The organism is Paraburkholderia sp. JHI869, assembly GCF_038900775.1.
GTDB lineage: Bacteria > Pseudomonadota > Gammaproteobacteria > Burkholderiales > Burkholderiaceae > Paraburkholderia.
Genome location: NZ_JAYMSC010000005.1, coordinates 230,687 through 287,744, shown reverse-complemented (window position 1 = coordinate 287,744; position 57,058 = coordinate 230,687). Strand labels below are relative to the sequence as shown.

The window sequence follows — 57,058 nt, the reverse complement described above, 5'->3', positions numbered from 1 at the left end:
TGCTGATTGCGGAAGGCGACAGTTCGAGTTCCCGTCCCGCCGCGGACAGACTCCCCAATTCCGCGATTCGGACAAAGACGGTAATCTGTGTGAGGGACGCGAAGCTTTTCATAGAGCAGCCTGCCATTTAAGACAGATACAACAAGCGAGGTGCCGACTCCGCCGAACTCCGCCACGCTCCGAAGCAAGTCGCGCCTGTTGGCTCGTTTTGCCTCCCGACATGACAGATGGAAAAGTCATCTGAACGAGCGTGCGGAAGATGAGACACTCATTACATCACCCTGCAACTGCTCGGTTCGTACTATCCCACGTGCTACGCATCACGCCACGCGAGATTTTCTTTGGCGCCGGATAGAAAATCTTTGCCGCCAACTTTATTTGCGCGGCGAAATCGTACCGAATAACGGCATCAACTGTCGCTACGAACCCACGCCATCGGGGCCTGGCGCTACCGTTGATCTCGAATTCTGCGTCGAGCGAAGAATTGCGGCGCCGCACCGCGACGAATAAATGAATCTGGAGGAAAGGGAAACTACCAGGTGTCATGACAGATGAAAGCGAGGCTTCGAGGCCGTCTACCTTCATCCCGACAGGCAATGACAACCGTAACCGTGTACCGCCGCATGGTACGGCGAAGCGCCCTGAACGGTCACCGGAAAGGAGCTGAGTCTACGAAGCCGATGTTGCGCAACATCATACGATCTGTGGGTTGCGCGGATGAACGGCCCCTGCAGAGCACAAACGTTCCTCGTGCCCTGCAAGGCCGTGTAACCCGTTTCTTTTACAGGTTTTCCAGCTGTGCGCGCGCCTCGAGAACGCGCGATGAGTAGACCATTGCAGCGCCAGCGTTCAGCGCAATGGCAACGCTCAGTGCTTCCGTGATTTCCTGCTTGGTCGCGCCGAACTCGACGGCCTTCTTGACGTGAACCGAGATGCAGCCATCGCAACGGGTAGTGACCGCAACAGCAAGTGCGATCAGTTCATGAATCTTTGGCTCAAGCGTGCCGCTTTTTTCCGCGGCTCCCTGCAGTGCTGCCATACCGCGAGGAACTTCCGGGTTTTCCTTGCCGAACTCGGCAGCACGAACAACGAGTGCATCGCGGTACTTATTCCAGTCTTGCATCATGATTTGCTCTCCAGTTCGGACGGCGCTTAGCAGTAGTGCCGTCCATGATCAAAAAAAGTTCAACCGACCTGATAAATCCGGACTTCTGGAGCGTCGCCCAGCAGCGGCTTGAGGCTCTCGACGACATCCATGTTAAAAAGCGAGCTTTCGAGATAGCCGTCCACCGCTTCGCGGCCATCAAAGCCGTGGAGAACCTGCACGTCCTCTTCACGAATCAGGAGTTCCTTCGTCTTAGCTCCCTTTATCGTGCTCAAGAACGGCTCTTTGTACTTGGCATACACTTGCGCCGCAGCAGGTCTATTCTCTGCCGAAACTTTCAACGTAATTTGAAGGTAAAACAATTCGCTCTCCTTTCTATTCACTTGAAAACTGCTCCGCATTTCGGCCATTTCTCTCCGTGTCACAACAACATCTTCCTCTGGCATCGCCATTGTTGCCCTTCGCGAACGCGCCTGCAAAGCATATAAACTGTGAGACGCTGAAAGAAAAACTTCGCCTCAAGAATTCCTTGCTTAGCCTTGCGCCATTCAGATCAACGCCATACAACTCGTGGGCAACATTCCGCTGACGTCAATTCTTCGCATCGCACATAGGGTACCCAAGTTATTATTTCCTCGCCGGCGCGGACTTTTCACTTTTCTTCACAAATCGGAGAAATTTGGATTGCTCCGGTCGAGGCTTTTTGATTGCGATGGTGGGGGGCCAGTTCCGCAGCGCCCATCTGGGATGGACAAGCGAGACTGCTACGCACAGGAAGAGCAGTAGATGGCTTATTCGGTGCTCGTGTCGGCGAACCCGTGAGAGTCGTCGACGTCACGCCCACGCATATACGCCTGCGGACTGCGCCCCATCTCTCGCCGAAACGCATATACGAATGCGGAGGTCGAGCCGTAGCCGAGTTCCATTGCAGAACGTGTGACCCCCATTCCGCCAGCCAGTAGCTCGACGGCTCTGAACAGCCGCATCCGCCTCTTCCAAGAGCGCAGACTCATTCCTGTTTCCGCTGCGAATCGGCGCGCAAGTGTGCGCTCGGATATACCCAGAAGCCGGCCCCATTCCGCCGGACTCCGCGTATCCGCCGGCTCCACGTATAGAGTCTCGCAAAGCGATGCGAGACCCACGTCTCGCGGCCATGGAACCGCAGAGGGAAGCGGCTTCGAGCGGCGCAATTGGTCGAGGAGCAGTTGCGTTACTCGCCCAGAGTAACCGTCTGAACACTCTTCGCCCTGGATCGCCGTAGCTTCAACGATGAGTGCCTTTAGGAGCGGAGAAACGCTAAATACGGCTGGCTCTTTCGAAGGGAGACCGACGGCAGCATTGTTTGCGACCCATAAGCTTCGAAATTCAGCCCCCAGCAACGATCCAACCCTGTGTCGCAACCTCGTCGGAAGCCAAACAGCCTCCGCAGATGAAATGACAACGGAGCTACCTTCAGTGTTCACCATCAGGGCCCCGGAGACCGCGTAGACAAGTTGGTTCCAGTCGTGAGCGTGCTCTGGGAAATAGTGACGGGCAGGTACTGATTGCGCCCGTACCTTGATCGGCCGAGGTGCCGCGGCCTTATCGATTGACTCGACTGGTGTCCAACCCACAGGAATCTCCAAAAATTGGCAGTTATTCCACATCGCTCGGCGTCTAATCGAGATACAGCCATAGGCAAGTTTGCTCTAATTGACGCAATCAGCGGTCGCCGTCAGCGACGGCACCGCATTCCGTCAGTTTGACGTTGGCATCGGAGGAGCAACAAGACTTATGGCACATACTGACCGCTACGACTTTCCGCTATCGACCAGCTCCGGCGTCGCTGCGGAACGATACCAGACAGGCGTCGATCTGCTGCTGTCATTGTGGCCAGGGGCCGAGGAGGCTCTCGAGGCCGCGATTGCACTCGACCCTGCTTTCGCCCTCCCCGTGGCTGCTCGCGCTCGATTGCATGCCATTCGCTCTGAAACGACAATAGCGCGCGCGCTAGTCAGCAAGGCCCAAACGCTGGTTAGCGTCAACGGGACGGAGCGAGAGCGCAGTCATGTGGAGGTCCTCAGCCTCGCGATTACCGGTCAGTCCGCCAAAGCACTTGCAGCGGCTCTCACTCATGCAGATCGCTGGCCTCGGGATATTCTAATCCTGTCACTCCCGCTCGGCGCGTTCGGTCTCTTTGCATTCTCCGGAATGGCAGATCATGACCAAGCCCGCGTCGACCTATGCGAGCGGCACGCCCGACACTTTGACGACAGCGACTGGTGGTTTTTGACCTATCGCGGCTGGGCCCATGGAGAGAACGGCAACATTCAGCGTGGCCTTTGCTTTACGGAGCGTGCGCTTGAACTGCGGCGGCACAACGTCAACGCAGCACATGCGTTCGCGCACGTAATGTACGAAGCAGGAGCGAGTGACAGTGCCGAGCGGTTCCTGGACGGTTGGCTTCCTGAATATCCCCGCAGCGGTGTGCTGCACAACCACATTGCCTGGCATATCGCACTTATCTCGCTCGAGCGAGACGACATCGAAGGTGCATTGAATATATATAACGCCAACGTCGCCCCTGCTGTAACCACCGCAGTCCCGGTTAATGTGGTCAGCGACACGTCTTCGTTCCTCTGGCGCTTGCAGGCATACGGGCATTCCGTGCCGAAAGGGATGTGGGAAGATGTCGCGAAATATTCTGCCGCTTACTTTCAGCAGGCGGGCTTTCCTTTTGCAGATTTGCATATGGCGATGATCTCCGCCGCCACTGGCGACAAGGAAGGGCTTCAGCGTCGCAGCGATGCACTAGTCAAGCTAGTTGAGGCAGGCAAGCTGCCAGCTGGGCCTGTCGTGCCTGCACTTTGCGATGCAGCTCGCGCCTTCGTCGAGGAAGAGTATGCCCGCTGCGCCCAGATTCTCGAGCCGGTAGCCATGGAGGTCGCTCGTATCGGCGGTAGCGGTGCCCAACGCGAGGTCGTCGAGGACACACTTCTCGTCGCGCTAATGCGAAGTGGCGATGTACATCAGGCCCGCGCCTTGCTCGATAGGCGGCTGCATCGCAGACCGTCTCCGAGGGACACGCGTTGGCTTAGCCAACTCGTCACCACTTGACTAAACATCCGCATTCGAAAAGCTCCTTTGATACTTCAGGCGGGTCCGCGCCAGCACTTACAACGCGAAGTTAAGCCGATCGCCCGCCCGAGGGCTTGAACCTCGTCCCTCCTGCCGTCACCTGACTTGCGCTGTGTTTACTCTACGCGCCTGCCTGTGTCGGAAGCCTGGACACCAATGACAGTTGAATTGCATGGACTCAAACGTTGTAGAGAAAAAGGGAGGGCTACAACAGCTACTCCTTCGCATTGCGAGCCCTGCCGCGATTATCTCAATCGCGCAGCTATTCGGCACATCACTATGGTTCAGTGCTAACAGCACGGCCGCCGACCTGGCTCGGGTCTGGAGCGCTACGCCCGCGGACATCGGCTGGCTGACCAACGCCGTCCAGCTTGGCTTCATTCTTGGAACGCTCCTCATATCGATGAGCGGAGTCGCCGACAAAATCCAGGCGAGCAAGATTTTCGTGCTCAGTGCGATTGCCGGCGCGGTATTCAACGTGTGCTTTGCATGGCTCGCGACCGGTATCGTGAGCGGCGCTGCTTTTCGCTTCTGCGTCGGCGTGTGCCTTGCCGGCATCTACCCCATGGGCATGAAGCTAATTGTAAGCTGGGCACCAAACCGAACTGGGCAGGCACTAGCGCAGCTCGTCGCGATGCTTACTCTCGGCACAGCCCTACCGCATGCATTGAAATTGCTGGGCTCGGGGTTCCAATGGCAGCTCATCATTACTGCTTCTTCCGTGCTCGCGATCTTCGGTGCGTGCCTCATTGGTTGTCTCGGTGATGGTCCGCATACCCGCCGCATTTCCACCGCTGACTCTCAGGCACCCGATGAACCCACGACCGCGCTTGGCATCTTTCGTATTCGCCCGTTCCGCGCAGCAAGCATAGGTTATTTCGGCCACATGTGGGAACTGTACACATTCTGGACCGCAGTACCTTTGCTGATATCGCGGACCCACATCGCAGAGCACTTTCCTGCACTCGGTGTCGCCGGGTTGTCCTTTGTCGTCATAGGCGTGGGAGCAGTGGGCTCGCTTATCGGTGGCTACCTTTCGCGCGTGATCGGAAGCGCGAAGGTTGCCCTCGGCGCACTGACTATCTCGGGGTTAAGTGCGCTGGTGTTCTCAGTCGCATGGCGAGGTCTGCCGCCCTGCGCGGTCGGTGCTCTACTTCTTGTATGGGGCGCGGCAGTCGTCGCCGACTCGCCGCAGTTCTCAGCACTCGCAGCCAAAGCATGCCCGGCCAGCAACGTTGGAAGCGCGCTAGCGATAATGAACTCCATAGGTTTCGCGGTAACAGTCGTATCGATAGCGTTGACAACGGCACTACTTAGCTACGCCGGCCTCGATGCCACGTGGGCCTTAGTCCCAGGTCCGCTGATCGGCCTGTTGGGGTATGGCCACACCTTACGTGGTTCGTCCCAGAAGGAACAGTGTCGGACGTGCCGATAGCATCCGGAGCGGACACTGGCTATTGAAGTGCCAAACGACGCGCCCAACATCATAGGCTGCGTCTAGTCGCCGACCGCGTTGTGAATATCGATGCCCTCTTCGTGGGGCAGCGGACGCAAATGGCAAGTGTTTGGACGAGCAGCTCGAACGCGAACTCGACGAAGGTTCCGCCCCCTTCGTTCGCGCCAACAAATGGTTCGAGAATCCGCTTGGCGAGATCCGTGACCGGTATCTACACTGCGTTGTATCCGCCAATTGTCGACCCATAAGCGATGGAAGCACCACACAGCGTGCGGGACTTTCCGCTCGTTGGAGTCTCTCCATTGCAGCGGCAACGTTGAGTGGCGTAGACGCATCCCCTCCGTACCCCTGTCATGGTTACTGCTATTTTCCGAGTGACGCCATCGTCTTGATAACGGTAATTGGCTCCCCGCCGACACTAGTCGGCAGATGAGTGTCGGGACTGTAAGTTCCCTTATGATGAAAGCCGACGTTGGCTGCGCGATACGGGCTATCAGCAATCCGCTTCATCGCCAACCCAGACCAATCTACCCCAATGTCGTGAATGATCGGCGCAGACCTATAAATGAGGTCGATAGCGTACTGCCCAATTTTCAGCGTGCGCTCGCGCGGCAAGCACCATTAGGTAACAGAATATTGACTTCACGGAACCATCTGCATGTCGCCCGGAGCTTGCGGGGGCAGCTTGATAGCGAGGACTTTGAATTCGCCGCTGGAAGGCTCCGATCCTGCATGTACGGTCCCCTTCGGGATAATGATCAGGTCACCAGGGTGAATCTGATGCTGTTCGTTACCCAGCCAGAATGTACCGCTTCCTGAGATCACATACTGGATCTCGTCGGAACCTTTATGCGTATGCTTGGGTACATTGCCGGTTTGCACAGCGACGGTCCCGCTCGGCGTCACTACTAGGCCCTTCGAGTGCAAGGTGCCCATGTTCGGAATCTGCGGGCCGAGATCGGCATCTGTCATGGCCGCTAAGTCGATAATCTGCGCCGTCAGCGGCACATTTGACGTTTGCGCTCGAGCCGGTGTGGTCAGATGGGATGTAAACATCCCAGCAATGAAGGCTGCGGGCAATGCCGCAAGGTAGATGTATTTACGCATGTTCTCTTTCCTTTTAGGTTAAGCGTGACCAACGACGCACAGCGTACTGAAGTGGTATGTCCTTGTTAGATTGTCGCGCCATCGAGCAGGCAGTTCGCAACCAGGGCAACACCGGAGTAAGTCGTCACATTGACGCAAGCTCCGCTTCGATATGCACACAATCCGTCTCCGTACATCAGCGGCAGAAGCCAACCAGCCGATAGTTCGTCCAAGTAACGGACGCTTACCTATCGACCAATTCTCGTCGGTAGGTAGCGAAACGTGTCATCGGGGCGCCGAGTGCGCCACAAAGGGTTAGCTCTGCTCTATGCTGCAATGCGACGCGCGGTTTTGTGCATGAGGTCTGACGAGATCCGTAGTGGTTCCGCTGCTTCTCACCTGGTTTGAAATTACTGGCACTCTGTTTCGAACCAATGGTCGACCAGGCGCTGCGCCGCGTGTAGATCCTCTGGGTAGTTTGGGTCGTCGTTCCAAGGTGACGGGTCGTAGCCCGCTTTTCTCAAGGCCGAAAGCTCGCTTTGGTTCTGTGCCTTCGTCGGATGCGCGTTGCTTCTAAGCGCGGCCAAGTCACAGCACTCCGTTGGGCTCAGATGCGGCCTGCTTTGTGGCAGGCCACCGGTGACACATCCAGCAAGCAGGAGCGCCAACACAGCAAGCGTCGGCCAGCATCTCAAAGGATTGTCCATAGCACATCTCCACGCGTCTGATTGGCGCAACGCAAGCGGTGCGATACCGTCGGCCACGCGTGACCTCCGCGCTTATTTTGTCTCTTGCGACTGGCATTGCTGAGAGAACGCCGGCGAGCTTCGCCGATCGTGCCCGAGGTCATCATCGTCATGCTTACCTGTGCCCAGCTAGTGCCTTTTGTTGCCTTACTTTAGAATTTGCCGGTGAGATCCCAATTCATCGCGCACCGGCTTCACGAACCACCGTGTGTCGTTCCCTCGGGGGCCAAACCTCCAGCAACCGCATCGACTGCGTCACCCTGCGTGATCGTCGATATGATGCCGACTGCTCCGCCCATGTCCTGCAATTTGGACGCAGCCGACTCAGCATTGCAATCTACGTAGACGTGCGCGCCAAGCGCCAGAGCATCGTTCTCAATTTCGGCGCCCCGACCCAGCGCCACAACTTTGAAACCCATGCGCTTAGCGTATTGAAAGACCATATGCTCCAAGCCACCAACACCAAGAATTGCAACGAGGTCTCCGCTTCCGCCTCCCGACTTCTTTTTTTCAGTGCGTCAAATGTTGAAATGCCAGCGCACAAAATGGGCGCAGCCTCTTTCGAGGCCAACTCGTCAGGCACAGCCACTAGCCCCGTCGCTCGAGCGATCATCATCTCTGCATGGCCGCCGTCACACGTCGCCCCTTCAACGGTTTGGTTAAGGCAAATCTGGAATCGTCCTTGACGACACTGGACGCATTCGTTGCAATGCCCCCCCGGGGACGCCCCCACACCTACGCGCTGACCGATCTTACAGATGGCTGGCGCGCTGGAACCGATCGCGTCGATCCGCCCCACCACCTCATGACCAGGGACCCGACCAGGATTTTCGCGCTGAACATCGACGGCGTCCGCGCTGCATACGCCACGAGCTTCAATGGCGATCAGCACCTCTCCCGGCCATGACGTAGGAGCAGCGCGCTAAACTAGCCCCAGAACGCCAGATTGCCCAACTTCCATAGCGCGACAGGTCGTCTTCACCACTCCATTCGAATCGTTAGTTGGGGGCATCCGTTCTATCACTCCATATCGGTGCAACGATCCATGTACTGCGATCGTGTCGCAGCAGAGGGCCGGCACTACCCCTGCACTCGCAATAACGAGCGCACGCCACTGTCTGCAGCCTCAATAGCACCGGCAAGGTAACCGGGATATTCCCGAGACCACTCACTTGCGATGCCGTGCAGGAGGCCGAACCATGCGCCCGACTTGGCAGCGACCTCCGGAGTACGCGGATGTCCCAGCTCAGCGCTCAAGTCCGATTCTGTTGCTGTGAACGGGTCAATAGCCCAGTCCTTGACACGGTCGCCGATCGTGTTCGCAGCTTCCTCGCCGAAAATCCGTACGAGCTGTGCGCGGCAATGCGTTCGAAGCACATCAGACGAGACACGAGAACGGACCTGCGCGGGAACTCCGAGAAAACCAAACAATGCTCCCCTTCCGCCAGGCATAGATGCATCGTGAATTTCTGCTAGCGGCCCCCGTGCACTTCGGGCTTCTCCAGATAGGCCGAGTTCGCGCCAGAATGGCGTTTCGTAGATCGCGATGTACTTCGCGTGCGGCGCCATCCACGTCGCGGTGCTCTGCCATTGACGAGCCAGCTCTCGGGGCAACACAGGGTCGAACTTGATCGTTGCTTCAGCCAGCCGTGGTGGTAGCGCCAACAACACGTGTTCGACGCTCCACGTTTGAACCGCCCCAGTAAAGTCTTCCGCCGTCACCTGCACCGCTCCGTCCAACGCTTGCAGCTTGCTTACTCGCCGTTCAGTCAACACATTTGCGGGTTCTAACCGCTCGTAAAGTGTCTCAACGAGCGTACGCATCCCACCGACCAAGCGCATCGAGTCAGGCTGGATGTACCCTCGCATACGAACCGGTCGCTCGGTGGCCGACTGCTCGAATACCATGTCTCCGTCAGCATACTGCTCGAACGCCGTCAGTCCCAAGTCGGTGATTAGACGCCCAAACTCAGGTTGCATTGACGGCCAAAACCATGTCGGCCCCAAATCAAAACGATTCACCGTGTGCTCTTCCCGCCCCGTTGCGGTCGCACCCTCTACCTTTGTTGCCGTCGACAAAATACGGCCACCCAACGCGGGGCGCGCCTCTAGCAATACATAGTCACGGATTCCATGCTGCTCCAATTGCCATGCAGCATAAACCCCGCTCAGCCCACCGCCGACGATGGCGACACGCGCAGTCTTCATGCATATTCCTGCGGTTAAGTTCAATGTGTTTCTGCACCGATGTTTGACGCCGTTCTACGAGGCGCACGGATCCTGCGCGAATACGTGACGCCACCGGCCGTCGGAAGCACCTTGCATCACTGAGTGTTGCTGCAAACACGTCTCGACGCTCAACGATTAGCCTGCACGCGAACCGCAAACTCGCTGCAACCACGTGGCCTGAACGCAAGTCGGGATCGCTGTCAGTTCATCAGATCGAAAGCGCTACGAGAAAACGAGACACCATGTTGTATGCAGCTACCGTCGCGACAGCCTCGACGGCCTTCACTTCGCCGAACAGGCGTTTCACCTTCTCGACAACGGCGGCATCCACTGCCACGCGCTTCGTCGACTGGTCGGCCAACTGAATGAGCGCCTCTTCCTGCTCGTTAAACAGCCCGCGACTGACCTCGACGCTCTTAACAGCAGCAGCTTTCTGCTCGGTCCCGCCAGCTGCAAGATAAGCGGGATAGTGAACACCCCACTCAAACGCGGCTTCATTGAGCACAGCGACTCGCAGCATAATGAGCTCGCGATACTCCAGTTCGAGACTGAAGTCTGCGCGCACTCGGCGCAGCAATTCGTTCCACCCTGTCGCCAAGGGAAAGCTCTTCAAAAGCACGCGGTCGATACCGATGAGTTCGCCGTTTGGCCGTCTGGCACGCATCGCGTCAAGCAAATCCTCTGGCGCTTCGTCCCCATCTTTCCACGGCGTAACACGAACTTCAGACATGAATGCTCTCCTTCTGGACCCTGACAGCGGCCCCGTCTTGCCGCCTAGGCAAAACGTAGAATCGGCAACTATCGAACAACGATTCTGGTCCACGAAGAAGCTATGCACAACAGTGATATTCTTCTCCACCGCTAAAGAAAATCTTTGAGCGGGCACATCATCTTGAGTACGGGCAACGCCCCGGCGCTCACACAGGCACGGCATTATTCGCGCCGCTAACGACCGAGCAGACTCACAAAAGACGGAGGTTTGCGCGCAACCGCGCCGCAGGATGCCCGCACATGCAACCGGCCGAGCCCAAGAGCATCCAGCGGTTCGTTGAGTTTTCGCCTGTGTCACCCGCCGACTGGAGCGTTACCCCAACATGTACGCGCTGCAGCTAGCACGTATGAGCAACATGGGCGCTGAATTGCGCCGACGTTGTTTCACCGCCCCACTGAGCAGACCTCGGCCCGAACGTCTACCCTTGGCAACGGGGCCTTGAGCTTGCGTCATTTCGTTGGTGTCCCAGCGCCGTTCGACAAGAACACGGGGGTTCTGACGAGGCGGCCGAGAAACACGATACCCACCATCATCACCCCGGCGACGAAAATCAGTGCAGCGTTGTAATTTCCAAAATGTGCGCTAAGGTAGCCGGTGACGACTGGAGCGACGATTTGCGCGACACAATAGCTCAGCGTCATCCGTGCCATCGCCTTAGCCGGATTACCCGGATAATGACGTCCCACCAGGGCAAGTGTGAGACTGACGATACCAATAAATGTGGCACCGAAAAGAATCGCGCTCAATGCAATCCATGCCGCTTCACGGGTAAGCACCGGCAGAATGATCGAGAGCGCCTGAAGAAGGAACGCCGCGATTAGCGCCTCGACAATGCCCCAACGACGAGCAACGCCGTCCCATATAAAACTCGCCGGAATTGCCGCCAACCCGACCACCACCCAGACCCAGTTTCCGCGTCCGGCAAATGCTGGCAGTCGGTCGACGATATCGACGATAAACGTAGCACTGACGACGTACCCGTACCCTGCGCAGAGGTAGGACAAGGAAAGCAGTCTCGTCCAGGATCGACTGGGCACGTCGTGCGCATCGCGCGACGTCCTTCCATCGTGGCTGACCGGTGCCGGCATCCACGTCCAAGCGAAGAAGAAGAAGAGCGAGCCGAGTAAGCCCAAGCCAATCCAGTCGGCATCCCACGTCCAATGCGCCGATAGGAATTGAACGGCAACGCCAGAAAGCAGGATGCCCGCCCCCATGCCCATGAAGTGCAGGCCGAGTTCAGGCTTGTGTCCCTTTCGAATCTGCCAATCTAGCACTAACCCGGACGCAAGCAGCGACCCCGAAACCGCCGCTATACCCGAGAAGAAGCGCAGTACATCCCACAACACGAGGGACTGCGTGAACCCCATAGCAAGCGTTGTGATTACGCCGAGCACCAAGCCGACGCGATAGAAAACATATTTCGACTCGAGCCGCGAGAGGTTAGCGGCAATCAGCGCGCCAGCCATGTAGCCGGCGTAGTTCCAGGTCGCCAGCCAGCCGCCAGACACCATGCTCAACCCTGTCTCGCTGCGCATGATAGGCAGCATCGGTGTATAGGCAAAGCGAGCGAGGCCCACCGTAAGGATCAGCGCGCAAAGACCGGCCGCAATGACTTTGGCACGCTCTCGTTTGCTCGCCGGATGCGTCACACCTTGCTGGGTCTTCATAGTCTTAGTTCGAGTTCGCCGGGTGTTTCTGAATCGGGTAAGGCGAGGCACTGCGAGCGCTCTCGGCGCGGCAGTGACCTGATATCTGCCGGAAATGCGTCGGGATACGGCGCTGCCTCATGCAGTTCTTCTTACACAGGGGCGGCGAGAATACGCGTTCGATGGCCGACGCATAGCCGCCAGCCCGATAAGCGACGTCGCGATACTCAACTAAGTCTGCGCCGTTGCGCAAACGCTCGACACGTGTCGAAGACCCATCTCGAAGCGGCGCCAGACAAATCAGCCAATCCGCTCACCTTTTCTCACCCGATATGTCGGTCTGTACATAGTTACGAGTTCCTCTGCCGCCGTCGGATGCACAGCCATGGTGCGGTCGAAGTCATCCTTGGTAGCGCCGGCCTTAAGCGGAATAGCGAGCAGTTGCGCCATCTCGCCTGCGTCGGGGCCCATGACGTGGGCTCCGACGACCTTGCGCGACGCGGCATCGACGATCAACTTCATCAGCACCCTCTCGTCGCGCCCCGAAAGCATATTTCGCATAGGACGAAATGAGGCACGATAGATTTCCAGCTCGTCGAATTTTGCCGCGGCGTCGTGCTCAGACAAGCCAACTGTACCGATTTCCGGGTGAGAGAAGACCGCCGTTGCGATTAAATCGTGGTCGGGGGCTGTGGGGTTCCCGTTGAATGCGGTCTGCGCAAAGCACATGGCCTCATGAATTGCCACCGGGGTAAGTTGAACCCGATCTGTCACATCACCGATCGCCCAGATGTTGCCGACATTTGTCCTCGAATAGCGGTCAACCAGTATGGCGCCGGTCGCAGAGGTTTCGACACCGGCAGTTTCAAGCCCTAACCCTTCCGTGTTCGGCAAGCGCCCGACAGCCAACATGAACTGGTCGGCCGTGCGAGTCTCTCCGTTGCTAAGCCGTACATCCAGACGACTATCGTCGCGACGTACCACTTCCTCGGCAACGGTATGGCAGACGATCTCAATCCCCTTACGTGCCATAGCTTCATGCAAGCCCGTCCGTAAATCCGTGTCAAAGCGATTCAGGATCTCTACCCCGCGATAGACAAGTGTGGTCTCAACACCTAGCCCGTGGAAAATATTCGCGAACTCCACCGCAATGTAGCCACCGCCACCAATTATGATCGACCTCGGCAAAGTCGGTAGGTGAAAGGCCTCATTGGATGTGATGCAATGTTCGTGACCGGGCAGCGCCGGATGTGCTGATGGCCTTCCGCCAGTAGCAATCAGTATCTGATCAGCTGTCACCGTCCGTCCCTCGCTCACGAGCATTACAGTGTGACAATCGACAAGCTCCGCCCTCGTGTTAAAAATTGCAGTCCCCGAGCCTTCGACATTACGACGGTACAAGCCCTCCAGACGCGCAATCTCACCGTCCTTGTTCGCGAGCAGCGTCGGCCAGTCGAAGCTCGGCGGCGCAACCCTCCAGCCGTAGCCAGCAGCGTCCTCGAAATGCTCGCTGTATTGCGAGGCGTAGACAAACAGTTTTTTGGGCACGCAGCCTCGAATAACGCAAGTGCCACCGAAGCGATATTCCTCCGCAATAGCCACGCGCTTTCCAAGGGAGGCGGCCACTCGCGCAGCTCGCACACCTCCCGAACCTGCACCAATGACGAAAAGATCGTAGTCGTAAACGGTCATGAAAGGAGAATTCCTGATTACAAGTAGAAGCGAAGTCAATGAATGAGCGCAGCGTCCACAGTCTGCGCGCCAGCAATTCGACAATCTAGTCCGGTAGCCATTTTGGTCTTTGTGGTGATCGAAGATAGCGCGGATCTCGACCTTCAGGTTCGCGTACTTGTCGGCCATCCGCAAGGCCCGCAACCCTGAGTAACCCAGCGAGCGAATATTGTTGCCTTAGCTCAAGCACGATTCAGGCTCTGTCCCTTGTACTTGCAGGTTGCTCGCTTGGACCAAGGCGTTCAATTTGTTTCGCTAAGCGTTCTCAATGCGAAGATGATTCAGCTCGTCTAGCAGTTCCTGTCGAGTGTGCGCGTCGTCCTCGTGCGCCAGCTGTTGAGATTCGGTGAACGACTGCGTTGTCATTCTTATGCGGCGCCGCGTGCGGTTCTGCGACAACGCGGTATCCTCCTTCGTCGAGCGCGCTCTCCCACTCCCGGATGATGTTGAAGTTTCGAATATCGAAGCAAGCGGCGGCTTGAGGATAGGAAAGCTCTACCTCCCGCATGTGGTGCGTCACCGAAAGCTAGAATTCTACGCTGTAAGGGCTTCTGCGCTTTTCCAACACAACTTGCTGGGAAAAATCACTTCGATTCTAACAACCTATCAGCAACATGAGCTGACCATACCGCGATTGATAGACTCGGCGGCGCTCCGGGAGGTTCCGGAAGTGCAGCGGCATCTGCTACATAGAGTCCCGGATTGTCAAAAACCTCTCCATTCGCGTCGACGACACCATCAAAGGTCGAGGTACCCAAGCAAGCGCCTCCGATCGGCTGAACTGTTACGGGAGCACCCGGAGCGTACACTCTTGTTTTTGTTAAAGCTTCTATGCCCTTTATTTCCTCGGAAATCTCTCGATAAACACTATTTTCATTCTTGTTGTACCGAATGTTAAATCTTCCATACCTCATGGTCATCAAACCGTTTCCATCATCGCCACCGATAGCGACAATAAAAGAATTCTTGCGTAACCATTTTTTCAGCAATCTCGGAATCGGTATTTCATCAATTCCCTGAATACTCGCACGAAGCATTTGTGCTGACTTGCTTGGCGAATGTTTGATCTTGAACGGCCCACAGAGCGGCGTGCCAACAGTGAGATCTCTATCGCTATTCTCCTTCCAAAACCCAAAAAAGCCACCGTTCGTCCCAAATCGATAGCCTAAACGTGGCATGCCATCTAAGCCATTATCGACGTCGCGGCTCTCCATCAGAAGGCGGACGGTATTCACCCCCCCCGCCGCCAGGATGACTTTTTCCGAGAGCACTCGCCCTTCAAGCCCGCTCCGATGATTTCGATATCTAACTTCATATCGCATCGAGCTCCCTTCGTTTCTTCGCAGTTTTCGAATCGACTTTACTTCACACAGATCCCTCACAACTAGGCCGTGCTGCATTGCGGGCCAAATAAGCGAGAAATCTAATGTTGTCTTTGCACCAGACGGAGATCCGAGAAAGCTATTATTTTTCATGTCGCACTCCCACCGCTCCACCCCGTTCTCAGATGTCACTTTAGCAGCTCGACCAGGCTCTCTAGGAAAAAGAATGCCGATAGGTGCATTTTTCAGACCGGCATTCGACAGTTCGCCGTTGTAGTTGGTTTGATCAATGCTGTTTGGAACCATGTCATCAGGAGATATGGGCCGGGCACCGAGCAGTGTAAGCATCTCGTCATAATATCTTCCCATTTGATCTTGAGAAATATCGGGATGACGACCATTCCAATAATTTGGATCAGATGGCCTGCCTAGCACGGCAGCATAGATATGGCTGCCTCCCCCAACATTTGACGAACATATCACATTGACGCCGTCGCCAAGATATGCCTCGACAAATCCCTTCCTATTTAACACGATCTCGTTTTTAAGAAATCGAGATCTAATAGATCTGACTCCATAAGTAAATGCGTGTCGGCCTTGTGGTAGAGGCGCGAGGTCTCCGATGCCAGTCGACTGCATGGGCACCGTGTTTCGCCACGGACCGCGCTCCAGCATCAATACATTTCTTCCTGCCTCCGCTAGTCTTTTTGCGGCGACAGCCCCGCCAAAACCGCTCCCTATGATCAAAATCTCCACCTGATCTTCCATACCACACCTATTTCCGATGAGTTGTGAAGCACGCCCGAGTCAACCTGTCGTTCGGCCATTGCATCGGGGCGGGATATCGACGCATAAGTAATTCGTCTTCAAGATGCGGGGTGATCGCCCGAACCGTCGAGAGGCAGCCCGCAGAGCGACGCTGTGCTCCGTAGACTGCCGGCCAGATCGCGACCTAAATGTAGGTTACCGCTGGTCGTATAACTTCAGTGCAAGCAGTCCTTGACCATATGCCGCTCCGGCACGCATGGCGGCTGCGATCATGCATACCTCTGCGATTTCCTCGCGGGTGGCACCATGCCGTTTGGCACCTGCAGTATGCAGGTCCACGCAGAGCGGACACTGGGTGGTGAACGCGACACCCAGTGCGACGAGCTCCCGATACTTGTTGGGAATCTGGCCATCGGTGCGCGCGATTGCGTCGTGATGAAAAGCTTTGAACGTCTGTCCATCCGGACCTGCAAGTCGAAACAGTTCTTCCGACAGGTTCAGGTCGCTTCTCTCTTGATAGCTCATATCTCAATCCCTCTATGTTGAACGACAAGTTTTACAGCTAGCGCATACGAGAGCGCATAAACACAGTAAAGTGGCAAGTACTCGCTCACAAGGCAGATGTTCTTTTCTTCTCTTAAAGAAAAGCTTTAGCCGTGGTTCGACGTAGACCGTTTCGTCCGCGTAGGGATTCTTAGGCAAACGCGCGAGAGCGGATCAAACTGCGCGAGCTACATTTCTCCAGTTGAGGTGGATGAGCGGAGAGAGTAAGTTGGTAATCAGGAGATTCGGGCGTATTTATCCTGCACGTTCGAGCGCTACATTGCCGTGTCTCGCAATGCCTCTGGGCCCCGAAGCCGTATGTGACAAGAAGCATTCGCCGCGCAAGGGCAGGCGTGCGACGCCTGCCCGCCGGGATGAGTTGCGGCCGGCCATCTCGCCTGATCCACTACTTCGGCGACGTCCTCCGCGGTGCTGATACATCAGATTGGGTGGAAGTCGAAAGCCGTGCAGAGCGCTGTTCACTTCGGCCTTCGGAATGAACATCTCGTAGCTCGGCGTTTTTACTATCGCCGGCAACACTGTGTTGACACGGTTGTGTTCGGCGCCATCCATTGCCAAGTGCTGGGTAAGCCAACGCAGAACAACTGTGGCCATAACATAAGTGGACGCGGACATCGGAGCGACAACCAACTGCCCCTCTTCGGAACCCATGTAGACGAATATTACGAACGATCGTTCGCGACAAAAAATGGACATTGTTCAACTTTCCCATCGACTGAGACCCTCATCGGCCCCTAGGCCTTCATGAGTATTCCCAGACGCCGCGAATCGCATCGACTCCCGTGCACGTGCCGTCCAGCGGGCCACCAACCCAATTGAATTGAGCATTGTCGGCATAGCCGCGCATCGCCAGCGCGACGTCGCCGGACGCGATGGCCTGAAATGGTTGGCTGGCATCGGCCGACGGTACTTCGGCCAGCGCTTTGGCCGGTCCTGACCAGCAGGCCAAGCGTCGGCGTCAGGACAGCCGCCAGACTCCTCACCGAGGTCGCGCACAAGGATTCGCTTCGGCAGGTCACCTGGCGGCCTACGCTTGCCTCGCACCAGTTACCCGGCGCTCTGGCTCATCCATCCGTGGCGAGCATCCGTCCAGGCGCGGCAACAAGGTGGTCAAGCGGGCCTTGTTTCTATCGGCCTTCGCCGCCTTGAGAGACCTCGTCTCACGGGCTTACTACGCACGCAAGGTCCAGCAGGGCAAGCGGCCTAACCAGGCGCTCATCGCATTGGCACGGCGACCCTGCGACGTCCTATTCGCCATGCTGCGAGACGGCACCTTTTACGAACCCAAGTCAGCCCCAACCGCTTGACGAACCAAATAGCCCCCCCCCCGCAACGACTGAGTCCACTCGCGACTCGAGCATCGACGGCAGCTCAGGCCGTTCCGCGTGGCGAACGGCCACTGCAGTCGCGCTCGCAGTCGGGCCCGGAACCATTAGCTGGCCAGCGTATGCAAGAGGCCCTGACGCTTCACGGCGGTATTGCTCAGGTCAGTGTCAGGCTGCAGCGGCCGATCAAGAAATCGGACCTAAGTCCGTCTGGCTCCCAGTACGTCGGCGGTAGACCGGGTTCCGCCAGTTTGATGTTCTGCGACAGGCCGATGAGACCCGCACGGCCGTCGTGATTCGGTCGATGATCTATGAGAACGGTGGCACCATGACGGAGCAGGCTCCGGGGAACGCCGGAGAGGTCACTTGCGCGGCGCGCGGACCACGCCACAGCGTGGCCGGTTCTAAAGTATCTCATCGCTTGCTTCCCCATCACTGACGAGGTGCATCGGGAGGTCAGCTCCAAGCCCTCAACATAGTGCAGGCGGTTTCTCAACGTTTCGCACAGATTCATCGCCAGCCAACGCGAGTCTCCCAGCAGCGACAAAGCGTGCGGCGCGATGTGCCGCATCGCGCGCGCCTAATTAAAAACATTTTCTTCTAACCAAAGACAGAATTTCTCGTTTGCGGGCGGGCGCTCTAGGTTGAACAATGGCTCAGTTTGGGGAAGCAGTCGGTCCTACACGACGCGCACGTTTAGCGACGTCGAAATCTGCTCCCACAGAGAAATTATGATTTCCCCGGCTCACACTGCGAGAGTGCTGGACCGGCAAACACACTCCTCATGAGAAATCAGATGCCAAAAGCAAAACATGCGATCACGCTCGGTGCGATCGCGGTCGCAAGCCTAACTTCGCTGTCGGCGGCGCACGCTCAAGTTTCGACTAGCGAATACGTCCTACCAATGAGTCTCGCATTGGAAGCGGCGCTCGAAGCTGTGCAATCGTGCAGCGCGAAGGGCTATGCCGTGACAGCTACCGTGGTCGATGTAGCGGGAACGCCCCAGGCTGTTTTGCGGGGCGATCACGCCGCGATCCATACGAGGGACTCCTCTTATCGCAAGGCATATACCGCAGCTTCTATGGGATCGGTTTTCCATTTCGACCGCACCAGTCAATTCCTGGATCTGCTTACGACGAAATATCCACCACTTGCTGCGCAATCCCTGGCATCCACGCCAAATGTGACTACGTTGCCAGGCGGCGTTGCCATCAAGGTCGGGGATGAAATCATCGCCGGCATTGGCGTGGGTGGTTCGCCGGGAGGAGACAAAGACGAAGCTTGCGCACTGGCGGCCGTAGCAAAGATCAAAGAAAAGCTACCGCACTAGTTAGAGACAACACACGCGGCCGACACTCCCGCACGGAGAAAGGTTGGACACGTAAGGATAGGGGCCGCTTTGATGCTGTCAATGACGTCAAACGGTTGCTGAGTAGACCTGATGGCATAGCAACAAGCCCGACGTCGAACGCGCACGCGATTGCCTGCCTTGGCGGGCGGCTTGCAATGCTCTACAAATTCGCCGATACCGCGTCGCCGCGGATGAGCGTCGAGCAACGAAGTGAATTCGCGCACGGCTTGCGGCATGGCATTGAAGTCGTGTTGTCACTCGGAGACAACTTGGCACTGGCCTCCGAGCGCCAGGAGGCGCTGCTGAGTCAGACCAACGGCCTCTGATTGCTCTGGAGATACAAGGCGCGATGCTGGGGTGGCTTCTTCCGGCCTGCCGCGGTACCTCGTTTGGATCCCGGGTCATCCTCCAACCTGTTTCCGGGATCGTTTGAGTGCCGTGCTAGCACGGCACTTCTTTTGATTGAAGTAGATGCCAGGTGAACGGGTATACCCAAACACCACTTCCACACCATCGCACGCGGGCAGAGCTCTCCCTTGATTATCAGCAAAACATCTCATTTCGACAGCGTGCGAAGTCGTCAAACAATGTCGGCGCAAACGAAAAGATATGCGGATCAATCAGCCACCTGCACCCGGAACCTGTATTTCAGGAGTATTTATGAATAGTTCCTATCCGAAGTTCGCCCTGCGAGCTTGCACGCGCCTTGCCGCTGCGCTGGCCTTGTCCATCTCGTCAGTCCACGCGTCGGCTCAATCCACGCTGCATGTCTATGGACCCGGCGGTCCGGCACCAGCAATGAAGGAAGCGGCCGCAGCGTTCGAGAAGCAAACAGGTACACACGTAGATGTCACGGCTGGACCCACGCCCTCATGGATCGAGCGGGCACGCGCCGACGCTGATCTGGTCTACAGCGGTTCGGAAACAATGATGTCGGATTTTGTCGTCGCAATGGGTGATCAACTCACGCCTCAAGCACCGATTCCGCTGTATCTTCGCCCAATGTCGATACTGGTTCGCCCTGGCAATCCTCGCCATATCCACGGCCTGGCGGACCTGCTCAAACCCGGCATAAAGATTCTGGTGGTAAATGGTGCTGGGCAGAATGGCGTATGGGAAGACGTTGCAGGTCGGCTTGGAGATATTCGCACCGTCACGACGTTGCGTGCCAACATCGTGAGCTACGCAGGCAATAGCGCGACCGCACGACAGACCTGGATGGCACAGCCCGACATCGACGCCTGGCTTATTTGGAACATCTGGCAGGTATCGAACCCCTCGCTCGCCGAGACGGTGCCAATCGAGCCGCGCTACGCGATCTATCGCGATACAGGCGTGGCGGTGACCAAACGCGGCACGGCGAATACCGCTGCCCAACAGTTCGTGGATTTCCTTCGTTCCAAAGGGGGTGCATCAATTTTCGCACGCTGGGGCTGGATCACTGGAGAGTAAGGCGGATCACCGGAAATTCGAGAGTCGGCCCAGCATTGTCGACTCCGACATTGCTGGATCTCGAAGCATCCCCGGATTCGAAAGCGATATGCGATGACGGAACGAGCGCTGGATAAAGGCAAGCGCGTGACGCTTGCCCGCCAGGATCAGTTGCGGCCGGCCATTACGCCGCCGTCCACGTTCCAGGTCGCTCCGGTAACCCAGCTCGCCTTGTCCGAGAGTAAAAAGGCGACGGCTTCGGCGACGTCCTGAGGGGTACCGATTCGGCCGATCGGGTGGAAGCTGTCGAAGCCGTGCAGTGCACCATTGACCTGATCCTTCGGTATGAATTTCTCGTAGATCGGCGTTTGCACTACCGCTGGCGACACCGTGTTGACGCGAATGTGCTTCGGCGCCAACTCCATGGCCAAGTGCTGGGTGAGCGAATGCAGGCCGGCCTTCGCCATTGCGTATGCCGACGCCGGCATCGCGGCGATGGCGTGCTGGGCACCGACCGAACCGATGTTGACGATCGCGCCAGGACGACCGTTCGTGACGAGATTCGCGGCTACCTTCTGCGTGATAAAGAAGAATGATTTGTTCAGCGTCAGATACTGGTCGTAATCCGCGGGCTGATGCTCAAGGAACGGCTTCGGGAAGAACACACCAGCCGCGTTGACCAACAGGTCGATATCCGGATGCCGCTCATCGATAGTCTTGAGCAGCGCCACCAGTCCTTCATCGTTGGACAGATCCGCAGCCAGCGCTTCAACCGGGCCCACCGCGGCCAGTTCCTTGCGCGCCTCCTCGGCCTTATCGGCACGATGCCCGACGATGACCGCACTGCCGCCTTCGGCAAGAACCATCCGTGCCGTTTGCAGGCCGATTCCGCTGGTACCGCCGATGACCAGCAGCTTCCTGCCTTTGAATTGATTGCTCATTTTAGTCTCTCCACCTGCTAGCTAGCAGGATCCGGTTGAAGGAAAGCAGGATGACGTCACCGTCGCTCGGCGGACTGCCGCATCTCGTTACGGTGAGAAGGATTGTCCCGAAAGCCAGTAACCGCAGGAAGGAAGGCTATTGATGCTCGCGATCGTGCAGACGCTCACATCGCAGCTTCCAATCACGTGCTGGCTTCCAATCCATTCTCCTCCTGCTAATCGAGATTCTTCTCTGATTAGTCGCTATGTGCAAATGAGAGAAAGTGTCTCTCATCAAAAGGAAATCTTTCCGCTGACCGGAATCCTCTGCACTTGACTTTGCCACGATAGCAATGTCTAGCCTACTCAACACGGTGATCAAGTTGCCATCAGTTGGCAGAGAACGAGCGCTTCAATTCGAACGTACTTGCCCGCGTTGGCTGCAATATCAATTCAGGAGGTCCACATGTCTTTAAAATCGGTTTGCAACACCTCTTCGGATGACGAACAGTTCGTCTTTCGCATCGAAGGAATGGACTGCGCAAGTTGCGTGGGCAAGATCGAGACCGCGTTGGGTCGTATGGACGGGGTATCCGACATCAGCGTCCAATTCAACAGCGAAACTTTGTCTGTTAGGCGAAGCCGGTCGGGCAAAACGACGGCTCCGGACATCGTAAAGAAGATCCGCGCGCTTGGTTTCGATGCGACGGCGCTACCGGCGAGTGCAGTTTCGAGTTCGGTTGCCGTCATTACTGCGCAATCGAACGACGCTCGAGCACACGGTCACGATGCCGGCACGCACCAGGCCGGGACGTCCAGCGGTGCACACGATCACGGCACACATGATCATAAAGAGGCACACGACCACAAACATGACCACGGACAAACCTGCGATGGACCTCGCGGTGAAGGCCGAGCGCATGACCATAACCACGAGCGCAAGTCGTGTGACATCCAACCAGCGTCCAACCAAAAACCATCGGAACTCCCATCGGTCATGCCGAATGTCACGATGCGCATCGAGGGCATGGACTGCGCAAGTTGCATAGGTAAGATCGAGACGGCCCTTTCGCGCATGCCTGGCGTCTCTGATGTAAAGATTAATTTCAGTATGGAAACGTTGGGGCTTTCCCTCGCCTCTGGCGCTTTCACGCAGGTCGCAGACATCGAGAAGACGATCAAGAGCATGGGCTTTGGCGTCTCGGACGCCCGGCACGACAGCACGGCCGCCGATACACCGCGTAAAGAAGAGGCCCCCTCCCGCACTCATCGCTGGTGGCAAACAAAGAAAGGGAAAGTGGTTGTCGGCAACGGCGTGTTGATGGGAGCGGCCTACACCATAGCCCAGCTGATCCCGGAATACGCAGGCTGGATTTTCACGGCCGCGGTAGTGGTCGGCGTTTTTCCTTTCGCGCGCAAGGCTTGGGCGCTGGCGACCTCCGGCTCGCCTTTCTCGATTGAGATGCTGATGACTGTGGCTTCGCTGGGCGCACTCGCGATTGGGCAATCGGAGGAAGCCGCTGCGGTCGTGTTCCTGTTCGCAATCGGCGAGTTGCTCGAAAGCGTGGCGGCCGGCCGTGCACGCGCAGGAATCAAGGCGCTGGCGACGCTGGTGCCGAAGACCGCCGTCCTGCTTGATCCGCGGGGAAAGCAGCGTACCGTGACGGCAGCGGATCTGCAGATTGGTGACATTGTCCTGGTACGCCCAGGCGATCGTATTCCCGCCGATGGCGTCGTTCTCCACGGAGCGTCGAGTGTCGACGAGTCTCCTGTGACGGGAGAATCAGTCCCGCGTCCCAGGACGTCAGGTGAAAGCGTCTTTGCCGGATCGATCAACGTTGAAGGTGCACTCCAGGTGCGAGTCGATAAAGCGACCGCCGACAATACCATCTCGAGAATCATTCAGCTGGTGGAACAGGCGCAATCATCCAAGGCCCCCACCGCCCGATTCATCGAGAAGTTCAGCCGGTACTACACGCCGGCAGTGATGGCGATCGCAGCCGCCGTTGTCGTCCTCCCCCCGCTCGTGATGGGCGGCAATTGGGAAACGTGGCTCTATCGCGGCTTGTCTCTGCTGCTCATCGCCTGCCCATGCGCACTCGTCCTGTCGACTCCCGCCGCTATCGCCTCCGGGCTGGCCGTTGCAACGCGCCGGGGCCTGTTGATCAAGGGCGGCAATGCGCTGGAAACGATCGGACGCGTGCGCGCCGTTGCATTCGACAAGACCGGTACGCTGACCGAAGGCAAGCCTCGTGTGACCAAGGTTGTGTCCTTCCGCGCGGGCGGTGAAAGCGAAGTTCTGGCTCTCGCGGCTGCGGTCGAATCGGGCTCCAGCCATCCGCTCGCCAAGGCGATCGTCTCGCACGCCGAAGCGGCTGACATTGCCATCCCCTCCGCATTGAACGCCTCGGCCACGCCAGGCAAGGCTGTCCATGCAACCGTGAATGGCCGGAAGTTGGCGGTAGCATCGCCTTCGTACGCGGCCAAGGCAGCGGACCTTTCAGCCGAATCGCGCCGGCACATCGAAGCATTGGAAGATGGTGGAAATACTGTCGCCGTATTGCTCGACGAACAGACCAGCGAACTCATTGGTCTGCTTTCCCTGCGCGACGAGCCACGACGCGACGCACGCGAAGGCGTGGCACGCCTGAGGCAATTGGGAATACGGTCCGTCATGCTGACGGGCGACAACAGCAGAACTGCACGTGCCATCGCTTCTCAGCTGGGTATCGAATGGCAAGCCGAATTGCTGCCTGAGGACAAGTTGCGCCACATTAGCCAGATGAAGCACGACGCCAAGGTGGCCATGGTCGGCGACGGGATCAACGATGCACCGGCACTGGCAACCGCAGACGTCGGCATCGCCATGGGGGGCGGCACTGACGTCGCAATCGAGACGGCTGACGCCGCGTTGCTCAAGAGCCGAGTCACCGATGTCGCTCACCTTGTCGCAGTCTCGCGCGCAACAATGACGAATATTCGACAGAACGTGACCTTCGCGCTCGGCCTGAAAGCGCTGTTTCTCATCACCACCGTGCTGGGTATGACCGGCCTTTGGGTTGCGGTCCTGGCCGACACAGGTGCAACGGCACTCGTCACGCTCAACGCCTTGCGTCTGCTGCGATTCGGCAAGACGCGAAACGCGAGTGGCGGGCGTGGTGAGGGCATGAAGCCACGCCGATCCGCAGCCATGGGCTAATCCAACCGAGTGCGAAATTGCAAAAGGAGGCAGCTACGCCGCGACAAAAACCGTTGCGGCGTAGTTGCTCTCTCAACTTGAAAAATAATTTAGCGGCTCTCGGGCCAACCCTACTGCACCCGAGACAATCTCATCAGGAGAATCGCATCCATGTCTATACAGACCCTGGCACAAAAGGCCGCATCCTTGTTTTCCGCCGCCGTGATTTCCGCGAGTGCGTCGGCCTCGCCTGCGGACTCGACGCGCGACTCCGACACGAGCGCACACATCGTTTCGTTTCAACAGATCCGCAATGCGACGATCAAGCTGAGATACGGAGACACGACCTTCCTGGTCGACCCGATGCTAGGCCCCAAAGGTTCTTACACGGCCGCACCCGGCGCATTCAATGAACAGATTCGAAACCCCACTGTCGATTTGCCGATTCCGATCGACGAAGTGATGAAAGCCGATGCGGTCATCGTTACCCACTTGCACCTCGATCACTGGGACCAGGTCGCCAAGGAACGTTTGCCGAAAGACATCCCGATCTTTGCGCAAAACGATCAGGATGCGGAAAGGATCCGAAGCGCAGGCTTTCGCGACGTGCATGCCCTCAATGCGCCTACCGAGTTCAGAGGGTTTCTATTGACCAGAACGAATGGGCAACACGGCAGCGACGAAGCGATGGAGGTGCGCGGGAAAATGCTGGGTACGGTCCATGGTATCGTGTTCCAGCGTCCTCACTTCAAATCGGTGTACGTGGCTGGCGACACGGTGTGGAATAAGGATGTCGAGGCAGCCATTACCACGTACAAACCGGACGTCGTCGTCTTGAATACCGGCTACGTGCGCTTCAGGGACATCGAAGGCGCAATAATTATGGGCAAAGAGGATCTGTACCGCGCGAGCGAGGCGGCTCCGAACGCCTATGTCGTCGCCAGCCACATGGAGGCATTGGGCCATGCCACGCAGACGAGAAAGGAGTTGGCCGAATTCATTTCCGAGAAGAAGCTCGACCCCAATCGCGTGCTCATTCCAGCCGATGGACAAGGCTACGAATTTTGAGCGGAGCAGAGTCAGGGGCGGCGTCGCTGAGCGTCGTCGGTCCGCCTGAGGAAAAAACACCAGCAGTTGGAACGTCGCCCAACTGTTGGGGTGCAATGTGGAAACGACACTTCATTTGCGCCCAGGTGATTCTCGCCCTGCGGTCCGTTCGCGAACTTCGAACTCAACGGGAGGGCGATCGCCGCTTGTCGGGAAGCGTCCCTTTGGCGGGCGCATTGGCAACACCGTCGCGTACCGCCGCTTCGGATGCTAGGGACTCGATGATCGGACAGTCGGGCCTGTCGTCGCCGTGGCAGCCATGCACCAGGTGTTCGAGCGCGGCCCTCATCTCCTGAAGCTCTTTCAGTTTCTCATCGAGCTCCGCGATGTGTGTCTGCGCCAGTGTCTTCACCTGACGGCTGGAGCGCTCGCGGTTCTGCCAAAGGTCGAGCAGTTCTCCGATCCGCTCCAGCGAAAAACCGAGGTCCCGGCTGTGGCGGATAAAGCGCAGTCTGCTCACATCCTTGTCGCTGTATTGTCGATAACCGCTCATCGAGCGGCTCGCTTGAGGCAATAGCCCCAGACCCTCGTAGTGCCGAATCATCTTGGTCGAGACGCCGGATGCGGACGCCACTTCGCCGATGTTCATAGTCAAGCTCCTTTAATCGCATCAAACGTGCCAGCGGCTCTCTCCGTGCCCCGCCGACGACGCGGCATCGGCCCATTGCTGTCGATCTTGCCTTCGGCAAGCGTGCCCGTCTTGTCGAACGCCACGATGGTCACAGAGCAGGTACGAAGCGGTATCTGATGCGCCAGTGATCGCCAGGTCGGAGCAATCTACGATCATTTCCGCAAGTATCATCCGATAACAGCCAGCCGGGACGGGCATCCCGCGTGTTCGGGGGCGAAGCACCTGGTCGCCGCGATTGATGGTGCGCCCCGTCAGTGCGCAGATCGCGGCGATGGGGGCGCGGCCGCTGCACCAGATCTGCTCGGTGTACCGACTGAGACACGAATCGCTCCGCGAAACGTTGATCGTGTATGGCAACAACCGGTCCGCGACCATGATGTTGAAAGGCCGCTTCGCTAGATGCCGACGATCTCCAGTGACAGATGGACATACGCTACCGCGACGCGTCTCGAGCGCCACCAATTGCTCCTTCGCACACGCACTGAGTTGCCCGACCGACGGACCAGGAACATGCAACATCGTGCGAAGCACGCGATTGTCTTCGGATAGTTCCGTCATCGATCCGTTTCCAGTAGCTTCCGCGGACATGTGCGAAACAGAAGCTCGTTCATTTGCGCGGCGGCCAAATCTGGCTGCCGCGCTGACGGCTTTAGCGGCCTTCCTGGCGCACCGTCAGCTTGCTGCTAACTGACGTGACGCCCTGCACTTTCTGCGCCGCATCGACAGCAAGGTCGTTCTGCTGCTCTTCCCTGGTGTAGCCAGCCAGCGTCACGCGCCCCGTCTTTGCATCACCGAACACGGTGATCGACGTTGCGTCGAGGCCCGTCGTTTTGGAGAGCGCCTTATGAACAGTCCTGGAGAATGTGCGGTTGGCTGCGCGAACCGCCTTCTTTGTCGTGGCTGTCTGCGTGGTCGTCGTGACGCTGGTGGCGTCCGGCGAGGGCGCCGCCGCGTCTTCAGCGAACACCGGAGTATAAGTCATAGCCGCAACAGAAAATGCAAGACAGCTGCCCAGAACAAGTTGTCGAAGTTTCATGATTGATCCTGTTATTTTCTATTTGGGAAGAACGTTTCAGATTTAATAAATGGGTGAATCAATGTTTGCAGGAAGCGCCGTTAGACGCCGCCGTGCAATGCGGGTGCTCATCGCGAGCGGCCGACGCCACGAGCGAGCAACCCTTAGTGCTGCTGTCCGCAACAGCTCTTCGTTTGCGTAGTACATGCGTTGGAACTGTCGCTCTCGACTTGCACGGGCGTGTAGCCGGCATCCGCAATGGCGTCGCGCAGCTTGTTCGGATCGACATCGGTCGACTCGATCGTCACCCGATGCCTGGCCGGATCGACAGTGATCTGCGCACCACCGTCCACAGCTTTCAGCGCTTCGGTAATCGCACCGGCGCAGTGGCCACACGTCATATCATTGACTTCAAAGGCAATCATGAACTTTCTCCTGATGGGTCATCGTTGATGAGATGTTGGGACTATCAAGCTTCCCATCGTTGTAATGTCAAGAGGCTTTTGGCAAAGTTGCTCAGGGAGCCCGTGGATTGAATTCGAACCGAATTTTTCCACGGGCAGTCGCTTGAGCATTACAACATTCGATACACGGAAATTTCGTATTCAACGGATGATCTTCCGTCGCTTGTCGGGCAAGGTTTTCCGGACAGGGCTATTGACGGAGCCGTCTCGCATGGCTGCTGTGGTCGCGAGCGACTCGATGATCGGGCAGTCCGACCGATCGTCGCCTTGGCAGCCGTGTATCAGGTCTTCGAGCGCGGTCTTCATCTCCTGAAGCTCCCTCAGTTTTTCCTCGAGTTCCGCGATGTGCGCCTGCGCCAATGCCCTGGCCTGCCGACTGGAGCGCTCGCGGTTCTGCCATAGGTCGAGCAGTTCTCCGATGCGCTCCAGTGAAAAACCGAGGTCCCGGCAATGGCGGATAAACCGCAGCCTGCTCACATCCTTTTCACTGTATTGCCGGTAACCGCTCATTGAGCGGCTCGCCGGCGGCAACAGCCCGAGACCCTCGTAGTGCCGAATCATCTTGGTCGAGACGCCGGATGCCGCCGCTACTTCGCCTATATTCATGGTCGAGCTCCTTGCGTCGGGCCACGCGCGCCGGCGGCCGTCGCCGCACCCTGCCAACGACGAAGCATCAGGGCATTGCTGACGACGCTGACACTGCTGAAGGCCATGGCAGCCCCGGCAACGACCGGGTTCAGCAAGCCCAGTGCCGCCAGCGGGATGCCCAGCACGTTATAAGCGAACGCCCAGAACAAGCCCTGTTTGATCTTTGAGTAAGTACGACGCGAGACATCGAACGAATCCGCCACCAGGCGGGGATCGCCGCGCATCAACGTGATGCCCGCCGCTTCCATCGCGACGTCGGTGCCCGTCGACATCGACAAGCCGACGTCCGCCGCCACCAACGACGGCGCATCGTTCAATCCGTCTCCGACCATTGCCACGATGTCGCCTTGCTTGCGCAGGCCCTCAACGATCGACGCCTTGTCGCCAGGCAACAATTCGGCATGGACTTCATCGATGCCCAGGTCCCGCGCCACGGCATTGGCACTCCCCTGGTTATCGCCTGTCAGCATCACCGTCCTGATGCCCAGCTCACGCAGCCGCTTGACGGCCGCATACGATGCAGGCTTGACGGTGTCGCCAAAGGCCAGCAGCCCTAACACGCGAGTCTGACTCTCCTCTTGCGCCAGCAACCAGGAGATAGTCCGTCCCTCGCCCTCGAGACGCCCGGCCTCGGACAGAAGCGCTCCCGGAGCCGCATCAGACTCGTTCATCAACCGCGTGCTGCCCAACAGGATCGGCAGGCCGCGCACGACGCCCTGTACTCCGCGGCCCGGCAAGGCTTTGGCCTCCTGCGTCGCTGGCACGGCAATGCGCTGCTCCCGGACCTTGTCGAGCACTGCATGCGCGAGGGGGTGGTCACTGGTCTTCTGCAGCGCGGCGGCGAGCCGCAATACCTCGTCTGGGTCCTCCCCGTCGGCCGCCTCAATTGCAACCAGCGACGGCTTGCCTTCGGTCAGCGTACCCGTCTTGTCGAACGCCACGACGGTCACCGAGTGTGCCACTTCGAGCGCCTCCGCATCCTTGATCAAAATGCCCTGACGTGCAGCCACACCGGTACCTGCCATGATGGCCGTCGGCGTAGCGAGGCCGAGCGCACAGGGGCAGGCGATCACGAGTACTGCGACCGCACTGATCACAGCATGCTGCACATCGCCGTTGTAAATGAGCCAGCCGACGAAGGTCAACAGCGCCAGCCCGAGCACGACGGGGACGAAGACCGCGCTCACGCGGTCGACGATGCGCTGAATCGGAGCCTTCGCCGCCTGAGCCGACTCCACCATGCGGATGATTCTGGCGAGCGTGGTCTCCGTGCCGATGGCCAGCGTGCGGACCTGCAATACACCTTCCTCATTGACGGAACCGCCGGTCACCTTGTCGCCGACGGCCTTCGCGACCGGCAGGCTCTCGCCCGTGATGAGCGACTCATTGATGTGGCTGCGGCCGTCGATGACTTCACCATCTACCGGTACGCGTTCGCCGGGACGGATAACCACGACGTCACCTACGGCCACCTGCTCAACCGGCGTGGAGACTTCGACGCCATCCACCAGGACCCGGGCAACGGTCGGCCTCAACGCATTCAGCGAGCGGATCGCATCGGCCGTCTGCCGCTTGGCACGGGATTCAAGCCATTTGCCGAGCAACACCAGAGTAATGACCGCGGCTGATGCCTCGAAATACAGATCCGGCGTATCGCCGTTGCGGTGCTGCCACAACAGGAAAACCGAAAGCCCGTACGCCGCACTCGTGCCCAGCGCAACCAGCAAGTCCATGTTGCCACTGCCCGCCTTCACGGCTTTCCAGCCAGCGCGGTAGAAACGAGCGCCGAGCCAGAACTGCACCGGGGTGGCCAGCGCCAATTGCACCCAGCCCCCCAACTCCCACTCGATGCTGAACAACTGCAGCAGCATCGGCAGCAGCAGCGGGAGCGTCAGCAGCGTACCGGCGAGCACAGGCCACCATTGCGGAAGACTTGCCGCAGTCGGTGCGGCCGATGCCGCCTCGACCGGTTTAGCGACGTAACCGGCTTTTTCGATAGCCGCGGCCAACGTTGCGAACGACACGCCGCCATGCGCCGCAATCGTCGCCTTTTCGGTCGCAAGGTTCACCGATGCGGCCGAGACGCCGGGGACCTTCAGCAACGCCTTTTCCACCCGGCCCACGCACGATGCGCAGGTCATGCCTTCGATACCGAGCTCGATCGGGCTGGAGCGGACATCGTATCCGGCCTTGCGGACGGCGTCGGCCAGCGCCCCGACGTCCACATCGGCAGACGCCCGAACCGTGGCTTCCTCGGTCGCGAGGTTGATTGTCGTGCTTTCGACCCCCGGTAGCGCCTCCAGCGCCTTCTCTATGCGTGAGACGCAGCTCGCGCACGTCATACCTTCGATGGGCAGCTTGAATTCCTGGGATTCGGATGTTGAAGCGGTCGTACTCATGAAGGTGATCTCCGTTCGTTGGTGTTTCGATGGAGAGCAGCTTCATCCTTCCTATCATCAGAAGGTCAAGCGGGGCATGAAAAAAAGATTTTCGACTACATCCCAGCGTTTGCAACAGCTCTATTGACATTCCAACGATAGGAAGCTCTACAGTCCCGCCGTCTCATCGAAGAATCCAGTCGAGAAATCTCATGGCTCACCGACTGCCGTAGATCACGGAGAATTCCATGCAAAGTCGTAATCCACCAACCAGTACGTCGCGGCGGCGCTTCGTTCAGGGCGTGGCCTTGGGCGGTACCGCTGCCACACTTGGCCTGCTCCCGTCCTCACGCACATGGGCGCTGAACAGCCCCGACCAGCCGACCGTGCTGAGCGGTACCGATTTCGCGCTGGATATCGCCGAGACCCCCGTCAACTACACTGGCCATTCACGTCTGGCCACCACCGTCAATGGCAGCCTCCCGGGGCCTACGCTGCGCTGGAAGGAGGGGACCACGGTGACGCTGCGCGTGACCAATCGGCTACGCGTGCCGACTTCCATTCATTGGCACGGCATTCTTGTTCCAACCGAGATGGACGGGGTGCCTGGCCTCAGCTTTCCAGGAATCGCGCCGGGCGAGACCTTCGTCTATCGCTTCCCCGTTCGGCAGGCCGGCACCTATTGGTATCACTCGCATTCACGCTTTCAGGAACAAACGGGAGTGTTCGGTCCGCTGGTCATCGAACCGGCTGGGCAAGATCGCATTGCAGTCGAGCGCGACTATGTCGTCATGCTAAACGACTGGTCCGACGATGACCCCGAGCACATCTACGCAACGCTGAAGAAGTCGGGCGACTACTACAACTACGCCATGCCCACAGCGCCGGACTTCTTCCGCGACGTGCGAGAGCACGGGCTGAGTAGTGCTCTGGCGAGGCGCAAGATGTGGGAGCAGATGCGCATGAATCCGACCGACTACAGCGATGTGTCGGGACAGATCTATACCTATCTGACGAACGGACACTCACCGGCCGACAATTGGACGGGAATATTCAAGCCCGGCGAAAAGGTGCGACTGCGCTTTATCAACGGCTCGTCGATGTCGATCTTCGACGTGCGCATTCCGGGCCTGAAGATGACCGTGGTCAGCGCCGACGGACAGGACGTAGAGCCAGTGAGCGTGGATGAGTTCCGCATTTCCATTGCTGAAACTTACGACGTGATCGTCCAGCCCGAAGACGACCGCGCCTACACGGTGTTCGCCCAATCGATCGACCGCAGCGGCTACGCGCGCGGCACGCTCGCGCCGCGCCTCGGCATGCAGGCGGACGTCCCGAAAATGGACCCGGTCGGCTGGTTGGACAAGGCAGACATGATGGGCGCGATGATGATGAGCGGGATGCATGGGCAAGGGGGAATGTCGGGGAAACCCGGGATGGGGATGATGGCCACGACGCCGCCTGCGCATCATGCTCGCACCGAATATGGCCCCGGTGTCGACATGCGTGTCGATATGCCACGCATCAATCTCGACGACCCGGGCGCAGGCCTGCGCGGCAACGGCCGCCGCGTCCTCACCTATGCCGATCTGCATACGATCGGCGGGTCTCTGGACCCGCGCGAGCCGAACCGCGAAATCGAACTGCACCTTACCGGCAACATGGAGCGATTCATGTGGTCGTTCGACGGCGTGAAGTATTCGGATGCAAAGCCGGTTCACCTAAGAACCGGGGAGCGCGTGCGCGTCGTGCTTGTCAACGACACCATGATGAATCATCCGCTCCACCTGCATGGCATGTGGAGCGAGCTGGAAAATCAAGCCGGTGGTTTCCAGGTGCGCAAGCACACCATCAACGTGCAGCCTGCGCAACGTATCGCCTATGGTGTGACAGCCGATACGCCGGGACACTGGGCCTACCACTGCCATATGCTCTATCACATGTTTGCGGGCATGTTCCGCGAGGTGGTCGTGTCATGAATAAAACCCGACAAACTACCGCCATGGTCCCGCAACGCTTTCTGTGGCTCGCGGCGGGACTGCTGGCCGCACCGGCCCTGTCCATCGCCCAGGTGGCTCAGCCCCCCGCCGGCGGTTCGATGCCTTCGACGAACGCTTCGTCGCATGATGACAATTCGATGGGCGGCATGCAGATGCCCCCCAAGATGAACTCCATGCAAAACGGCGACGCAGCGCCGCACGACGAGCATTCCATGCCCGGCATGCAGATGCGCCCCATGATGGGCTCCATGCAAAACGGCAACGCTGAGCCGCACGGCAAGAATCCGATGGCCATGCGAATGGGGTCCATGCAGGGCGGCAGCGCACCACCCAACGCGCGCAGCCCTGACTACTCCGAAGGTGTCAGCGCCAGTTCCGAGCCGGGTATGGACATGGACGACGCCGCGTCACTGGGCATGTTGCAATTCGACCAGCTGGAAGCATTCCACGACAAGGACACCAATGGATTGGCGTGGGAAATGCACGGATGGTACGGCAACGACAGCAACAAGCTGTGGGTCCGCAGCGAAGGTGAACGTAGCGGCGGCCACTTTGAAGATGCCGATGTCGAGGCGCTCTGGAGTCATGCGGTCGCGGCTTACTGGGACACAGTGCTCGGGATACGGCTGGACTTCGGCGATGGACCGCCTCGCCAATGGGCCGCATTCGGCGTCCAAGGCGTAGTGCCGTACAACTTCGATATCGAGGCCACCGGCTACGTGGATCCAACAGGGCGAACCGCTGCCCGCGTGCGCGCGGAGTACGACATGCGCTTCACCCAGCGACTGATCCTGCAACCGGACCTCGAGGTCAACGCGTATGGCCGGTCGGATCCTGCCAGGCGCATCGGCGCTGGAATCTCCGACGCCAAGTTCGGATTGCGTTTGCGTTATGAGATTAATCGGCGCGTCGCGCCCTACATCGGGGTCGAGTGGAAGCGCCGCTTCGGCGGCACCGCCGATTTCGCCCGTGACGATCATCAAGCTGTCTTCGATCAACAGTGGGTCGCCGGCATTCGCATTTGGTATTAGTTGCTAAGTGCCTCTTGACATTGAGGCGATGGGAAACCGGATAGTTCCAACGTCTCATCGACAAACCCATTTAGGAGAAATCTCATGATCGCCTTTGAAGTCAATGACATGACGTGCGGCCACTGCGTCAGCTTGATCACGAAAGCGCTGAAGGCCGTGGACAACGATGCCAGGTTCACCGTCGACCTCGCCAGACACCGGGTGACGATCGAATCGACCGACGCGGATCCAAACGAGCTGCGGGATACCATCGCGGATGCCGGTTACACGCCCGTGCGAGTCAAAGACGCGACCGCCAACGCATGCACTCCAGCGAAGAACTGCCGTGGACAAGAGCAATAAGGATTGCTCGCTCACAGCGTCGCCCGCTCGCGATGAACACCATCATTGCGAGACGGCGACGCCGACGACGACACGCCTCATGCAGATATGCCGGACTCACATTCCGGCGTCCCACTTCGGCACAGTCCTGGGCGTCTCCGGGCTCGGACAGGCGTGGCGCATGGCGGCACGGCTATGGGGCCTGCCGCCCACCATTGCCGAAGCGCTTCTGGCCATCGCGGGATTGGTCTGGGCCATACTCGCCATCGGCTACTTGTGGCAAGCCATCCGGAACTTCGAAGCCGTCAAAGCCGAGTTCCTGCATCCTGTTCAGGGCGGCACGCCCGCGTTGTTGGCGGTTTCCACTTTGCTCGTTGCCATGGCAGTCCTTCCATACTCGACTTCCGCTGCGTGGCTTCTGGCCATGAGCGGCATCGCATGGCACGTGGGCTTCTCCCTCTGGCACACAGGCACACTATGGCAAGGCGGGAGGAACTCGGAGGACATGGTGCCGACCCTATACCTGCCGACTGTTGCCGGCAATTTCACCAGCGCAGCGGCTCTCGGTTCGTTAGGGTGCCCGGACTGGGGCTGGCTATTTTTAGGTGCCGGGTTGTTTTCATGGTTAGCCCTCGAGTCGCTGGTGATCCATCGGCTATGGCATTCCACAGCGATACCCGCGCGTCAGCGCCCCTTGATCGGCATTCAGTTCGCCCCGCCTGTCGTTTGCGCCATGGCGTGGCTGGCGTTGTCTCCGGGTAGCACGGACCACTGGCTTCTCATGCTCTGGGGTTACGGACTTTTCCAGTTGCTGCTTGGCCTACGCCTCGGATTGTGGCTCGGCGTGCAGTCCTTTATCCCTGCCTACTGGGCCTATACGTTCGGTATCGCCGCCGCGACAGTCTGCAGCATCAAGCTAGCGCAGTCGGGCGTGCGGTCAGCGCAATTGCTGGCTATACCCATATTTGTCGGCGCCAACCTGTTCATTGGCTACCTTGCGCTACGGACGGTCCGCCTGCTCGTCAAAACGTGGACCTCCCCTCAGCGGTGACCCCTCCCCTGCACGACTGATTCAGCGCCGGCCGGGTCTATCTCCGCTCGCTGGCCCCAAAAGGTTTTGCGCAAGCCTTCGGTGGCAACCGAACACTCGCGCGCTATCCGCGCCACCGCATGTATGCGTGCGGACCGGTGCCTATCTCGTCGCGAAATAAGCACGCAAAGTCTGGCGTTGAACCGTATCCGATTTCCATTGCGGACTGCGCACTCCCCCTGCCAAGCAACTCGATCGCCCTGAATAACCGCATGCGTCGCCGCCGAACCATCGCCACACACGGCACCATTTCTATCCGTCACTACAAGAAAAACATCGTCCAACATGGACTGATAGCGCCCCGCAAATGGCAGATCTACCGGATACAAACTTTTTATTTCTATCTGCGATATTAAATCTCGTTTGCGGGGACGCACAAATCAGCGAAGAATTCATCCACCGACATGCAGCGTCACGGAAAGGAACACACCAGCATCGATTTGATACGAATGGGTATGGATAGTTTCTCGGTACACTGACTTAGTCGGCGTCGTGTTACCGATTCATCACACTGCGATTGCGGAACACGAAGGTCACCTATTGCGCAAACAGGACAGGAGCAAACGAAATGGTCTATCTGCAGATTATTCTCAAGGTCGCAAATGCCAACCGGGCCACAGCCGCGGGCGTCTACGAGAAATACAAGGCCCCCTTCCTCAACACCATCGCCGGCGCGAAGTCAAAGGAACTGCTGGTGCGCGATGAGGACGTGCAGGTACTGCACGGTTTTGATAGTGAAGCGAACGCGACTGCCTACCTGCAGAGCGAGTTGTTCACCGCGGACGTGGTCGGCGGGCTCAAACCGCTGCTCGATGCAGCGCCGGACGTGCGTATTTACGAAGTCGCCTGATCCCGACACAGCAAGGCGCTGCACTCGCACCGAACTTCTTATTGCTTTTGGAGAGGGTACCGGACATGATGAACGACTGGAACGCCTACCGTGCTTCTTTGCTCGCACGCGTCGCTGAGTATGCGGAGCTTAACCCGGACATGATGAAGGGCCTCCACATCATCGAAAGTTCGCCCGCAAAAATTGGCACTCTCGGCCCCAAGATTCACGAACTGATCTCGCTGGCCGTCACGACACGCTGCGACGGTTGCATGTCGGTACATACGAAGAAGGCCGTCGAGCTGGGCGCGACACGCGAGGAAATTGCCGAAGCGCTGAGCGTGGCCATCGCAATGAACGCCGGACCTGCTCTAGTCTACACGGCGCACGTGCTCGAAGCCCACGCACAACTGCTCAATTCGAGTTCGTGAGTCAACTCTGTGCGCGGTCGGCTGCCGATGGCGGGTAAGCCAGCCGCTCATTATCAGCGTTTGTGGTAGGACATCCATGCTTGTAAATGCAGACTTTTCGCGCCCAACCGTTGTCACACCAGACAGTTACGACTGGGTCGCCTCCCCGCAGAGCGGCGTTGAGCGCGTGATACTCGACAGGATTGGCGAGGAGCAAGCGCGGGCGACCAGCATCGTGCGGTATGCAGCCGGTTCACACTTCCCTGGCCATGCGCACCCGCGAGGTGAGGAGATCTTCGTCCTGTCCGGCACGTTCTCCGAGCGCGACGAGCACTATCCGGCCGGCTGGTATCTGCGCAATCCGCCAGGATCCATCCATCAGCCGTCCAGCGCCGACGGCGCGATCATTTTCGTCAAGCTTCGGCAAATGCACCCAGGAGACCACAACCGAGTGCGCATCGACACGCGCGATCCCGCATTCTGGCACCGCCAAGGTCGGCGCGAAGTATGCCCTCTGTTCTCATCGGATACTGAACAAGTTTGTCTGCAACGCTTATCGTCAGGCGAAGCATTATTTGAAGGCCAGATAGACGGTGCCGAATTGCTGGTATTGGCCGGGAATCTAGTGGTCGGGAATCGGTCCTGCGCTCGGGGCAGTTGGGTTCGACTCCCCGTCGGTGAGTATCCCGAGATCGTCTCCGGCCCACAGGGAGCGACCTGCTACCTCAAGACCGGTCACGTGGCTCATTGGGTGACGGAAGCATTGGCATGAGAGCAGCGCGGATCGCCATTATCGGGAGTTGGCTGAGCGATCTGTACGCGGCCCTCCTTCTGGAGCAACAGGGCATCGAAGACTACGTATTGTTGGAGGCCTGCTCGACGTTTGGCGGTCGCATTCTTTCCGTCCCCCCGCCGGAATGGATGAATCAAGCCAAGATGCATCCGACACCTTCGACAACGCCTGGCGCAATACAGCCACGCGGATGCCATCGCACGCAAAATACGTCGTTGTCTACGACGACAAGCCATTCTGGCGTGCTCGGGGACTTTCCGGCGAAGCCCGAAGTGCCTTGGGCCCGCTCGAGGAGATCCACGATGCCTGCATGCCGGGCGGCAGTGCAGCGCTGTTCGGCTTCTTCGGCATTCCCGCACACACACGCAAGCGTGTGCCGGAGCAAGAATTGCTGCTCCCCTGCCGAGCGCAGTTCAAGCGGATGTTTGGCGCAGAGGCTGGCCGATCTAACACGGAGCTGATCAAAGATTGGGCCACCGATCCCTCTGACAGCGACGGCTTTCGACCTCGACGGCACAGCAACACACGGCTCGGCGCCACTGGCGACCGTCGCGTCAGGGCGGTCGCACGGGCGTCTGGCGGGAATCGCCAGCGAATGGTCTGCCCGATTTCCGGGCTATCTGGCGGGCACCATCGATGCCGCAACCATCGATGTACGCGAGGCAATCCAAGCGACCGCAGCGGACGGTTGGGCGTCGGGGTGCAATAGCCTGGCGCCGCAACCACGAATCGTCTACTCCCCTACTCTTTGAGTCACGAACATGAACAGCACATATCGAGCAATGCAGTTGAGCCGGCCTGGAGTCCTTGAACTGGTCGAACGACCGAGACCGACGCCGGGGAACGGCGAGGTTTTGATCGAGGTGGAGGTGTGCGGAATTTGCGGCGCCGACATCGGCCAGATCGATCGAGCCGATCCCACATCGCAGCCGCGCGTACCCGGGCATGAGGTGATCGGACGAATCGCTGCCATCGGGGCGGCAGTACCCGCGATCTGGAAGGTGGGTCAGCGCGTTGGTGTCGGCCGCCTCGGCGGCCACTGCAACGAATGCGACCAATGCCGACGCGGGGAATTTCAGCTTTGTCGGAATCAGCCGGTCGTTGGCGTAACGACCGATGGCGGCTACGCCGAAGTGATGATCGCACGCAGCACCGGCCTGGTTTCGATCCCCGAAGAACTCGACTCTGAGGAGGCCGCGCCGATCTTGTGCGCGGGCCTTGCCACCTTCAATGCACTCAAGAAGTCAGGAGCCGAAGCGGGTGATCTCGTTGCCGTGTTGGGGATCGGCGGACTTGGGCACATGGCGTTGCAATACGCGCGCAAAATGGGCTTCAAGGTGGTGGCCATCGGGCGCGGGCGGGAGATTGTCGACGATGCATTGGCACTGGGGGCGCATGTCTACATCGACACGAATGAAGACAACGCCGCGGCCAAGCTCAAGGAGATGGGAGGCGCGCAAGCTATCGTCACCACGATAGGCCACGCCGCCACCGTATCCGCGTGCATTGGGGGCCTCGCGCCACAGGGCAAATTGATTGTGCTGGGCGTGGGCAAAGATCCGCTACCTATCGCAAGCGGCCAACTGGTCTCCGGAGAAAAGAGCATCGTCGGGTCAATGACAGGCACTCCGTACGAGAACGAAAAAGCGCTGAATTTCAGCGCGCTGACCGACATTCGGCCGATGATCGAAACCATGCCACTGGAAAACGCGCTCGCCGCCTATGAGAAAGTAAAGAGCGGCGATGTCAAGTTCAGGATGGTCTTAGTCATTCGAAAGGAATAAAGCTTACTAGTGGGCACTACCCACGAATCGTCATGCCGACCGCTGAGTCGAGGTTCCAGCCCAGCGGTCGCCGATGTTGCATCGCTTCGCAGCGCTCTTCAGTCAGGACACTCTAGGCCGAACCTATGCCAGTCCTCCAATCCTCCGTCCCCACCGCAGCGCCATTCCCGTCCTCCTACGTTCACGCGAAAAGTAATATCACAAGGCTCACCGTCGCGCAGGCGTTCGCCCGCGCAAACTGGGCGATCATATGATCGACAGGCGCAATCGCCGGGAACGCGCTTTCCCCAAGTCACCCGCTGGCGACACTTTCTATCTTCATTTTTGTGGTGGGGATGGCGGCTTGCTCGCTACCCAGTTGCGCCATTGCACAACACTACGGCTGCCTAACAAGCTTTCTGATCGGCTCAGGATGCGGCATGCTTGCCGGCCTGCCGGCCTGCTGGCCTGCTGGCCTGCTGGCAGCTTTGACGGTGGTAGTAAGCCCGTTCCGGCTCTCTTGAGCAGCAGCCCTATTCGGCGGCGCTTACGCTGCGGTGACCTTGTCCTTCCGCTTCGCGGCCGCGGATTGCGTCCAGTCGGAGCGATGGCCACGTGCGCAATCGTTCGTCATGGCGGACGGCGTATTCGCAGGCGTGATTGGTGCCTCAGCTCGCCACCTAAATCATGAACTTGTGGGCGCCTCATATTTGGCGACGGTACGCCGGCGCGGCATCGTCAGTTGACCGGCTCTACGAGGGCGAGGTAGTGACCGATTACTGTGCCAATGCCGCCTCCTCGATCAACCATTCGCGAAACGCAACAAGCTTCGGCAGAGACACGGACTCTCCTCGGTAAACGATGTAGTAGGCCAGTTCAGAGGTCCACTTCACATTGGGGAACAATTGGACGAGCCGACCGGCGGCCAGGTCGTCGCAGGCCATGACACTCCGCGCTAGCGCTACGCCATAACCGTCCACCGCCGCTTGCAGCACGGCAGCCGAATTGTTGATCCGCATGCCGCGCCTTGCATCGACGCTCTCCGTCCCGGCCCGCCGAAGCCAGTCGCTCCAGGATGCAAATCCCAAGTGACCGTCCACGGACAGATCATGTATTAGCGCTTTGCCGGACAGGTCATTTGGAGCCTTGAGCCTGTCATTCCTGGCGATCCACGCGGGCGAGCAAACGGGAAAGATTTGTTCGTCCATCAACTTCTCGGATACGAGGCCCGACCATGATCCCCGACCATACCGCACACCGATATCAACACCTTGAGCAGTAAAGTCGACCAGCTTGAGACTCGTATCCAGCCGCACGTCGGTCTCGGGCCACCGTTCGTGAAACCGCTCCATCCGCGGCAGCAGCCACTTCGCTGCAAACGCAGGGCTCACCGTGACCGTTAGCACGCCATTTCTGGAACCCTCGCGCAAGCGGCTCAATCCGAGAGCAAGTCGGTCAAACCCTGCTCGCAGATCCGGCAACGCACGTTTGGCCGCGTCGGTCGGAATGAGGCGGGAACGGCCGCTCGTTCCTCGATGAAATAGTGGTGTACCGAGCCACTCTTCGAGTGAGCGAACCAACTGGCCTACTGCCGCCGGCGTCACGTTCAGCTCCGCTGCCGCAGACGAGAAGCTTTGGTGCCGTGCGCTCACTTCAAACGCACGAAGCGCATTGAGATGTACCGGACCCTTCATGGAAAGTTAGACTTCGTCGGGAGTGAAAGGGTAAGCGGCCCGAGGACTATCCTACGGCCCGTCTCTACTGACGTTTCCAAGCGGGACCAATGCATGGTAGTGCTCACAATATTGATGCCCCATCTGCATCGCTTCGCAAACTTCCAAACTTTGTCTCTTCGTAGCCGACGTTGCAGTTTGAATCCTTCGTCACAGGGCATCGCCTTCTGTGGCCCCCAACGATAGTAAGCATTTATGTCAACACATGACGCAAAATCGCCGCAAGGTAAATCGTGATCGACATTCCATGTAGTCATGGTCAGGGCGCCTGCGGTGCGCGGGCAATCGAGTTCAAAGCCTCGACGTCTCGCGAGATCATCTCCGGCACCCGTGCGCGCAGCATCTCAACCCAAGTCCGCACCTTCGCATCGATAAATTTGCGCGATGGATGCAATGCATACACGTTCATCCTTTGCAGAATGTGGTCGGGCAATACCCGCACGAGCGTACCGTCGCGAAGCGCGTCGAGCGCTGAGTACACCGGTAGTATGCCGATCCCGATACCGTCTCGGATCGCGAGCGCAAGTGATTCCGCAGTATTAGTCTGTACTGGTCCCAATACGTGAATCCGATCGACGCCACTGGGCCCTTCCAGCACCCACTCGTGCGTCGGGAATGCGGGCGTACGGAGCGTCAGGCACGCGTGCGCAACGAGATCACGTGGACACACAGGCTCGCTGTGCCGCTTCACGTAGTCCGGCGACGCGCAAAGGATGCTGAAGGTCGAGCCGAGGAAGTGCGACACGAGGTCCGAATCGGGTAGTAACCACGCGGCCACCACGGCCATGTCGCTCGTACCGTCAAACAGGTCGGGCATCTGCTGAGATAGCGACAGTTCGATTGACACGTTCGGATATTGAGTGTGATAGCACGTCAGCGCGGGCAACACATAGTGATGGCCCACACTCGGTAGACTGCGTATGCGCAGCACGCCGGCAGGCCGCTTGTGAGCGCTGCTGGCCTCTTCTTCCGCGTGGTCGATATCGGCGAGGATCTGGCGACAGCGTCGCAGATAGCTCTCACCGGCCGACGTCAGCGCAAGGCGACGGGTGGAGCGATTCATTAACCGCGTACGCAACCGCGCCTCAAGCTCTGTTATCGCGCGTGACATAACACCGGTTGTCGTGTTCATCGATTCAGCGGCTGCCGTGAAGCTGCCAACCTCGATGATACGCACGAACGCCCGCATGTTTTGTAGGGTTTCCATTACAGCAATTTTCCTCTAGCCGACAAGTGCGAACGTCGTTCCCGCTTTGCGGACGGCGAAGACCAGCGCATCGGTAGCAACGCGTACGAGGTCTTCCCGGTGGGCGGGATGCGGCTCGCTGCAGGTCGAATCTTCAACAGGAAGGTTGCCTCTCCGGAATAGAGTCATTGCCGCGACTATGTTCACAGAAGCTCCAACTGATTGGTCCGTCCGCCACCAAGGTGGCTTCATCATTCCCCTCGTTGAAAGATCAAGGGGAATGCATTCAACAATCCTCATCGCATTACAGTGCTGCACCACGTTATTGATGTTGCCACGGCGAGAGAATCAACCCGTGCCTCCAACACCACATCAACGCGAGCACGAGGCCCAACGCAACGGCTTGCCTCCTACCCCGATGGCCTGCGCCTGTCGGGACAGTAGTGACCATGTTTCGGGTTGCCTTACCCGACGCTCCACTTTTCCTCCGCAAAGCCGTTGAGGGATTCATGAGGCAGCTGACTTGCCATCGTGCGTCTTTAGCTCGTTGAGCACCGTCTTCCAGATCCATATCTCAGCCCTCCCGCTGCTCCTCGGCACGAATCTCCGGGACCAGATACAGGACGTTGCCAACCGCACTGTCGTCGCAAACTTCCTCAGCGGTCCACCGAATAACACCACCAGAGTGTCAAGTGCCAGCGATCGCCAAATCCGTCGAGTCTGTAATCGCTTCCGCAAGAATCATCTGATGGAAATTCGGAGGCGCGCGCAATCCGCGTCGTTTACGGGGAAGAAATACTCGGTCGCCGCGATTGATGGCGCGTCCCGTAAGTGCGCAGATCGCGGCGACACGGGCACAAGCGCTGCACCAGATCTGCTCTGTGTATCGACCCACACACGGATCGCTCCATGAAACGCTGATACTGTACGATGACAACTGGGCCACAACCATGATGTTGTAAGGTCGCTTCGCCAAGCTCTGGTCAGCTCCCGCCACGGGCGAACATACGGTGATGCGACGATTCTTGAGTGCTACCACTTGCTTCTTCGCGCCCGCGTTGAGCTGCTCGTCAGACGGATCAAGGACGTTCAACAAAGTGCGCGTCACGATATCTTCTTCCGATAGTGCTGTCATCGATCCATCTCCAGTAGCTTGCGCGGACATAGTGCGAAAAACTGCGAGAATCGCATCCTTGTGCGCGATGGCCTAATCTAGCCACCGCGCCGACGGCCTTAGCCTCCGCCTTGGCGCACCGTCAGCTTGCTGCTAACTGACGTGACGCCTGGCACTTTCTGCGCCGCTTCGACAGCCAAGCCATCCTGCTCCTCACTGGCAATCTCGCCGGACAGCGTCACATGCCCCGTCTTTGCATCACCGAATACGGCGATCGACGCTGCCTCCAGGCCTTTGGTTTTGAAAATCGCTTTCTGAACGGTCCTGGAAAATGCGCGGTTCGCTGCACGAATCGACTTCTTACTCGTGGCGGCCGGCTTGCTTGTCGCGTTTACGGTGTCCGATGCCGCCGCCGGCGCGTCCACAGCAAACGCCGCAGTGTACGTCATGGTAGAAGCAGCGAATGCAAGACCGGTGCTCAGAACCAGTTGCCGAAGTTTCATGATTTGATCCTTTTATTTGATAACCAAAAAACGTTGTTAAGCCAGAAAAGATGAACGACTCCATTGGTCCAGTAAAAGTCGCCAACTTCCTTCGATAAGCACGGCGGGGACCATGCCATCATCAGTGATTAGGAGGCCTTGAGAACCAACCTATATTCATCACATATGTATGAAGCGCTTCGTCTCTGACGTTGCCCCATGGAAAGCCTTATTGCTGCTGCTCACAACAGCTCTTCGCTCGAGTACACGCGTTGATAGTCCCACCCTCGACTAGCACGGGCGTGTAGCCAGCATCCGTAATGGCGTCTCCGAACTTGTTTGGATCAGTATTGGTCGGCTCGATCGTCACCAGATGCCTAGCCAGATCGACTGTGAACTTTGCGTGACTATCCACGAACTTCAGCGCGTTTGTAACCGAGACGACGCAGTGATCGCAGGTCATGTCGTTTACTTCAAAAACAATCACGAGAGTTTCTCCTAATGGGCTTGTCGATAAACCGTTAAAACTGTCCACCTTCCCATCGTGAGAATGTCAAGAGGATCGTTGCCGTTAGAGCCAACGCACTAGACACAAATGCCCACGACCCGCTGCAGATCGAAGACGGCCGACGTGGTGCTGCAGTTGGCTTGTGATTCTGCGAGTCGAATGGAATAAACCCGGCCTTGACGTGTCCACTGAGAGACGGGGATAAACCCCGCTACCCGGAGTAAGGATGACGTGGATCAAAACCCAAACCACCGTAGTGAATCGGTGGTGGGCGTTCCGTTGGCCAATGCTTCTGGTTGCCGCTGCAACGGCAACCGCAGCGAGTGCTTCGACGCCTCAAGAAGCGTTCCGTGCAGAAAACGATGCGGCGATGGACAAGATGATGACTGCGATGGCAGTCAAGCCTTCCGGCGATATCGATCGTGATTTTGCAGCCGTGATGATTCCCCATCACCAAGGCGCCATCGACATGGCCCTCGCGGAGTTGCGCTACGGAAGCAACGAGCAGTTACGGCGTATTGCCCAGGAGATCATTGTGGAACAGCAGCAAGAGATCGCCGCCATGCGATTCGCTTTAGGCCAACAGCTCCCACCTTCCGTACCGGCGCCGACTCAAGTAGGTGCATCCGCGCCTCGGGCCGCTGCGCCCGAACACCAAGATCCCGCCCACTAGGACTTCGCATGCTCAAGAAACTTTTGCTTTCGTCGCTCGTTTCATCCGCACTGTTTTCAACCCTTGCCGTTGCTGGCCAGGTACCCGGCCGAGAGACCGATGCGGATATCCCAATCAGTCATCGAGACCGCATCTATGCGGCCGAGCAATTTTCGAACACCGTGTCGGTGACCGACCCGGCCGACAACCGACTGCTTGGCGTCATCCGCCTGGGCGATCCCTCGCCTAGCAGCTTTAGTCCGCTCTATCACGGCCAGGTTCTCGTTCACGGCCTCGGTTTTTCGCCCGACCATCGAACCCTTGCGGTGGTATCGATCGGATCGAACTCGGTGACATTCATCGACACGGCCACCAACGCGGTAAAGCACACCACCTACCTTGGCCGCGCTCCGCATGAGGCGTTCTTCACACCTGACGGCAAGGAGGTCTGGGTGACCGTTCGGGGCGAAAATTATGTCTCGGTGATCGATGCGGCAACCTTCGAAGAGAAGACCCGCATCACGACAGCCGCCGGCCCAGGGATGCAAATTTTCTCGACCGACGGAAAATACGCTTACGTTTGCTCATCCTTTAACCCCGAGACCGCCATCGTAGAGGTCGCGTCTCACAAGATCATCGCAAAGGTGAAGCAGGACAGCCCGTTCTGCCCGAACATCGCCGCCTCGCCCGACGGCAAGCAGGTTTGGTTCACGCTCAAAGACACCGGAAGGACGACTGTCTTCGACGCGCGGCCCCCGTTTAATGTCATCAAGTCGTTCGAGACCGGCCCCATCACGAACCACGTCAACTTCGCTAAAACGAGCAACGGAACGTTCGCGTACGTGACCGTGGGCGGACTCAACCAGGTGAAGGTCTTCCGCACGGATGATCTCTCCCAGGTTGCGACCATCCCTGTCGGCAACCTCCCGCACGGTGTGTGGCCTTCTGGAGACGGCAGCCGCGTCTACGTCGGCCTTGAGAACGCGGACGCACTCGTCGCGATCGATACGGCGTCGAACACGGTTATTGGCAACGTACCGATCGGTCAAGCGCCGCAAGCCATCGTGTATGTTCCGAATGCAGTGCCTAACGGCGACGGAATGAGCAATCTTCAGGAACCAGGCGTGGCGGGCAAGGTGGCCTCACTTTCGCTGGCCGACGTAGGCGGTAGCCCGACTCGAACCAGCGTTGCGCTGTTCGACCAAGGCTTGTCGCAGGTCATGCAAGCCTCCGTCACGGGTTTGAAACCGAAACAGCCCTACGTCATGGCGCTGGCCAAGAAGGCCGACGGCTCCGGCACCCTGGAACCTTTAGCCAACTTCATGACCAACCCGGCAGGTTCCGCCGTCGTCAACGCAGTGGGTCCGATCCGTCAGGTCGTCCAAGCGGCGACAACTGACACCCGACGATATCTGGTGGTTGCGCCAATCGTTGAGGGCAAACCCGGCGAGCCAGTTCAATTGCAGGTCGCCGCGCAATGATCGGCAGCGCTGGCATGGCTCTCATCGCAGAACTCGAGCCTCTGATTCCGGCGCTGCGGCGCTATGCCAGCGCGATGGTTCGTGAGCGCGATCTTGCCGACGACCTCGTTCAAGATTGCTTGGAGCGTGCCATTAGCAATTGGGATACGCGGCGACGAGCGGAAAACACTCGGCAATGGGTTTTCGCTATCGCTCACAACCTCATCGTCAACAATTTACGCCAGCGTGCGCGGCGTGGGGTACATCTCGATATCGAGGATGTCGACGAAGGCACCTTCGCCATGCCCGCGCCCCAGGAACACCGAATCCGCCACGGCGAACTGATGAAAGCATTGGCGACGCTCACAGAGGATCAGCGCAACGTGATATTGCTGGTGTCCGTGGAGGACCTTACCTACGCGGAAGCCGCCAAGACGCTCAACATCCCGATTGGAACCGTGATGTCCCGTCTAGCCAGAGGAAGGGAGCGCCTTCAAAGTGCACTAGACGGCGACCGAAAGCGGGAGGCACACCCTCAAGGCGAGCCGTTCTTGCGGAGGATGAAGTAAATGGACAAGCTGCCGACACTAGATCCCGTCGTGGAGGAAGACCTCCATGCCTTCGTCGACCATGCGCTTGACCCCGGTCGTCGCAAGGCGGTGCAGGATCATCTGGATCGCGATCCGGTGGCCGCAGCCACCGTCGCGAAGTTCTCTGCTCAGAGGCAACTCTTGCGGTCGGCGCTTGCGCCGATTGCGGATGAACCTATCCCGGAACGGCTGCGATTGCACTCACTGCTCAAGCATCAGCGCGGATCAGGCCCTTCGGTTTGGCGAATGGCCGCTGCAGTTGTACTCGCACTTGCGACCGGGACCGTCGGTGGCTGGCATATGCGCGGGGCACTGATGCCTAACGGTGGTATTGCGGTACTCGCAGGCGAGGCACGCAGCAGCTACATGGCCTATGCAACCGATGCCGCCGAGGACGCCGACAAGGTGGAATTGCTCCGGCTCGTATCGGACAAGCTGCAGCGGCCGGTCGAGATCCCGGACCTGAGCCGAGCAGGCTACCGATTCGTCGGCGGTAGATTGGTCTCAACCGTTCACGGCTCCGCCGCTTTGTTCTTCTACGACAGGGCCGACGGGATACGCATGGCCGTCATGATCAGGCCAATGGTCCGGGAAAAGGAGGCGCCCATGATGGAGCAAACCGCGGGGAACGTCGGAGGGGTCACCTGGGCGACTAGTGGACTTGGCTACAGCGTGGTTGGCGCTGAAGCTCCTCATCTATTGCACCCCATCGCTGACGAGGTACGCAGGCAGGTTCGCTCCAAGCGCGCGACCTAAAGCGAGCAGAGAGGGGCTCAGAACTCATTGCTTCGCACTGAGTCGTCGCACCCAAGGCGAGCTCGTGCAACCGGGAAAGCGTCGTACGCGACGCAGCCCCGGGTCCGCCACGATCGGTTTAAACATTATCTTTCGATGGACACAGAACATCTCGTTTGCGAATAAGCGTTGTAAGTCGAACACTAGCGGGGAATAGGCGAGCTCGCTCGGTCCCGCGCCCACATTTAGCGACAACAGAATCGGCGACGGCGAAGGAGTCATTTCCACGTCCGACTCGCACTGCGAGAGTGCCGGATTGGCCAACGTTCCTCATGAGAAAACAGATGCTAAAAACGAAAAATACGATTGCGCTCGGCGCGATCGCGGTCGCAAGCCTCACTTCGCTATCGACGGCACACGCCCAAGTTTCGACCAGTGGCTACGTCCTGCCAATGAACCTCGCATTGGACGCGGCGCTCGAAGCGGTGCAAACGTGCAGCGCAAAGGGCTATGCCGTGACAGCAACTGTGGTCGACGTAGCCGGAACTCCGCAAGCCGTCTTGCGGGGCGACCACGCGGCGATCCATACGAAGGATTCCTCTTATCGAAAGGCGTATACCGCCACTTCGATGGGGGCAGTTTTCCAATTCGAGCGCACGAGTCAGTTCCTGGATCTACTCACCTCGAAATTCCCGCCTCTTGCTGCGCAGTCCTTGGCATCCACACCGAATGTCTCGACGTTGCCGGGCGGCGTCGCCATCAGGGTCGGCGATGAGATCGTTGCCGGCATTGGTGTGGGCGGTTCACCAGGAGGGGACAAAGACGAAACCTGCGCGCTGGCGGGGGTAGCAAAGATCAAAGACGAGCTACCGCGCTAGATCGACACGACACGGGCCGCCCCCGAGCGAATCGACAGCCTACATCGATCTGCGTCCGGGGGACGTACCCGGTTCGACGAAATCCCACACCGCCCTTCTCACTTCATTGCTAGAGCGCAGGCATGCCTCCAACGACGCGAGGCGCTTGCCGAGAAAACCTGGATGCATACAAGCAAGTGTTGGCGTCGAACGCCGAGGCGGTATCCGGCTTTGGCGGCCGGCTCGCGGTGCTATACACGTTCATTGATGCCGCGTTGCCACACTTGAGCGTCTCGCAGCGAAGGGAGATCGCATACCGCTTTCGCCAAGGCGTGGCAGATGTGCGGTCGTTCGGCGATGACTTGATCCTGTCCGCCGCGTATCAGGAAGCGCTGCTGAACAAGACCAGTGTTCTCCTGATTGCGGCGGAAAACGCATCGAACATAAAATATTCCCACTCTCGAAGTAGCGCTGACGAGACATGCGGGCAATGGCGTCGAAGTGGATAAAAAAGGGTGCCGTGCCAGCACGGCACCCAAACGATCCCGGGGGGCAGGGTGGAGGACCGGGATCGCGGAGAAGTGGTGCACCCCTAATCTTGTCGCCGTATTGTTTGGAACAGCAGTTGTCGCACTCGTTGACGCGTGACGACAAGTGTCGCGCGGCGTCAGATTCATCTGGTAGCCCAGTTCGGCCGGCTGGTCCGGATGAAACGGCCCTTGCACGTACCAGAGTTTTCCTTGCTCGGATGGTGTTTTCATCTGGCGATCGATGTACTCCGGCACCCGGCCTTCAACGCACCGGGGCCAAGTTCATCTTCGGGAATCAGGCGGTCGACCGCAGCCTGAACGAACGCCCACTCGGAATCGGTGAAACAGGTCGGAAGATAGGCTGCGCCGCAGTTGGTTGCGCCCGTAACCGGCTCGGACAAAGCGCCATCGTCATGCGCACTGCACGCACTTTGCGTAAGGGTCACACCTGTCGCGACGGTGCTGCGGGAACGACGGCCAACATCTGTCGCAGAAGGCGACGGCGCGGCTCCTCCTGGTGAGACATGGTCGATACACCTACTGGATGCAAAGCGCCCAGCCGCTCGACACCAGTGGCGTATAGCGAGCGCCAACCGGCGAATCGGAACATCACATCGTGGTCTTGGGAATGCCCGAAAAAGATGATGGCGCTTCTACCGACTGGTGCGCATTGTCTGAGATCACTCACTATCAAACAAACTAGACGAACTTGGGATGATTGATAGAAATTCCTTCTTTCGGATCGACAATCGCACACGCGGTCATCGATCCGAAAATGAACATGCGCAAGCCCTTCATTTCCGGTCGTTCCAACAATGCCGAGATTCAGAGACCTGTGAGGACTGCGCCGGTTCAGTTGCCGCTCTTCGCCGGTGTGGCATCGATCTGCCACGTTTCGCTGACGATCCGTGCATCGCGATAGGTCAGCACATAACGCACTCGGATCGGCTGCTTGCCCTCGAACACCACATTGGCTGTCACGCTGGCGCCCTTTGGATTCTCGGCCTCCTCGACGTTGCCGACTGAAACCTTCATCTGCCCCTGGGCCTTCGTGAATTTTTCCCAGACACTGCGAATGGCGTCGATCCCCGTGTACGTGCCGTCCAGCGGACCACCTACCCAATTGAATTGCGCGCTGTCCGCATAGCCACGCATCAACAGCGCGACGTCGCCCGACGCGATCGTGTCGAAATGGCGCTGAGCGTCGAACGACGGCACGTCGGCCAGCGCGGCGGTCGATGCGATCGCAAGTGCAGCGGCGAGTGCGAGCTTTTTGATCATGAGATCTCCGAGATATCGAATTGGATGGACTGCACAGTGGTAGACGTTTGGCGTACCGTCTTATTCCACCGGTTGACTTTTTTTGGGGCGAACCCGCCGGAGCTCACGACAGCGGGAAGTGTCTGCAAATGAGTGAAATCGCCCGCAAGCGAAGTCACGCCCACATTTTGGATGCATCAGGCCCGCATGCTGATCGACCAACACCAGTTCCGACATATCGTCAGTTGCCAAGATGCCCTCGCGCAGCAGCCGCTCGACAGGCGCGGTCCCAACGAATGCGACCCTCTCATCAGCATTCTCGCGTCGTCGCCGCTCGATCGTCATTGCGCGGCGCCCGCACCACCCGTTGATCGATGGCGCCGAACGGCGCGCGGCCCGCATCGTCGCGCGCCACCATCCTTACCCGGTCTCCGAAGCGCATGAAGCCCGTGTGCGCCCCGCCCTCGTCGATCATCTCGAGCAATGCACGCCGAGCCCGCGCTACGTGCCACATTCGACACAGTGCCAGACCCGATGATCGAACCAGCTGCCAGACTGCGTGTCCGCGCGGCATGAGCGACGAGTTCGCCGAAGCTGAAATTCATCTCGCGGCCATGCGGACGGCCAAAGTCGCAGCCATTCCACTCGACATGCAGACTCAGATGCAAACGGCCGTCGCGCCAGGTGTCGTCGAGTTCGTCTGGCGTGATGGCGACAGGGGCGAAGGCCGTGGAGGGTTTGGTCTGCAGGAACCCGAAGCCTGTCTTCATCTCGCGCGGTCCGAAGGCTCGCAGACTCCAGTCGTTGATTTGCACGAGCAGTCGGACGTGCGCCATCGCGTCCGCAACCGAAGTGCCCATCGCCACGCGATCCACCACGACGCCGAACTCGCCCTCGAAATCAATGCTATCGGCTTCGTCAGGCAGCGGCACATCCCAACACGGGCCGAGGAAATCGTCGCTGGCGCCCTGGTACATCACAGGCACGGTGTCGAAGTCGGGAATCGGCGCCGTGTTGAACGCCTGCTCCATCAGCCGGCCGTGGTTGAGAAACACCGAGCCATCGCACCATTGCGGGCTGCGCGGCATCATGGACGAGCTGGCGCGAACGCGCGAAGTCTCGTCCTTTCCATCGGTGCCGTGTCCTCGCTACCAAGACTTCGCCCAAACGCTAAGCAAGCATCTCGAACCATTGCTGTTCGACAGCATGTGCGACCTTGCATCCGGCGTGTCCCGATTGCAGGACGCGTTAGCACACGTGGCAAGTCGGGTTGGCACTAGATCCTCTCAAGAAACCTAGCGCAATATAGATCGGTTTTCAGGGAGTCGGCGCGTTTGGCTGGAGCTGGAATCCGAGGGCAGAAGCACGTCGCCTGAGGGCGGCGATGCTGCACTGGCGCTGTTGTTCCTCGTAGCGCTGCTGCCCCTGGTCGACGAAGGCTTCACCGCGCGTGAGCATAAAGTACACCATGCGGGCGAGCTTGTGGGCCACCGCATATTGACGTGCGGCTTATCATTGCGGGCGCACAGCCGGCGGTAGAAGGCGCCGAGCGCGGAGTCGCCGCGCGACAGGCTCATGGCCGCCATTTTCAGCGCCTGCTGGGCGCGGTTGGCGGAAGGTCGGGTGCCGAAAGCCAGCTTCTTCCCGCCGCTGATTTTCGTGGCTGGGCATAGGCGCAACCATGAGCAGAAGTGTTTGACGCTGGTAAAGCGGCTCAGCTCGCGCGTGACACCCAGTCACGCCGCTAGACTCAAATTTCGATGCAAGAACGCTGAAGTTTTCTCCAGAAATCGACAGACAATGTGACTATAAAGATAAAATCCTTCTTATCTCGCGCTTGATGAAGGCATCGGTTCGAAAATCACGAGAAATCTTGTAGTGTAATTAATCTGGAGTGCGATATATATCTCGAAGTTCACGCGAGAATTCGATAGTTCGGAGAGGCTGAAATCGTACGTCGACGCGCCCTCTTGCGAAAACTTCCTCCACGAGGCGGTACCCTCCGACGGCCAGATTTAGGAACTGAAGCCGACGTAGGGTGTAAGCGCAAGCGCCAGACGCTCAAGAAATTCGCCTCGCTGCGCGGCAGCAAGACGTCAGAGAGCAATACGACCCCGGCTGGGCGAGCCATGCGCACGGGCACGGTACCCACATGACTGAAGACGAGGTTTTGAGCCCCTGCCTGTGTTTGGGGATGAAATGCCGGACGACCGTTAGTCGCATTTCCCAGGGCAACGACAATGGGTGGCAACGAACAGCGATTTGACAGTCGGCCGGTAATGTCGAAAAAAATGCGCCCGGTGATCGGCGCCCCGCAGCCGTCAACCGTTGCGCACGCCCGCCGCGAAATTCACAACGGTCGACAGGCTGTGACGCCCCCCGCAGCATGGCGGCTACTCAGGCGTCGTGGTCGGCGTCGCGCTGGTGATGGCGCATGAGTCGCCGGCAGGAAGCGGAGCATCCATCAGGAAGATGAGCGGGTAACGGGGCACCGTGAATCGTTCAGACTGGCCTGGTCTGCGAAACACCGGCGAGATGCAGGATCTTTGCTGCGACCCTGCGGAAAAACGCGTCGTCCCGTTCTTTCTGGGCAGCATCATCAGCGACGCGATGCTCGATCAGAATACCGCGGCGCGTCATGATTTCCTGAGTACGCAACTTGCGTTCGAGGTAGTCAGGATCGTCTGCACCCATCGTCTCGATGACGACACGGTGCAGCCGTGCCGCAACGCCAACGGCTGCCACCGATCGGAACGTCAGTTCAAAGTCGGGGCGGCACCACTGGCTCGGCGCGTCGGTCTGCCTCACTTCCCGATCAAAGAGCGGTTTCCAGAGCGTCACCTCAACACCGTGCTTTTTGACCCACGCCATGACGTCGAACAGCAATTTCAGCGTGACGCGCTCATACCTGCTGTCCAGAGGTACGGGACGCGCAAACGAATACGCATGCTGCGCGAACGCTTCCCGAACGCGCGCGTTGCCGGCGCGATCGCGGTCGACCACGCCGAGCACCCAGTAAGGGGGCTGCGTCAGTCGCTGATCGCGGCCTCCGGCGCGGATACCCTTTTCGGAGCGAAGAATGCACTCTCCCATGCTCGTTTTCTTGATTGCAGCGCCTGCGCGAAGCTCGTCGGCGACGAACAGCAGTAGCGCACTGCGTGCCTTGTTTTTCGGCCATACCAGGGCGTCGACCTCTGTCATCTTCTCGTTGAGAGGTGCCCATGGCTTGAAATAGAGTATCTGCGAGAGTGATAGCTGCGGGCACAGCGCCTGGCCGGCTGCATATGCCTCGAGCCGCTCCCACGATCTCGACTTGTCATTTAACGCGTCGACGTGCAGCCGTGCGAAGTCGGCGTCCTCAAGAAGCGTGTGCAGGATGCGTCCGAGCCGCGGCAGGCGGCGGCCCCTTTCGCCAACGCCGCCCCCTGATCCCGTCGAGCCGCCCGGCCGCGCCGCGCCTTCATTCAGATCGTCCAGATAGTCAAGCGCGTCGGCCACCGGTCTGAGCGGATTGTGCTGGCCTGGCCGCGCGCAATCACCGTCCGGGCCAACGTTTTCCGGCTCCGGCGTCTGCCGGAACGACGCCAGCGCGCAGTGGTGCTCGCCGTATTGATGCATGCGCACGAAATGACGCGGACCGTCTTCACGCACCCGGGCGGTCAACCGTGGCCGGCCACCGGCTGCGCTGACGCAGTCACACTCGAGCCACAGACGCACATGCCGCCCATCGTGCATCTCTTCGAGCACGGCTTCCACGAAGCTAACGTCCCCAGTCCGCACTCGCTGTCCCTCGCCGCAGAACCGCCGCACGGCTGCGGCTTCTTCATCGCCGAGATGTCGTCTGACCGTATCGGGGTGATCGCGCTCTACAAGCTGCATGATGCGTTCAGCGTGAAGTCCGGGCGAGCATCGCGAGGCTGCGCACGCTCTGGAGTTCCCACTCGTAGCCCGACAACCGTGATCGGGGCGCGCGTGGCAGTCGCACAAAGCGGATGATGCGTGACGAATGGGTACTCATGCGCACAAGACCTTCTTCGACAAGCGTGCAAAGCATGTCGTTGATCTGCGCCATCGACATATCGAATCGTCTGGCGAGTACAACCGCCTGATACTCCCGGTCCGACTCCATGCTCTCCAGCAGTCTTGCCGCCGTGAATTTCATCGGATTCCCCCTGGAACATGGCTGCATGTGTACTGCGGTCGGCACGGTCCCGCTCCCGGCGTCGCGATCGCTGCCTGCACTGTGCGCGAAGCTGTGCCGGCCGCCGTCCTGAAAAAAACGGCAGCGCATAAAAAAAACCGATTGTCCCGCAGGAGATATTCTTCACGTCGCGAGAGAAACGATTCACGGGCCATTCTCGACGCCGCCATATTTCGAATTCACCGCACCCTTCTGATCGCTTCCGACCGAATGGCACTGGTTGAGGTAATCGCCGCGCGCGTTCGACGTGCCGCCCAGATCGAAATGGCCGTGGCGATAGCGCACGATCGAAAAGTAGTTCGCCTCGTACTGGCTGCAATCGCGACCGCCATTGCCACCCAGCATCAGCCCGGCCAGGCAGAGCACCGCCCCGCATGCGCTCTGGTTGTCATCATCAGCCCGCGCCGGTGTGGCGCCAGCAAGCGCCGCGCATACTGCCGCTGCGACCACAAAAGATGTCTGGAATTGCATGGAACGACTCCTATGTGCCAACCATATGCAGCACCGCAACCACCCCGACCGAGAGCGCGGCCGAAACAAGCGCTGCACAGACGACCCAAGCCGCAAGCTCAAGGCGGCCAATACCGCAGCGATGTCCACTTTCGCGCAGCACATCACGCAACTGTCCCCGCACGCGAGCGCTTGCTGCATCGTACTCGCGTAGTGCGAGCTCGCCGACGAGCTGGTCGCGCGCCTCAGCAAAATTACCAGCCTCGGCGAGCACGCCAGTGGTCGCTGAGTTGAAGTCCTTGAGGAATTGCTCGTAGCGCGAAGTGAAGCGCAGCAGCGTCAGTTCGCCGTCATCCTTGAACTGTTTTCCGCTCGCCTGGAGCAGCCGGGTCAGCTCGTTTACGTCACGACGCAGGTGCGACAGCTGCCCGAGCACTTCGCCAATCAGTTCCTCGCGGATCGAATCCTCCGAGGCACCCATCAGCGCACCAGGACCTTGAATACAACATCCAGTTCTGTCGTCACCCGGCTGGCAAGACGTTTGAGTGCGACCATCTGCCGGATATGCGCTTTTTCGGCTTCCGATGCCCCGTTTTCCATTGCTTCGGCGTTCAGCGCGACATAGTCGCGCGGGTCATCGCGGATTTCAACGATCGACCTGTCGAAACCCTTGATCTTTTCGAAGATCGGGTTCTCGTAGATGACTGCGTCACGATGCATCGAGAAAACCTCGCTGCGCGAGTGAAACTCGAACAGCTTCGCGAACCCACGGTTGAGGTCCTGCTTAGGATCGACCATATTCATGACCAACCGTATCTTCGTAGCGCGCACGCCCAGATCAGAAAGCGCACGCAGCGTTGCGATCGTGTCCACCTGCTGCTTGGCAGTCGAGACAGCCGGCACGATGAAAAGATCAAAGTCTTCATGCGATCCGTCATAGCTTCGCATCAGACCGACAAAATCTTCGACATTCGATGCGCCCACATCGACGATAGCGCTTTCCAGGGTCATCAGCTGATCCTGCAGCTCATCGAACTGCGAGCCGCGCAACGCGCCTTCCCTTTCGCGGTCATCCGAATTGATCGATTCGATCGGGATCACTTCGGCGCCGGGCAAACGCGGCGCGAGCAGATGGTGCGCGACGGTGCTCTTGCCAACGTTGCCCGAGAAATTGATAACAGCAATCTTCATGGTGCAATGTTCCTTGCCGGTTGATGGATGTAGCCGCATCACCGCAGCCACGCCAGACGCGTTCAGTTACGGTTCGAGTTCAAAGGGCGGCGCTTCGTGACCCGTTTCCTGTGACGGGTGGGCGGTCGTCTCTTGCGTGTCCGGGAGCCCGCGCTGTTCGCGCTCGATCTGTTCACGTACGGCCTCGATCGTGGCCTCGCTGACCTGCGGCATCGGCACATCGAGCGGCCGGTTCGCTGCCCGCGCCGCCGCCACGGCGCTCTCGAACTCCCCCTTAAGCTTCTCCTGCTGCGGCTCGGGCAGACCCTTGATCTCCTCGCGCAGGACCTCCCGCGCCGCCTGTTCCTTTATGCGCTCACGCGCCGCGTCGAGCGCGGCGCGCTGTTGACTCGAATACTGCCAGTTACCGTTCAGGAACCGCTCGCGCGCTTCATTGATCTGCCTGTGCTCGTCACCTTCGCGACGTGCGCGAGCCAGCGCCTCGCGCAGCTCGTGCGTAGGCACGCCCGATATGTCCGGCGAGGAAACCCGCCATTCGTTACGGCGACTCGTGACGGTCTTTGGCGCGCGCTCATTGCCCTGCGCGTCGAACTGCCGTTGCCGGGACGTGACAGTCCTGCTGCCGCCCTTCACGAGCTCGATGTGTTGCCCGACCTGCACACCTGCTTCGCCTATCGCGCGTTCGAGATCCAGGCCCCATACCGTGCGCTCGCCCTCGACGGTGCGCACGGTCGCGTAGTAACTCGGACTCTGTCTGGCGTCGTGATTGAACGGCGCCGGCCCGTGCGCAACGAGTGCGCCCGCGGTCACACCCGTTGCCGCCTGCTCGAACGAGGGGGCGGATGCCGGTGCCTGAGATGCAGGACGCACGCGCTGGGACTG

55 protein-coding genes and 3 pseudogenes (2 of these 58 cut by a window edge) are annotated in these 57,058 nt (G+C 58.9%); 22 read left to right on the top strand and 36 right to left on the bottom strand.

All coding sequences use genetic code 11. The features are described from left to right. The 4 genes from VSR72_RS12450 to VSR72_RS12435 form a co-directional block, all read right to left on the bottom strand. Positions 1–112: the 5' end (the start) of a LysR family transcriptional regulator gene (locus VSR72_RS12450; RefSeq protein WP_342952666.1), read on the bottom strand. 845 nt of this gene lie to the left of the window's left edge; the window shows 112 of its 957 coding nt (coding positions 1–112); the start codon lies at positions 110–112; its stop codon lies beyond the left edge, outside the window. 669 nt (positions 113–781) lie between these two features. Next, a complete protein-coding gene (locus VSR72_RS12445) occupies positions 782–1,126 on the bottom strand; it encodes a carboxymuconolactone decarboxylase family protein (RefSeq protein WP_342952665.1) in 345 nt (114 codons plus the stop codon). A gap of 59 nt (positions 1,127–1,185) precedes the next feature. Further along, on the bottom strand, positions 1,186–1,467 hold the full coding sequence (locus VSR72_RS12440) for a hypothetical protein (protein WP_342952728.1): 282 nt from the start codon (positions 1,465–1,467) through the stop codon (positions 1,186–1,188). A gap of 429 nt (positions 1,468–1,896) precedes the next feature. Continuing rightward, positions 1,897–2,751, bottom strand: a complete 855-nt coding sequence (locus tag VSR72_RS12435; RefSeq protein WP_342952664.1) for a helix-turn-helix transcriptional regulator — start codon at positions 2,749–2,751, stop codon at positions 1,897–1,899. A gap of 127 nt (positions 2,752–2,878) precedes the next feature. On the opposite strand from VSR72_RS12435, the gene VSR72_RS12430 reads away from it, so the two are divergent. Both VSR72_RS12430 and VSR72_RS12425 read left to right on the top strand, forming a co-directional pair. Beyond that, positions 2,879–4,201 (top strand): tetratricopeptide repeat protein, encoded by a 1,323-nt coding sequence (locus tag VSR72_RS12430; protein ID WP_342952663.1) that lies wholly within the window; start codon positions 2,879–2,881, stop codon positions 4,199–4,201. A gap of 193 nt (positions 4,202–4,394) precedes the next feature. Further along, positions 4,395–5,657 (top strand): MFS transporter, encoded by a 1,263-nt coding sequence (locus tag VSR72_RS12425; protein ID WP_342952662.1) that lies wholly within the window; start codon positions 4,395–4,397, stop codon positions 5,655–5,657. Positions 5,658–6,320: 663 nt separating this feature from the next. Here the strand turns inward: VSR72_RS12425 and VSR72_RS12420 are convergent. From VSR72_RS12420 to VSR72_RS12370, 11 genes are all read right to left on the bottom strand, one after another. Beyond that, positions 6,321–6,785, bottom strand: coding sequence for a cupin domain-containing protein (locus VSR72_RS12420; RefSeq protein ID WP_342952661.1), 465 nt, complete (start codon positions 6,783–6,785; stop codon positions 6,321–6,323). 389 nt (positions 6,786–7,174) lie between these two features. Next, complete coding sequence (locus VSR72_RS12415; protein WP_342952660.1) at positions 7,175–7,471, bottom strand: DUF4148 domain-containing protein; 297 nt, start codon at positions 7,469–7,471, stop codon at positions 7,175–7,177. A 233-nt stretch (positions 7,472–7,704) separates the two neighbouring features. Further along, positions 7,705–7,929: a hypothetical protein gene (locus tag VSR72_RS12410; RefSeq protein WP_342952659.1), complete on the bottom strand. Its 225-nt coding sequence runs from the start codon at positions 7,927–7,929 to the stop codon at positions 7,705–7,707. Further along, positions 7,848–8,402 carry an alcohol dehydrogenase catalytic domain-containing protein gene (locus tag VSR72_RS12405; RefSeq protein ID WP_342952658.1) on the bottom strand — a complete coding sequence of 185 codons (555 nt, stop codon included), beginning with the start codon at positions 8,400–8,402 and terminating at the stop codon, positions 7,848–7,850. Before VSR72_RS12405 ends, VSR72_RS12410 begins: the two co-directional genes overlap by 82 nt. Before the next feature lie 188 nt (positions 8,403–8,590). Beyond that, positions 8,591–9,718, bottom strand: a complete 1,128-nt coding sequence (locus VSR72_RS12400; protein WP_342952657.1) for an FAD-dependent oxidoreductase — start codon at positions 9,716–9,718, stop codon at positions 8,591–8,593. A 229-nt stretch (positions 9,719–9,947) separates the two neighbouring features. Beyond that, positions 9,948–10,469 (bottom strand): carboxymuconolactone decarboxylase family protein, encoded by a 522-nt coding sequence (locus VSR72_RS12395; protein WP_342952656.1) that lies wholly within the window; start codon positions 10,467–10,469, stop codon positions 9,948–9,950. A gap of 491 nt (positions 10,470–10,960) precedes the next feature. Then, the gene (locus tag VSR72_RS12390) at positions 10,961–12,178 is read right to left on the bottom strand and encodes a YbfB/YjiJ family MFS transporter (protein WP_342952655.1); all 1,218 of its coding nucleotides are present in this window, start codon (positions 12,176–12,178) and stop codon (positions 10,961–10,963) included. 279 nt (positions 12,179–12,457) lie between these two features. Next, positions 12,458–13,849 carry a glutathione-disulfide reductase gene (gor, locus tag VSR72_RS12385; protein WP_342952654.1) on the bottom strand — a complete coding sequence of 464 codons (1,392 nt, stop codon included), beginning with the start codon at positions 13,847–13,849 and terminating at the stop codon, positions 12,458–12,460. Between the two features lie 623 nt (positions 13,850–14,472). Beyond that, the gene (locus VSR72_RS12380) at positions 14,473–15,978 is read right to left on the bottom strand and encodes a GMC oxidoreductase (RefSeq protein WP_342952653.1); all 1,506 of its coding nucleotides are present in this window, start codon (positions 15,976–15,978) and stop codon (positions 14,473–14,475) included. Between the two features lie 195 nt (positions 15,979–16,173). Further along, positions 16,174–16,503, bottom strand: a complete 330-nt coding sequence (locus VSR72_RS12375) for a carboxymuconolactone decarboxylase family protein (protein ID WP_342952652.1) — start codon at positions 16,501–16,503, stop codon at positions 16,174–16,176. Positions 16,504–17,284: 781 nt separating this feature from the next. Next, the gene (locus VSR72_RS12370; protein ID WP_342952736.1) at positions 17,285–17,491 is read right to left on the bottom strand and encodes a hypothetical protein; all 207 of its coding nucleotides are present in this window, start codon (positions 17,489–17,491) and stop codon (positions 17,285–17,287) included. Here VSR72_RS12370 and VSR72_RS12365 point away from each other — a divergent pair. The 4 genes and pseudogenes from VSR72_RS12365 to VSR72_RS12350 form a co-directional block, all read left to right on the top strand. Then, a pseudogene (locus VSR72_RS12365) lies at positions 17,464–17,849 on the top strand (transposase); the annotation flags it as partial. The gene VSR72_RS12370 and the pseudogene VSR72_RS12365 overlap by 28 nt on opposite strands. Positions 17,850–18,663: 814 nt before the next feature. After that, positions 18,664–19,197 carry a heme-binding protein gene (locus VSR72_RS12360; RefSeq protein ID WP_342952651.1) on the top strand — a complete coding sequence of 178 codons (534 nt, stop codon included), beginning with the start codon at positions 18,664–18,666 and terminating at the stop codon, positions 19,195–19,197. A gap of 176 nt (positions 19,198–19,373) precedes the next feature. Beyond that, a complete protein-coding gene (locus tag VSR72_RS12355) occupies positions 19,374–19,544 on the top strand; it encodes a hypothetical protein (RefSeq protein ID WP_342952650.1) in 171 nt (56 codons plus the stop codon). 334 nt (positions 19,545–19,878) lie between these two features. Beyond that, the gene (locus VSR72_RS12350; RefSeq protein WP_342952649.1) at positions 19,879–20,670 is read left to right on the top strand and encodes a substrate-binding domain-containing protein; all 792 of its coding nucleotides are present in this window, start codon (positions 19,879–19,881) and stop codon (positions 20,668–20,670) included. Between the two features lie 146 nt (positions 20,671–20,816). Here the strand turns inward: VSR72_RS12350 and VSR72_RS12345 are convergent, their stop codons facing one another. Further along, positions 20,817–21,590: an SDR family oxidoreductase gene (locus tag VSR72_RS12345; RefSeq protein ID WP_342952648.1), complete on the bottom strand. Its 774-nt coding sequence runs from the start codon at positions 21,588–21,590 to the stop codon at positions 20,817–20,819. 445 nt (positions 21,591–22,035) lie between these two features. Here VSR72_RS12345 and VSR72_RS12340 point away from each other — a divergent pair, with 445 nt between their 5' ends. Next, complete coding sequence (locus VSR72_RS12340; RefSeq protein WP_342952647.1) at positions 22,036–24,768, top strand: heavy metal translocating P-type ATPase; 2,733 nt, start codon at positions 22,036–22,038, stop codon at positions 24,766–24,768. Between the two features lie 150 nt (positions 24,769–24,918). Continuing rightward, positions 24,919–25,815, top strand: coding sequence for an MBL fold metallo-hydrolase (locus VSR72_RS12335; protein WP_342952646.1), 897 nt, complete (start codon positions 24,919–24,921; stop codon positions 25,813–25,815). 163 nt (positions 25,816–25,978) lie between these two features. Here VSR72_RS12335 and cueR (VSR72_RS12330) read toward each other — a convergent pair whose 3' ends face one another. The 6 genes from cueR (VSR72_RS12330) to VSR72_RS12305 form a co-directional block, all read right to left on the bottom strand. After that, complete coding sequence (gene cueR / locus VSR72_RS12330) at positions 25,979–26,443, bottom strand: Cu(I)-responsive transcriptional regulator (RefSeq protein WP_342952645.1); 465 nt, start codon at positions 26,441–26,443, stop codon at positions 25,979–25,981. A gap of 21 nt (positions 26,444–26,464) precedes the next feature. After that, on the bottom strand, positions 26,465–26,860 hold the full coding sequence (locus VSR72_RS12325) for a DUF3331 domain-containing protein (protein ID WP_342952727.1): 396 nt from the start codon (positions 26,858–26,860) through the stop codon (positions 26,465–26,467). Between the two features lie 274 nt (positions 26,861–27,134). Beyond that, the gene (locus VSR72_RS12320; RefSeq protein ID WP_342952644.1) at positions 27,135–27,521 is read right to left on the bottom strand and encodes a BON domain-containing protein; all 387 of its coding nucleotides are present in this window, start codon (positions 27,519–27,521) and stop codon (positions 27,135–27,137) included. A 143-nt stretch (positions 27,522–27,664) separates the two neighbouring features. Beyond that, complete coding sequence (locus VSR72_RS12315; RefSeq protein WP_342952643.1) at positions 27,665–27,925, bottom strand: heavy-metal-associated domain-containing protein; 261 nt, start codon at positions 27,923–27,925, stop codon at positions 27,665–27,667. Between the two features lie 180 nt (positions 27,926–28,105). Further along, positions 28,106–28,570 (bottom strand): Cu(I)-responsive transcriptional regulator, encoded by a 465-nt coding sequence (gene cueR / locus VSR72_RS12310; protein ID WP_342952642.1) that lies wholly within the window; start codon positions 28,568–28,570, stop codon positions 28,106–28,108. Then, entirely contained in the window at positions 28,567–31,011 is a 2,445-nt protein-coding gene (locus VSR72_RS12305) for a heavy metal translocating P-type ATPase (RefSeq protein ID WP_342952641.1), read from the bottom strand. Before VSR72_RS12305 ends, cueR (VSR72_RS12310) begins: the two co-directional genes overlap by 4 nt. 227 nt (positions 31,012–31,238) lie before the next feature. On the opposite strand from VSR72_RS12305, the gene VSR72_RS12300 reads away from it, so the two are divergent. From VSR72_RS12300 to VSR72_RS12265, 8 genes are all read left to right on the top strand, one after another. Continuing rightward, complete coding sequence (locus VSR72_RS12300) at positions 31,239–32,969, top strand: copper resistance system multicopper oxidase (RefSeq protein ID WP_342952640.1); 1,731 nt, start codon at positions 31,239–31,241, stop codon at positions 32,967–32,969. Further along, complete coding sequence (locus tag VSR72_RS12295) at positions 32,966–34,021, top strand: copper resistance protein B (protein ID WP_342952639.1); 1,056 nt, start codon at positions 32,966–32,968, stop codon at positions 34,019–34,021. Before VSR72_RS12300 ends, VSR72_RS12295 begins: the two co-directional genes overlap by 4 nt. Before the next feature lie 84 nt (positions 34,022–34,105). Next, on the top strand, positions 34,106–34,363 hold the full coding sequence (locus tag VSR72_RS12290) for a heavy-metal-associated domain-containing protein (protein WP_342952638.1): 258 nt from the start codon (positions 34,106–34,108) through the stop codon (positions 34,361–34,363). 79 nt (positions 34,364–34,442) lie between these two features. Next, positions 34,443–35,393: a dicarboxylate transporter/tellurite-resistance protein TehA gene (gene tehA, locus VSR72_RS12285; RefSeq protein WP_342952726.1), complete on the top strand. Its 951-nt coding sequence runs from the start codon at positions 34,443–34,445 to the stop codon at positions 35,391–35,393. 607 nt (positions 35,394–36,000) lie between these two features. Next, positions 36,001–36,282 (top strand): hypothetical protein, encoded by a 282-nt coding sequence (locus VSR72_RS12280; protein ID WP_342952637.1) that lies wholly within the window; start codon positions 36,001–36,003, stop codon positions 36,280–36,282. A 65-nt stretch (positions 36,283–36,347) separates the two neighbouring features. Next, entirely contained in the window at positions 36,348–36,692 is a 345-nt protein-coding gene (locus VSR72_RS12275) for a carboxymuconolactone decarboxylase family protein (protein ID WP_342952636.1), read from the top strand. 76 nt (positions 36,693–36,768) lie between these two features. Further along, a complete protein-coding gene (locus tag VSR72_RS12270; RefSeq protein WP_342952635.1) occupies positions 36,769–37,443 on the top strand; it encodes a cupin domain-containing protein in 675 nt (224 codons plus the stop codon). Between the two features lie 782 nt (positions 37,444–38,225). Further along, positions 38,226–39,248, top strand: coding sequence for an alcohol dehydrogenase (locus VSR72_RS12265; protein WP_342952634.1), 1,023 nt, complete (start codon positions 38,226–38,228; stop codon positions 39,246–39,248). A 755-nt stretch (positions 39,249–40,003) separates the two neighbouring features. Here the strand turns inward: VSR72_RS12265 and gcvA are convergent. The 5 genes from gcvA to VSR72_RS12240 all read right to left on the bottom strand — a co-directional run bounded on the left by gcvA (position 40,004) and on the right by VSR72_RS12240 (position 44,229). After that, positions 40,004–40,921, bottom strand: a complete 918-nt coding sequence (gene gcvA / locus VSR72_RS12260) for a transcriptional regulator GcvA (RefSeq protein WP_342952633.1) — start codon at positions 40,919–40,921, stop codon at positions 40,004–40,006. 298 nt (positions 40,922–41,219) lie between these two features. After that, positions 41,220–42,167, bottom strand: a complete 948-nt coding sequence (locus VSR72_RS12255; protein WP_342952632.1) for a LysR family transcriptional regulator — start codon at positions 42,165–42,167, stop codon at positions 41,220–41,222. 667 nt (positions 42,168–42,834) lie between these two features. Further along, positions 42,835–43,281, bottom strand: coding sequence for a DUF3331 domain-containing protein (locus VSR72_RS12250; protein ID WP_342952631.1), 447 nt, complete (start codon positions 43,279–43,281; stop codon positions 42,835–42,837). Positions 43,282–43,379: 98 nt separating this feature from the next. Beyond that, the gene (locus VSR72_RS12245) at positions 43,380–43,763 is read right to left on the bottom strand and encodes a BON domain-containing protein (RefSeq protein WP_342952630.1); all 384 of its coding nucleotides are present in this window, start codon (positions 43,761–43,763) and stop codon (positions 43,380–43,382) included. A gap of 208 nt (positions 43,764–43,971) precedes the next feature. Then, the gene (locus VSR72_RS12240) at positions 43,972–44,229 is read right to left on the bottom strand and encodes a heavy-metal-associated domain-containing protein (protein ID WP_342952629.1); all 258 of its coding nucleotides are present in this window, start codon (positions 44,227–44,229) and stop codon (positions 43,972–43,974) included. A 307-nt stretch (positions 44,230–44,536) separates the two neighbouring features. On the opposite strand from VSR72_RS12240, the gene VSR72_RS12235 reads away from it, so the two are divergent. The 6 genes from VSR72_RS12235 to VSR72_RS12210 all read left to right on the top strand — a co-directional run bounded on the left by VSR72_RS12235 (position 44,537) and on the right by VSR72_RS12210 (position 49,053). Beyond that, positions 44,537–44,923: a DUF305 domain-containing protein gene (locus VSR72_RS12235; protein WP_342952725.1), complete on the top strand. Its 387-nt coding sequence runs from the start codon at positions 44,537–44,539 to the stop codon at positions 44,921–44,923. An 8-nt stretch (positions 44,924–44,931) separates the two neighbouring features. Next, on the top strand, positions 44,932–46,383 hold the full coding sequence (locus VSR72_RS12230) for a YncE family protein (protein ID WP_342952628.1): 1,452 nt from the start codon (positions 44,932–44,934) through the stop codon (positions 46,381–46,383). Positions 46,384–46,397: 14 nt separating this feature from the next. Then, on the top strand, positions 46,398–46,931 hold the full coding sequence (locus VSR72_RS12225) for a sigma-70 family RNA polymerase sigma factor (protein WP_342952627.1): 534 nt from the start codon (positions 46,398–46,400) through the stop codon (positions 46,929–46,931). Further along, positions 46,932–47,708 carry an anti-sigma factor gene (locus tag VSR72_RS12220; protein ID WP_342952626.1) on the top strand — a complete coding sequence of 259 codons (777 nt, stop codon included), beginning with the start codon at positions 46,932–46,934 and terminating at the stop codon, positions 47,706–47,708. It begins immediately after the preceding gene. Between the two features lie 323 nt (positions 47,709–48,031). Beyond that, entirely contained in the window at positions 48,032–48,565 is a 534-nt protein-coding gene (locus tag VSR72_RS12215) for a heme-binding protein (protein WP_342952625.1), read from the top strand. Positions 48,566–48,687: 122 nt separating this feature from the next. Then, complete coding sequence (locus VSR72_RS12210) at positions 48,688–49,053, top strand: hypothetical protein (protein ID WP_342952624.1); 366 nt, start codon at positions 48,688–48,690, stop codon at positions 49,051–49,053. 873 nt (positions 49,054–49,926) lie between these two features. Here VSR72_RS12210 and VSR72_RS12205 read toward each other — a convergent pair. The 9 genes and pseudogenes from VSR72_RS12205 to VSR72_RS12165 form a co-directional block, all read right to left on the bottom strand. Further along, complete coding sequence (locus VSR72_RS12205) at positions 49,927–50,355, bottom strand: nuclear transport factor 2 family protein (RefSeq protein WP_342952623.1); 429 nt, start codon at positions 50,353–50,355, stop codon at positions 49,927–49,929. A gap of 289 nt (positions 50,356–50,644) precedes the next feature. After that, a pseudogene (locus VSR72_RS12200) lies at positions 50,645–51,431 on the bottom strand (fumarylacetoacetate hydrolase family protein); the annotation flags it as partial. A gap of 220 nt (positions 51,432–51,651) precedes the next feature. After that, positions 51,652–52,052, bottom strand: a pseudogene (locus VSR72_RS12195) (transposase); the annotation flags it as partial. A gap of 784 nt (positions 52,053–52,836) precedes the next feature. Next, positions 52,837–54,213 carry a hypothetical protein gene (locus VSR72_RS12190; protein WP_342952622.1) on the bottom strand — a complete coding sequence of 459 codons (1,377 nt, stop codon included), beginning with the start codon at positions 54,211–54,213 and terminating at the stop codon, positions 52,837–52,839. A gap of 7 nt (positions 54,214–54,220) precedes the next feature. After that, a complete protein-coding gene (locus VSR72_RS12185) occupies positions 54,221–54,496 on the bottom strand; it encodes a hypothetical protein (protein ID WP_342952621.1) in 276 nt (91 codons plus the stop codon). A gap of 183 nt (positions 54,497–54,679) precedes the next feature. Next, positions 54,680–55,006 (bottom strand): TrbM/KikA/MpfK family conjugal transfer protein, encoded by a 327-nt coding sequence (locus tag VSR72_RS12180; RefSeq protein WP_342952620.1) that lies wholly within the window; start codon positions 55,004–55,006, stop codon positions 54,680–54,682. A gap of 10 nt (positions 55,007–55,016) precedes the next feature. After that, positions 55,017–55,466 (bottom strand): hypothetical protein, encoded by a 450-nt coding sequence (locus VSR72_RS12175; protein WP_342952619.1) that lies wholly within the window; start codon positions 55,464–55,466, stop codon positions 55,017–55,019. After that, the gene (stbB, locus tag VSR72_RS12170; RefSeq protein ID WP_342952618.1) at positions 55,466–56,176 is read right to left on the bottom strand and encodes a StbB family protein; all 711 of its coding nucleotides are present in this window, start codon (positions 56,174–56,176) and stop codon (positions 55,466–55,468) included. Before stbB ends, VSR72_RS12175 begins: the two co-directional genes overlap by 1 nt. A 66-nt stretch (positions 56,177–56,242) precedes the next feature. Continuing rightward, positions 56,243–57,058, bottom strand: partial view of an LPD7 domain-containing protein gene (locus tag VSR72_RS12165; protein WP_342952617.1) — the 3' end only. It continues 849 nt past the right edge of the window; only the last 816 of its 1,665 coding nucleotides appear in the window; its start codon lies off the right edge, out of view; its stop codon occupies positions 56,243–56,245.

What these genes read in the sequence shown, in the direction of transcription:
- VSR72_RS12445 (WP_342952665.1), bottom strand. Translation starts at nt 1,126, where the DNA reads ATGATGCAAGACTGGAATAAGTACCGCGATGCACTCGTTGTTCGTGCT.
- VSR72_RS12435 (WP_342952664.1), bottom strand. Translation starts at nt 2,751, where the DNA reads ATGTGGAATAACTGCCAATTTTTGGAGATTCCTGTGGGTTGGACACCA.
- VSR72_RS12430 (WP_342952663.1), top strand. Translation starts at nt 2,879, where the DNA reads ATGGCACATACTGACCGCTACGACTTTCCGCTATCGACCAGCTCCGGC.
- VSR72_RS12425 (WP_342952662.1), top strand. Translation starts at nt 4,395, where the DNA reads ATGGACTCAAACGTTGTAGAGAAAAAGGGAGGGCTACAACAGCTACTC.
- VSR72_RS12420 (WP_342952661.1), bottom strand. Translation starts at nt 6,785, where the DNA reads ATGCGTAAATACATCTACCTTGCGGCATTGCCCGCAGCCTTCATTGCT.
- VSR72_RS12415 (WP_342952660.1), bottom strand. Translation starts at nt 7,471, where the DNA reads ATGGACAATCCTTTGAGATGCTGGCCGACGCTTGCTGTGTTGGCGCTC.
- VSR72_RS12410 (WP_342952659.1), bottom strand. Translation starts at nt 7,929, where the DNA reads ATGGGTTTCAAAGTTGTGGCGCTGGGTCGGGGCGCCGAAATTGAGAAC.
- VSR72_RS12400 (WP_342952657.1), bottom strand. Translation starts at nt 9,718, where the DNA reads ATGAAGACTGCGCGTGTCGCCATCGTCGGCGGTGGGCTGAGCGGGGTT.
- VSR72_RS12395 (WP_342952656.1), bottom strand. Translation starts at nt 10,469, where the DNA reads ATGTCTGAAGTTCGTGTTACGCCGTGGAAAGATGGGGACGAAGCGCCA.
- VSR72_RS12390 (WP_342952655.1), bottom strand. Translation starts at nt 12,178, where the DNA reads ATGAAGACCCAGCAAGGTGTGACGCATCCGGCGAGCAAACGAGAGCGT.
- gor (WP_342952654.1), bottom strand. Translation starts at nt 13,849, where the DNA reads ATGACCGTTTACGACTACGATCTTTTCGTCATTGGTGCAGGTTCGGGA.
- VSR72_RS12380 (WP_342952653.1), bottom strand. Translation starts at nt 15,978, where the DNA reads ATGGAAGATCAGGTGGAGATTTTGATCATAGGGAGCGGTTTTGGCGGG.
- VSR72_RS12375 (WP_342952652.1), bottom strand. Translation starts at nt 16,503, where the DNA reads ATGAGCTATCAAGAGAGAAGCGACCTGAACCTGTCGGAAGAACTGTTT.
- VSR72_RS12360 (WP_342952651.1), top strand. Translation starts at nt 18,664, where the DNA reads ATGCCAAAAGCAAAACATGCGATCACGCTCGGTGCGATCGCGGTCGCA.
- VSR72_RS12355 (WP_342952650.1), top strand. Translation starts at nt 19,374, where the DNA reads ATGCTCTACAAATTCGCCGATACCGCGTCGCCGCGGATGAGCGTCGAG.
- VSR72_RS12350 (WP_342952649.1), top strand. Translation starts at nt 19,879, where the DNA reads ATGAATAGTTCCTATCCGAAGTTCGCCCTGCGAGCTTGCACGCGCCTT.
- VSR72_RS12345 (WP_342952648.1), bottom strand. Translation starts at nt 21,590, where the DNA reads ATGAGCAATCAATTCAAAGGCAGGAAGCTGCTGGTCATCGGCGGTACC.
- VSR72_RS12340 (WP_342952647.1), top strand. Translation starts at nt 22,036, where the DNA reads ATGTCTTTAAAATCGGTTTGCAACACCTCTTCGGATGACGAACAGTTC.
- VSR72_RS12335 (WP_342952646.1), top strand. Translation starts at nt 24,919, where the DNA reads ATGTCTATACAGACCCTGGCACAAAAGGCCGCATCCTTGTTTTCCGCC.
- cueR (WP_342952645.1), bottom strand. Translation starts at nt 26,443, where the DNA reads ATGAACATCGGCGAAGTGGCGTCCGCATCCGGCGTCTCGACCAAGATG.
- VSR72_RS12325 (WP_342952727.1), bottom strand. Translation starts at nt 26,860, where the DNA reads ATGGTCGCGGACCGGTTGTTGCCATACACGATCAACGTTTCGCGGAGC.
- VSR72_RS12320 (WP_342952644.1), bottom strand. Translation starts at nt 27,521, where the DNA reads ATGAAACTTCGACAACTTGTTCTGGGCAGCTGTCTTGCATTTTCTGTT.
- VSR72_RS12315 (WP_342952643.1), bottom strand. Translation starts at nt 27,925, where the DNA reads ATGATTGCCTTTGAAGTCAATGATATGACGTGTGGCCACTGCGCCGGT.
- cueR (WP_342952642.1), bottom strand. Translation starts at nt 28,570, where the DNA reads ATGAATATAGGCGAAGTAGCGGCGGCATCCGGCGTCTCGACCAAGATG.
- VSR72_RS12305 (WP_342952641.1), bottom strand. Translation starts at nt 31,011, where the DNA reads ATGAGTACGACCGCTTCAACATCCGAATCCCAGGAATTCAAGCTGCCC.
- VSR72_RS12300 (WP_342952640.1), top strand. Translation starts at nt 31,239, where the DNA reads ATGCAAAGTCGTAATCCACCAACCAGTACGTCGCGGCGGCGCTTCGTT.
- VSR72_RS12295 (WP_342952639.1), top strand. Translation starts at nt 32,966, where the DNA reads ATGAATAAAACCCGACAAACTACCGCCATGGTCCCGCAACGCTTTCTG.
- VSR72_RS12290 (WP_342952638.1), top strand. Translation starts at nt 34,106, where the DNA reads ATGATCGCCTTTGAAGTCAATGACATGACGTGCGGCCACTGCGTCAGC.
- tehA (WP_342952726.1), top strand. Translation starts at nt 34,443, where the DNA reads ATGCAGATATGCCGGACTCACATTCCGGCGTCCCACTTCGGCACAGTC.
- VSR72_RS12280 (WP_342952637.1), top strand. Translation starts at nt 36,001, where the DNA reads ATGGTCTATCTGCAGATTATTCTCAAGGTCGCAAATGCCAACCGGGCC.
- VSR72_RS12275 (WP_342952636.1), top strand. Translation starts at nt 36,348, where the DNA reads ATGATGAACGACTGGAACGCCTACCGTGCTTCTTTGCTCGCACGCGTC.
- VSR72_RS12270 (WP_342952635.1), top strand. Translation starts at nt 36,769, where the DNA reads ATGCTTGTAAATGCAGACTTTTCGCGCCCAACCGTTGTCACACCAGAC.
- VSR72_RS12265 (WP_342952634.1), top strand. Translation starts at nt 38,226, where the DNA reads ATGAACAGCACATATCGAGCAATGCAGTTGAGCCGGCCTGGAGTCCTT.
- gcvA (WP_342952633.1), bottom strand. Translation starts at nt 40,921, where the DNA reads ATGAAGGGTCCGGTACATCTCAATGCGCTTCGTGCGTTTGAAGTGAGC.
- VSR72_RS12255 (WP_342952632.1), bottom strand. Translation starts at nt 42,167, where the DNA reads ATGGAAACCCTACAAAACATGCGGGCGTTCGTGCGTATCATCGAGGTT.
- VSR72_RS12250 (WP_342952631.1), bottom strand. Translation starts at nt 43,281, where the DNA reads ATGACAGCACTATCGGAAGAAGATATCGTGACGCGCACTTTGTTGAAC.
- VSR72_RS12245 (WP_342952630.1), bottom strand. Translation starts at nt 43,763, where the DNA reads ATGAAACTTCGGCAACTGGTTCTGAGCACCGGTCTTGCATTCGCTGCT.
- VSR72_RS12235 (WP_342952725.1), top strand. Translation starts at nt 44,537, where the DNA reads ATGCTTCTGGTTGCCGCTGCAACGGCAACCGCAGCGAGTGCTTCGACG.
- VSR72_RS12230 (WP_342952628.1), top strand. Translation starts at nt 44,932, where the DNA reads ATGCTCAAGAAACTTTTGCTTTCGTCGCTCGTTTCATCCGCACTGTTT.
- VSR72_RS12225 (WP_342952627.1), top strand. Translation starts at nt 46,398, where the DNA reads ATGGCTCTCATCGCAGAACTCGAGCCTCTGATTCCGGCGCTGCGGCGC.
- VSR72_RS12220 (WP_342952626.1), top strand. Translation starts at nt 46,932, where the DNA reads ATGGACAAGCTGCCGACACTAGATCCCGTCGTGGAGGAAGACCTCCAT.
- VSR72_RS12215 (WP_342952625.1), top strand. Translation starts at nt 48,032, where the DNA reads ATGCTAAAAACGAAAAATACGATTGCGCTCGGCGCGATCGCGGTCGCA.
- VSR72_RS12210 (WP_342952624.1), top strand. Translation starts at nt 48,688, where the DNA reads ATGCCTCCAACGACGCGAGGCGCTTGCCGAGAAAACCTGGATGCATAC.
- VSR72_RS12205 (WP_342952623.1), bottom strand. Translation starts at nt 50,355, where the DNA reads ATGATCAAAAAGCTCGCACTCGCCGCTGCACTTGCGATCGCATCGACC.
- VSR72_RS12190 (WP_342952622.1), bottom strand. Translation starts at nt 54,213, where the DNA reads ATGCAGCTTGTAGAGCGCGATCACCCCGATACGGTCAGACGACATCTC.
- VSR72_RS12185 (WP_342952621.1), bottom strand. Translation starts at nt 54,496, where the DNA reads ATGAAATTCACGGCGGCAAGACTGCTGGAGAGCATGGAGTCGGACCGG.
- VSR72_RS12180 (WP_342952620.1), bottom strand. Translation starts at nt 55,006, where the DNA reads ATGCAATTCCAGACATCTTTTGTGGTCGCAGCGGCAGTATGCGCGGCG.
- VSR72_RS12175 (WP_342952619.1), bottom strand. Translation starts at nt 55,466, where the DNA reads ATGGGTGCCTCGGAGGATTCGATCCGCGAGGAACTGATTGGCGAAGTG.
- stbB (WP_342952618.1), bottom strand. Translation starts at nt 56,176, where the DNA reads ATGAAGATTGCTGTTATCAATTTCTCGGGCAACGTTGGCAAGAGCACC.